The organism is Streptomyces fulvoviolaceus (assembly GCF_000718165.1).
GTDB lineage: Bacteria > Actinomycetota > Actinomycetes > Streptomycetales > Streptomycetaceae > Streptomyces > Streptomyces fulvoviolaceus.
On sequence record NZ_JOEY01000029.1, the window covers coordinates 1 to 57,671 of the forward strand.

The 57,671-nt window shown below is 69.8% G+C and carries 50 protein-coding genes, 1 tRNA gene and 1 pseudogene (1 of these 52 running past the window's edge); 23 read left to right on the plus strand and 29 right to left on the minus strand.

The genetic code is table 11. The features are described from left to right. Positions 1–79 (minus strand): annotated as a pseudogene (locus tag IG08_RS61585) (MarR family transcriptional regulator); the annotation flags it as partial. 144 nt (positions 80–223) lie between these two features. Between IG08_RS61585 and IG08_RS0129450 the strand changes: the two are divergent. After that, complete coding sequence (locus IG08_RS0129450) at positions 224–1,432, plus strand: MFS transporter (RefSeq protein WP_030608977.1); 1,209 nt, start codon at positions 224–226, stop codon at positions 1,430–1,432. Between the two features lie 84 nt (positions 1,433–1,516). Here the strand turns inward: IG08_RS0129450 and IG08_RS0129455 are convergent, their stop codons facing one another. Further along, a complete protein-coding gene (locus IG08_RS0129455) occupies positions 1,517–2,383 on the minus strand; it encodes a GNAT family N-acetyltransferase (protein ID WP_030608979.1) in 867 nt (288 codons plus the stop codon). Between the two features lie 193 nt (positions 2,384–2,576). On the opposite strand from IG08_RS0129455, the gene IG08_RS0129460 reads away from it, so the two are divergent. Both IG08_RS0129460 and IG08_RS0129465 read left to right on the plus strand, forming a co-directional pair. Then, positions 2,577–3,209, plus strand: coding sequence for an HAD family hydrolase (locus IG08_RS0129460; RefSeq protein WP_030608982.1), 633 nt, complete (start codon positions 2,577–2,579; stop codon positions 3,207–3,209). A gap of 403 nt (positions 3,210–3,612) precedes the next feature. Next, complete coding sequence (locus IG08_RS0129465; RefSeq protein WP_078655797.1) at positions 3,613–5,187, plus strand: globin domain-containing protein; 1,575 nt, start codon at positions 3,613–3,615, stop codon at positions 5,185–5,187. A 2-nt stretch (positions 5,188–5,189) separates the two neighbouring features. Here IG08_RS0129465 and IG08_RS0129470 read toward each other — a convergent pair whose 3' ends face one another. The 5 genes from IG08_RS0129470 to IG08_RS0129490 all read right to left on the minus strand — a co-directional run bounded on the left by IG08_RS0129470 (position 5,190) and on the right by IG08_RS0129490 (position 8,942). Beyond that, complete coding sequence (locus tag IG08_RS0129470; protein WP_030608988.1) at positions 5,190–5,672, minus strand: NUDIX domain-containing protein; 483 nt, start codon at positions 5,670–5,672, stop codon at positions 5,190–5,192. An 88-nt stretch (positions 5,673–5,760) separates the two neighbouring features. After that, positions 5,761–6,690, minus strand: coding sequence for a LysR family transcriptional regulator (locus IG08_RS0129475; protein ID WP_030608991.1), 930 nt, complete (start codon positions 6,688–6,690; stop codon positions 5,761–5,763). A gap of 239 nt (positions 6,691–6,929) precedes the next feature. After that, positions 6,930–8,069: a cystathionine gamma-lyase gene (locus IG08_RS0129480; RefSeq protein ID WP_030608993.1), complete on the minus strand. Its 1,140-nt coding sequence runs from the start codon at positions 8,067–8,069 to the stop codon at positions 6,930–6,932. Continuing rightward, entirely contained in the window at positions 8,066–8,557 is a 492-nt protein-coding gene (locus IG08_RS0129485) for a low molecular weight protein-tyrosine-phosphatase (RefSeq protein WP_030608996.1), read from the minus strand. The genes IG08_RS0129480 and IG08_RS0129485 overlap by 4 nt, the downstream gene beginning before the upstream one ends. Positions 8,558–8,564: 7 nt before the next feature. Then, complete coding sequence (locus IG08_RS0129490) at positions 8,565–8,942, minus strand: phage holin family protein (RefSeq protein ID WP_030609000.1); 378 nt, start codon at positions 8,940–8,942, stop codon at positions 8,565–8,567. Between the two features lie 58 nt (positions 8,943–9,000). On the opposite strand from IG08_RS0129490, the gene IG08_RS0129495 reads away from it, so the two are divergent. The 4 genes from IG08_RS0129495 (at position 9,001) to IG08_RS0129510 (ending at position 11,361) form a co-directional block, all read left to right on the plus strand. Then, complete coding sequence (locus IG08_RS0129495) at positions 9,001–9,318, plus strand: cupin domain-containing protein (protein ID WP_030042261.1); 318 nt, start codon at positions 9,001–9,003, stop codon at positions 9,316–9,318. Between the two features lie 152 nt (positions 9,319–9,470). Beyond that, entirely contained in the window at positions 9,471–9,683 is a 213-nt protein-coding gene (locus IG08_RS0129500) for a DUF5326 family protein (RefSeq protein ID WP_030609006.1), read from the plus strand. Between the two features lie 403 nt (positions 9,684–10,086). Next, positions 10,087–10,824: an IclR family transcriptional regulator gene (locus tag IG08_RS0129505; RefSeq protein ID WP_261723453.1), complete on the plus strand. Its 738-nt coding sequence runs from the start codon at positions 10,087–10,089 to the stop codon at positions 10,822–10,824. A 99-nt stretch (positions 10,825–10,923) separates the two neighbouring features. After that, a complete protein-coding gene (locus IG08_RS0129510; protein WP_030609012.1) occupies positions 10,924–11,361 on the plus strand; it encodes an SsgA family sporulation/cell division regulator in 438 nt (145 codons plus the stop codon). Between the two features lie 104 nt (positions 11,362–11,465). On the opposite strand, the gene IG08_RS0129515 is transcribed toward IG08_RS0129510, so the two are convergent. Then, positions 11,466–13,022 carry a YibE/F family protein gene (locus tag IG08_RS0129515; protein WP_030609015.1) on the minus strand — a complete coding sequence of 519 codons (1,557 nt, stop codon included), beginning with the start codon at positions 13,020–13,022 and terminating at the stop codon, positions 11,466–11,468. Between the two features lie 253 nt (positions 13,023–13,275). Between IG08_RS0129515 and thiC the strand changes: the two genes are divergently transcribed. Next, on the plus strand, positions 13,276–15,081 hold the full coding sequence (gene thiC / locus IG08_RS0129520; RefSeq protein ID WP_030609018.1) for a phosphomethylpyrimidine synthase ThiC: 1,806 nt from the start codon (positions 13,276–13,278) through the stop codon (positions 15,079–15,081). Positions 15,082–15,159: 78 nt separating this feature from the next. Here thiC and IG08_RS0129525 read toward each other — a convergent pair whose 3' ends face one another. The 3 genes from IG08_RS0129525 to IG08_RS0129535 all read right to left on the minus strand — a co-directional run bounded on the left by IG08_RS0129525 (position 15,160) and on the right by IG08_RS0129535 (position 18,607). Next, positions 15,160–16,023: a membrane protein gene (locus IG08_RS0129525; protein WP_030609021.1), complete on the minus strand. Its 864-nt coding sequence runs from the start codon at positions 16,021–16,023 to the stop codon at positions 15,160–15,162. 193 nt (positions 16,024–16,216) lie between these two features. After that, on the minus strand, positions 16,217–17,293 hold the full coding sequence (locus IG08_RS0129530; RefSeq protein ID WP_030609023.1) for a metallophosphoesterase: 1,077 nt from the start codon (positions 17,291–17,293) through the stop codon (positions 16,217–16,219). 201 nt (positions 17,294–17,494) lie between these two features. Continuing rightward, complete coding sequence (locus IG08_RS0129535; RefSeq protein WP_078655799.1) at positions 17,495–18,607, minus strand: LacI family DNA-binding transcriptional regulator; 1,113 nt, start codon at positions 18,605–18,607, stop codon at positions 17,495–17,497. A 420-nt stretch (positions 18,608–19,027) separates the two neighbouring features. Between IG08_RS0129535 and hisC the strand changes: the two genes are divergently transcribed. The 6 genes from hisC to IG08_RS0129565 all read left to right on the plus strand — a co-directional run bounded on the left by hisC (position 19,028) and on the right by IG08_RS0129565 (position 29,431). Further along, complete coding sequence (hisC, locus tag IG08_RS0129540) at positions 19,028–20,107, plus strand: histidinol-phosphate transaminase (RefSeq protein ID WP_030609027.1); 1,080 nt, start codon at positions 19,028–19,030, stop codon at positions 20,105–20,107. A gap of 337 nt (positions 20,108–20,444) precedes the next feature. Further along, a complete protein-coding gene (locus tag IG08_RS0129545; RefSeq protein ID WP_030609029.1) occupies positions 20,445–21,959 on the plus strand; it encodes a cytochrome ubiquinol oxidase subunit I in 1,515 nt (504 codons plus the stop codon). Positions 21,960–21,977: 18 nt separating this feature from the next. Beyond that, a complete protein-coding gene (gene cydB / locus IG08_RS0129550) occupies positions 21,978–22,982 on the plus strand; it encodes a cytochrome d ubiquinol oxidase subunit II (RefSeq protein WP_030609031.1) in 1,005 nt (334 codons plus the stop codon). Positions 22,983–23,052: 70 nt separating this feature from the next. Further along, complete coding sequence (cydD, locus tag IG08_RS0129555) at positions 23,053–26,541, plus strand: thiol reductant ABC exporter subunit CydD (RefSeq protein WP_030609034.1); 3,489 nt, start codon at positions 23,053–23,055, stop codon at positions 26,539–26,541. A gap of 62 nt (positions 26,542–26,603) precedes the next feature. After that, positions 26,604–28,262 carry a sensor histidine kinase gene (locus IG08_RS0129560; RefSeq protein WP_030609037.1) on the plus strand — a complete coding sequence of 553 codons (1,659 nt, stop codon included), beginning with the start codon at positions 26,604–26,606 and terminating at the stop codon, positions 28,260–28,262. 104 nt (positions 28,263–28,366) lie between these two features. Continuing rightward, positions 28,367–29,431: a peptidoglycan DD-metalloendopeptidase family protein gene (locus IG08_RS0129565; protein WP_030609039.1), complete on the plus strand. Its 1,065-nt coding sequence runs from the start codon at positions 28,367–28,369 to the stop codon at positions 29,429–29,431. Here IG08_RS0129565 and IG08_RS0129570 read toward each other — a convergent pair. The 8 genes from IG08_RS0129570 to IG08_RS0129605 form a co-directional block, all read right to left on the minus strand. After that, positions 29,428–30,312, minus strand: a complete 885-nt coding sequence (locus tag IG08_RS0129570; RefSeq protein ID WP_199820920.1) for an HAD hydrolase family protein — start codon at positions 30,310–30,312, stop codon at positions 29,428–29,430. The two genes, IG08_RS0129565 and IG08_RS0129570, sit on opposite strands and share 4 nt — an antisense overlap. A 77-nt stretch (positions 30,313–30,389) precedes the next feature. Continuing rightward, positions 30,390–31,292, minus strand: a complete 903-nt coding sequence (locus IG08_RS0129575) for an LLM class flavin-dependent oxidoreductase (RefSeq protein WP_030609045.1) — start codon at positions 31,290–31,292, stop codon at positions 30,390–30,392. A gap of 51 nt (positions 31,293–31,343) precedes the next feature. Beyond that, positions 31,344–31,787 carry a hypothetical protein gene (locus IG08_RS0129580; RefSeq protein ID WP_063757797.1) on the minus strand — a complete coding sequence of 148 codons (444 nt, stop codon included), beginning with the start codon at positions 31,785–31,787 and terminating at the stop codon, positions 31,344–31,346. Between the two features lie 19 nt (positions 31,788–31,806). Further along, positions 31,807–32,370: an RNA 2'-phosphotransferase gene (locus tag IG08_RS0129585; RefSeq protein ID WP_030609051.1), complete on the minus strand. Its 564-nt coding sequence runs from the start codon at positions 32,368–32,370 to the stop codon at positions 31,807–31,809. 122 nt (positions 32,371–32,492) lie between these two features. Then, on the minus strand, positions 32,493–33,425 hold the full coding sequence (locus IG08_RS0129590; protein ID WP_030609055.1) for a MerR family transcriptional regulator: 933 nt from the start codon (positions 33,423–33,425) through the stop codon (positions 32,493–32,495). A 237-nt stretch (positions 33,426–33,662) separates the two neighbouring features. Further along, positions 33,663–34,550, minus strand: coding sequence for a metal-dependent hydrolase (locus tag IG08_RS0129595; protein WP_030609058.1), 888 nt, complete (start codon positions 34,548–34,550; stop codon positions 33,663–33,665). Next, entirely contained in the window at positions 34,547–36,301 is a 1,755-nt protein-coding gene (locus IG08_RS0129600) for an SDR family oxidoreductase (protein WP_030609060.1), read from the minus strand. Before IG08_RS0129600 ends, IG08_RS0129595 begins: the two co-directional genes overlap by 4 nt. Then, positions 36,298–37,140: a M24 family metallopeptidase gene (locus IG08_RS0129605; protein WP_030609075.1), complete on the minus strand. Its 843-nt coding sequence runs from the start codon at positions 37,138–37,140 to the stop codon at positions 36,298–36,300. The genes IG08_RS0129600 and IG08_RS0129605 overlap by 4 nt, the downstream gene beginning before the upstream one ends. A gap of 257 nt (positions 37,141–37,397) precedes the next feature. Between IG08_RS0129605 and IG08_RS0129610 the strand changes: the two genes are divergently transcribed. From IG08_RS0129610 to IG08_RS0129640, 7 genes are all read left to right on the plus strand, one after another. Next, a complete protein-coding gene (locus tag IG08_RS0129610) occupies positions 37,398–38,363 on the plus strand; it encodes an ABC transporter ATP-binding protein (protein WP_030609079.1) in 966 nt (321 codons plus the stop codon). Further along, on the plus strand, positions 38,353–39,255 hold the full coding sequence (locus tag IG08_RS0129615) for a membrane protein (RefSeq protein ID WP_030609081.1): 903 nt from the start codon (positions 38,353–38,355) through the stop codon (positions 39,253–39,255). Before IG08_RS0129610 ends, IG08_RS0129615 begins: the two co-directional genes overlap by 11 nt. After that, entirely contained in the window at positions 39,252–40,163 is a 912-nt protein-coding gene (locus IG08_RS0129620; RefSeq protein ID WP_030609084.1) for an ABC transporter ATP-binding protein, read from the plus strand. Before IG08_RS0129615 ends, IG08_RS0129620 begins: the two co-directional genes overlap by 4 nt. 10 nt (positions 40,164–40,173) lie before the next feature. Further along, complete coding sequence (locus tag IG08_RS0129625) at positions 40,174–40,893, plus strand: ABC transporter permease (protein WP_030609087.1); 720 nt, start codon at positions 40,174–40,176, stop codon at positions 40,891–40,893. A 94-nt stretch (positions 40,894–40,987) separates the two neighbouring features. Beyond that, the gene (locus IG08_RS0129630) at positions 40,988–41,224 is read left to right on the plus strand and encodes an SGM_3592 family protein (protein ID WP_030609089.1); all 237 of its coding nucleotides are present in this window, start codon (positions 40,988–40,990) and stop codon (positions 41,222–41,224) included. Between the two features lie 268 nt (positions 41,225–41,492). Then, a tRNA-Ser gene (locus IG08_RS0129635) sits at positions 41,493–41,580 on the plus strand. An 84-nt stretch (positions 41,581–41,664) separates the two neighbouring features. Then, on the plus strand, positions 41,665–42,192 hold the full coding sequence (locus IG08_RS0129640; protein WP_030609091.1) for a phosphoribosyltransferase family protein: 528 nt from the start codon (positions 41,665–41,667) through the stop codon (positions 42,190–42,192). A gap of 28 nt (positions 42,193–42,220) precedes the next feature. On the opposite strand, the gene IG08_RS0129645 is transcribed toward IG08_RS0129640, so the two are convergent. The 9 genes from IG08_RS0129645 to IG08_RS0129685 form a co-directional block, all read right to left on the minus strand. Beyond that, complete coding sequence (locus IG08_RS0129645; protein ID WP_030609094.1) at positions 42,221–43,024, minus strand: HAD family hydrolase; 804 nt, start codon at positions 43,022–43,024, stop codon at positions 42,221–42,223. Continuing rightward, on the minus strand, positions 43,021–44,298 hold the full coding sequence (serS, locus tag IG08_RS0129650; RefSeq protein WP_030609097.1) for a serine--tRNA ligase: 1,278 nt from the start codon (positions 44,296–44,298) through the stop codon (positions 43,021–43,023). The genes IG08_RS0129645 and serS overlap by 4 nt, the downstream gene beginning before the upstream one ends. Positions 44,299–44,838: 540 nt before the next feature. Continuing rightward, positions 44,839–45,771 carry a prephenate dehydratase gene (pheA, locus tag IG08_RS0129655; protein WP_030609100.1) on the minus strand — a complete coding sequence of 311 codons (933 nt, stop codon included), beginning with the start codon at positions 45,769–45,771 and terminating at the stop codon, positions 44,839–44,841. Between the two features lie 79 nt (positions 45,772–45,850). Then, complete coding sequence (efeB, locus tag IG08_RS0129660; RefSeq protein ID WP_030609103.1) at positions 45,851–47,143, minus strand: iron uptake transporter deferrochelatase/peroxidase subunit; 1,293 nt, start codon at positions 47,141–47,143, stop codon at positions 45,851–45,853. Between the two features lie 8 nt (positions 47,144–47,151). After that, a complete protein-coding gene (locus tag IG08_RS0129665) occupies positions 47,152–49,047 on the minus strand; it encodes a copper resistance CopC/CopD family protein (protein WP_030609106.1) in 1,896 nt (631 codons plus the stop codon). A 13-nt stretch (positions 49,048–49,060) separates the two neighbouring features. Further along, positions 49,061–49,504 (minus strand): copper chaperone PCu(A)C, encoded by a 444-nt coding sequence (locus IG08_RS0129670; RefSeq protein ID WP_030609109.1) that lies wholly within the window; start codon positions 49,502–49,504, stop codon positions 49,061–49,063. Further along, positions 49,501–50,157, minus strand: a complete 657-nt coding sequence (locus IG08_RS0129675) for an SCO family protein (RefSeq protein WP_030609111.1) — start codon at positions 50,155–50,157, stop codon at positions 49,501–49,503. Before IG08_RS0129675 ends, IG08_RS0129670 begins: the two co-directional genes overlap by 4 nt. Before the next feature lie 74 nt (positions 50,158–50,231). Further along, positions 50,232–50,954 (minus strand): YcnI family copper-binding membrane protein, encoded by a 723-nt coding sequence (locus tag IG08_RS0129680; RefSeq protein WP_030609113.1) that lies wholly within the window; start codon positions 50,952–50,954, stop codon positions 50,232–50,234. A 116-nt stretch (positions 50,955–51,070) separates the two neighbouring features. After that, the gene (locus IG08_RS0129685) at positions 51,071–51,916 is read right to left on the minus strand and encodes a hypothetical protein (RefSeq protein WP_030609116.1); all 846 of its coding nucleotides are present in this window, start codon (positions 51,914–51,916) and stop codon (positions 51,071–51,073) included. Between the two features lie 231 nt (positions 51,917–52,147). Between IG08_RS0129685 and IG08_RS0129690 the strand changes: the two genes are divergently transcribed. Together IG08_RS0129690 and IG08_RS0129695 are read left to right on the plus strand one after the other, a co-directional pair. Further along, complete coding sequence (locus IG08_RS0129690; RefSeq protein WP_030609119.1) at positions 52,148–52,606, plus strand: ATP-binding protein; 459 nt, start codon at positions 52,148–52,150, stop codon at positions 52,604–52,606. A gap of 144 nt (positions 52,607–52,750) precedes the next feature. After that, positions 52,751–53,623, plus strand: coding sequence for an alpha/beta fold hydrolase (locus IG08_RS0129695; RefSeq protein WP_030609122.1), 873 nt, complete (start codon positions 52,751–52,753; stop codon positions 53,621–53,623). A gap of 106 nt (positions 53,624–53,729) precedes the next feature. On the opposite strand, the gene fxsT is transcribed toward IG08_RS0129695, so the two are convergent. Then, a protein-coding gene (gene fxsT, locus IG08_RS0129700; RefSeq protein ID WP_030609125.1) for an FxSxx-COOH system tetratricopeptide repeat protein crosses the window boundary here: on the minus strand, positions 53,730–57,671 show its 3' portion. 24 nt of this gene lie beyond the right edge of the window; 3,942 of the gene's 3,966 nt are visible here — the last part of the coding sequence; its start codon lies beyond the right edge, outside the window; it ends in the stop codon at positions 53,730–53,732.

Below are 57,671 nucleotides of genomic sequence, written 5' to 3' on the forward strand. Positions count from 1 at the left end.
CCTCGATCCTGCCGTGCAGCAGGGAGAGCGCGCACCAGCCCTGGGCGAGCGCGGTGAGTGCGGGGTCTGTGGCGGTCATGGGGCCTGCTTCCTCCGTCCAGGAGTGTCTGTCACCGGGTTAGCAACGGGTCGGGATACCCATCGCTTGCAAATATAACGCGTCTGCAATTATTGTCTTCGTGTGCAACACGCTCCTGCAATCGTCTGGAAAGGTGTCCCCTCTATGCCGCTCGCGCTTCTGGCCCTCGCGATCGGGGCTTTCGGAATCGGAACGACCGAGTTCGTGATCATGGGCTTGCTGCCCGAGGTCGCCGATGGCTTCGGGGTCTCCATCCCCACCGCCGGCTTCCTGGTGACCGGCTACGCACTCGGCGTGATGTTCGGGGCCCCGCTGATGACCGCGCTCGGCACCAGGATTTCTCGCAAGCGGATGCTGATGCTGCTCATGGGGTTGTTCATCGTCGGCAACCTGCTCTCCGCCCTCGCCCCTACCTTCGCCGTCATGCTCGTCGGCAGGGTGGTCGCCTCCCTAGCCCATGGGGCCTTCTTCGGGATCGGCTCGGTCGTAGCGGCCGATCTGGTCGCCCCGGACAAGAAGGCCGGCGCCATCGCGATGATGTTCACGGGTCTGACGGTCGCCAATGTCGTCGGCGTCCCGCTGGGCACGCTCGTCGGGCAGTCCGTCGGCTGGCGCGTCACCTTCGCGATTGTCGCGGCCCTCGGCGTCATGGGCCTGGCCGGCATCGCCAAGCTCGTCCCCGAGATGCCCAGGCCGAAGGGCGTGCGTCTGCGCCACGAACTGGCCGCCTTCAAGAACACCCAGGTTCTGCTCGCGATGGCGATGACCGTCCTCGGCTTCGGCGGCGTCTTCGCGGCCATCACCTACATCGCGCCGATGATGACCCATGTCGCCGGGTTCGCCGACGGCTCCGTGACCTGGCTGCTGGTCCTCTTCGGCCTGGGGATGGTCGGCGGCAACCTCGTCGGCGGCAAGTACGCCGACCGCGCCCTGATGCCCCTGCTCTACGTCTCTCTGGGCGCCCTGGCCGTTGTGCTCGCGCTCTTCACGCTCACCGCGCACAACAAGGCCCTGGCGGGCGTCACGATCGCGCTCATCGGTGCTCTGGGCTTCGCCACGGTACCGCCGCTGCAGAAGCGGGTCCTCGACCAGGCACACGCCGCCCCCACGCTCGCCTCGGCCGTGAACATAGGTGCCTTCAACCTCGGCAACGCCCTCTCGGCCTGGCTCGGTGGCCTCGTCATCTCGGCCGGCTTCGGCTATACCGCTCCCAACTGGGTCGGTGCCGCCCTGGCCGCGGCGGCTCTGCTCCTCGCCGTCCTCTCCGCCGCTCTGGAGCGCCGCGATGGTGCACCCAGTGCTGTTGTCGCCGGGGGCGTGCCCGCCGAGCAGCAGGCGGTTGCCCAGCACTGAGCCTTGGCTGTCCACCACAGAGCCCGACAGAAGCGCGCCGGTTCCCGAGACCTTCGGGAACCGGCGTCGTCGTACCGGAGCAGCTCAGACTGCCGCCACCGTCAGCGGAGCGAACCGCCGGCTCCAGTCCCCGGGCAGCTCGGAGATGCCGTACGACATGACCGCGTTGAGAGCGACGGATTCCAGACCGCGGTCCTTCGTCCACGCCAGCAGCTCTTCGTGCCGTACGTCGATGTCGGTGCGCAGCGGGCGGTCGGTGTGGGCGGCGAGCGAGGTGATGAGCGCCTGCGCCGTCTCCGTGTCGCGGGCGATCAGCGGGCCTACGACATGGGTGTGCATGTTGGGCCAGGCGGCCGCGTACCCGATGATCCGGCCGTTCTCCTCGGCGACGCGCAACTGGTCGGCGAAGGCGGGCAGCCGCGTGATGATGTGTGTGCGGTCGGAGCCGAGCGCCTCCCCGTCGAGTCGGAGGATCGCGGTGAGATCCTCGGCGGTCGCCGCGCGCGTGCCGATCGTCGGCTTCGGTCCACCGGGTGTGAAGTGCCCGTACAGCATCTCGGCCTGGCCGGTGACTTTGAAGCCGAGTTCCTCGTAGAGCGGGCGGCCGTAGGGCGTCGCGTGCAGCGTCAGTGGTGTGGTGTCCATCGTGGCGACGATGTGCCGCATGAGCCGACGCCCGATGCCCTGGCGCTGATGGCGTTCGGCGACCAGCATCATCCCGATCGCTGCCAGATCGGGGCGGTCGTGCGGGCCGTACTCGGTGATCACACAGGCGCTGACGAGACCACCGGCAGGGTCGTCGATGCCGTAGCCCTTCCCGGCTGCGAGGAGGAAGCCCCACTTGTGCTCCTCGCGTGGCCACCCCCGGTCCTCGGACAAGTCGGCGCAGGCGGCGAGATCGCGGAGCGTCAGACGGCGGATGGGGAGAGCGGCGAGGGAAGGTGTCGACACGCAGGTCAGGCTGTCCGACGGGTGCCCTCGGCGTCCACCTGTTTCCCGAGGCACGTGCAAGCTTTTGGCCATGTCGTGGCCAACCGCACAGCGCGGCGACAGGTGCAGGATGTTTCACGTGAAACACCGGCGAATGGCCACTGTCCGGTGGCCGACCAATGAGCCACTGTCACATCCCACTAGCCTCAGGGACATGGCGAGACTTCATCTCTTTGACCTCGACGGCACTTTGCTGCACGGGACCAGCGCACCTGTGGAGATATCCCGGCAGCTAGGACTGGAGGCCGAGGCGGTGGCCCTCGACCATGCGGTCGGAGCAGGACTGATAGACCCGCCCGAGTACGCGAGGCGGGCGCACGCGCTCTGGGTGGAGCTCACCGAAGCTCATGTTGTCGCGGCCTTCGAGGGTGCCCCGTGGCTGGCTCGTATCCGTGAGGTCTGGGCGGAGATCAGGCGACAGGGTGACTACTGCGCCGTCGTGTCGCTCTCTCCCTCCTTCTTCGTGGAGAGGCTCATCGGCTGGGGAGCGCATGCCGCGCACGGGTCGCGATTTCCTGCCGTGCCCTTCACCGAGCCCGTGGACCCGACCGGCGTCCTCAGCGCCGCGGCCAAGGTCGTGATCGCCGACCGGCTGTGCGGGGAGTTCGGCGTGACGCGGGCCGAGTGCATTGCCTACGGCGACTCGTCGTCGGACAGGGACTTGTTCGGGGCGGTGCCGATCTCCGTCGCGGTCAATGCGGACCACCATCTGTCCGATATCGCGACCCACTCCTACACGGGCAAAGATCTATGGGAAGCCTATGAATTGGCCTGCCACGCCCGGTAATTGAAGCAATTGGCGGTTGCCCCTGGATCAATCCTCGATCAAATCGTGGAGGAGGAGGGGGGACTTGTGTGCGGAGCGCTGACCGGTAGGGTCGACTCCGGTTCGTGTCCGGGGTGAGATGTTCACATCCTGTGCGGACCGAGGGCAAGGCAATGCAGCCTAACGGGACGGAGAGATCGAAGACCCGCATTTCCGGTTATGGGGCCGGGACATCCGCGCGCAGTGGGACGCTGCGGTGAGAGTGCTGCGGCCAATGTCACACTCTCGCCTTACTTGTCCGTACGGAGTCGGAATACGGGTTGAATGTGGCCGCATTGGCCGTGACGCCGAACGGGGAAAGCAAGCCGTCTGCGGGGGAAAGCAGGCACCTTCCGACCAAGGAAGTGCGCAGACCGACCGAAAGATGTTCGAGGCGAGGCACACCATGGACGCTCCGACCACCATGTCGGCCGACAACGGCACTTCCGGCGGCGGGGGCGGCTGGTTCACCCCGCGCCAGCAGCCGCCGACGACCCCGGGCGCCGAGCAGGAGACTGCGGAGGGAAACCGCCTGGCCGCGATGCGCCCGGTGGGCAGGGCCACACCGGGCACCGAAACGGACCCGGCGAGCACGGAACCGGACTCGCCGACGAAGGACACCGCCCCCTCCGACGCGAAGGCCGACCACGAGGGAAGGCCCCCGGCCACCATGCCGACGCCGCCGATACCGACACACCAGCCCCCCTCCCAGCTGCAGCCTCAGGCCCCACCGCAGCCCTCCGCCCCAGCACCGCCGGCCGATCAGCGCGTCCCCGTCCAGCGCTCCGCCCCGCCCGAGAACCTGCCCCCGCAGGCCCAGACCGCGGCTCCGGGGGACCAGGGCGCCTCCCCGGACGCCGTCATCGTCCGACGGACCATGGCCGAGGTCGCCCCCGTGGCCGACAAGGTCACGTCGTACTTCTACGCGCTGCTCTTCGTACGCCACCCCGATCTGCGGTCGCTGTTCCCCGCGGCCATGGACACCCAGCGGGACCGCCTGCTCAAGGCGCTGCTCACCGCGGCCGAGCACATCGACAACACCGAGGTGCTCGTCGCCTACCTGCAGAACCTCGGCCGGGGCCACCGCAAGTACGGCACCAGGGCGGAGCACTATCCGGCGGTCGGCGAGTGCCTCATCGGCGCGCTGAGCAAGTACGCCGAGGGCATCTGGGACGCGGAAACGGAAGCGGCTTGGGTCCGGACGTACACGACGATCTCCCAGGTGATGATCGACGCGGCCGCCACGGACGAACTGCGCGCCCCCGCCTGGTGGTACGCGGAGGTCGTGTCGCACGACCTGAGAACCTCGGACATCGCCGTCGTCACCGTCCGGCCCGACCAGCCCTATCCCTTCCTCGCCGGGCAGTACACGAGCCTGGAGACGCCCTGGTGGCCGCGCATATGGCGGCACTACTCCTTCGCCTCGGCGCCCCGCTCGGACGGCTTGTTGTCGTTCCACGTGAGGGCCGTCCCCGCGGGCTGGGTCTCCAACGCCCTGGTGCACCGCGCCCGGCCCGGAGACATCATCAGGCTCGGCCCGCCGGCCGGTTCGATGACCGTGGACCACACCACCGACAGCGGCCTGCTGTGCCTGGGCGGCGGCACCGGGATAGCGCCCATCAAGGCGCTGGTCGAGGACGTCGCCGAACACGGCGAACGCCGGCCGGTCGAGGTGTTCTACGGGGCCCGCACCGACCACGACCTGTACGACATCGACACCATGCTCAGGCTGCAGCAGTCTCACCCGTGGCTGTCGGTCCGAGCCGTCGTCGACAGGCAGGCCCATCTCCATCTTCCGGATGCCATACGCGAGTACGGGCCCTGGAACGAGTACGACGCCTACCTCTCGGGCCCGCCCGGAATGATTCGCAGCGGTGTGGACGCCCTGAGGGACATCGGCATCCCGTCGGAGCGCATACGCCACGACTCGGTGGAAGAGCTCGTCACCACCGGGAGCTGACCTCAGCCCAGGTCCGGAGCGTGCATGGCGCGTACGCCCTCGATGTTGCCGTCCAAATAGTGCCGCAGTGACAGCGGTACGAGATGGACGGAGGCGATCCCGACCCGGGTGAACGGCACCCGGACGATCTCGTACTCCCCGATGGGCTCGTCCATTTCGGGGCCGTGCCGCAGCGACGTGTCCATGGACTCCAGGTGGCAGACGAAAAAGTGCTGCACCTTCACGCCGGTCGAGTGGGCGTCCTCGCCGATGTGCTCGACGGTGTCCACGAAGCAGGGCACCACATCGGTGATCTTGGCGCCGAGTTCCTCGTACACCTCGCGATGCAGGGCGTCGATGACGGTCGTGTCATCCGGCTCGACCCCGCCACCGGGAGTGAGCCAGTAGGGATCCATGCCGGGCTTGGTGCGCTTGATCAGGATCAGGTCGTCACCGTCCAGCAGAACGGCACGGGCGGTGCGCTTGACGACGGGTCGGACGGTCATGGGAGGAATGTGGCCCGGATGGTTCCACGTGAAACATCGCGCATCGTCACCGGTCGAGTTCGTCACGTGATCAGCGGAAAACCCCAGCTCAACACCAGTCGGAGGCCGCCCGCAGCAGCCATTCGTGAGCCCGTGCGATGTGCGGCATGGCCAGCGTGCCGGTGCGGACCACCAGGAAGTACGTCCGCAGCGGCGGCACCGGGGGCTCGTGCAGCGCCACGACGTCCCCGCGCTCCAGGGCGGCTGTGCACAGATAGCGGGGCAGTACCGCGAGCCCGGCGCCCGCGGTCGCGCAGGCGAGGACCGCGCGCAGGTCGGGGACGACAATGGTGCCCGGGGCTGCCGGGCGGGAGTCGAAGACGGAAGCCCAGTAGCGAGAGACGAAGGGCAACGACTCGTGCACCTCGACCACGGGGATGCTCTCGAGTGCCGGCGCTCGCTTGATCGCGGAATCGGTGTCCGGGTTGCGGCGGAGCTCCCCGGAGCCGATCTGTTCGGCCCAGCGCGGAGCGGCGACCAGGACGTGCTCTTCGTCGCAGAGCGCAGTCGCCGTGAGCAGGGCGCCCCGCGGACGGGCCGTACTGATGGCCAGATCGTGATGCCCGGCCGCCAGTCCCTCCAGGGCCTCCTCGGCATTTCCGAAGGAGGCCCGCAGGGCGAAGCCCTGGCCGTCCTCGCCGGTCAGCTCCGTGAGTGCGGGCAACGCCCGCTCGGCAGTGAACTCAGGGGGCCCGGCGAGGTGCAGTGTCCTGAGTGAGGACTCGTCGTCGAGGCCAGTCTCGGTGATCTCCACCAGGGCGTCGAGATGCGGCGCCGCCTTGTGGGCGAGTTCGTCGCCGATGGTCGTGGGGGTCACTCCGCGGGCCTGTCGCAGGAACAGGGGGCGGCCCAACTGCCGCTCCAGCGTGCGGATCTGCGAGGTCACGGCCGGCTGCGACAGTCCGAGCAGCGCGGCGGCGCGGGTGAAGGAGCCGGCCCGGTGCACCGTCACAAAGGTGCGCAGCAAGGCCAGATCCATGGCGGCGCCCTCCCCTTCCCTGCCCGTGTCCCGGCCCGAGGCAGGGCCCAACTATAAATATGTCGATAGGTCTCTGTCGCTACTGTGATTGGACACTGACACAGAGTCAACTAGCCTTGTTCGCGCGGTTCTTCGCGCGCAGAACCGGGACGGTCCGAGCCACGAGGGGGGAGGCTCGGACCGTCCGTTGTACGTAGCCGGACACCCACCGGGCGTCCGTAGAGCAGCCTCTGAAGCCGTCAGCCCGCCGACTCGTCCAGCGCTCGCAGCACATCGGCCACCAGGTCCTCGGCATCCTCGGCGCCGACCGAGAAGCGGATGAATCCTTCCGGCACCGCGTCTCCGCCCCAGCGCCCACGCCGTTCGGCCGTGGAACGCACCCCGCCGAAGCTGGTCGCGTCGTCCACGAGCCGCAGCGCGTCGAGGAAACGGTCGGCACGCGCGTGCGTGGGCAGCGTGAAGGACACCACGCAGCCGTAGCGCCGCATCTGCTGTGAGGCGATCTTGTGCGCAGGGTCCTCGGGAAGCCCCGGGTAGCGCAGCCCGGTCACCTCGGGCCGCTCCCGCAATGCCTCGGCGAGCACGAGCGCGGTCGCGTTCTGCCGGTCGACGCGCAGTTGGAGCGTGGCGATCGAACGGTGCGCGAGCCAGGCCTCCATCGGCCCCGGAATCGCCCCGACGACCTTCCGCCAACGCCGTACGGCGGTCATGGCCTCGCCCTCGCGGCCGCTGACGTACCCCAGGAGGACGTCACCGTGCCCTGTGAGCTGCTTGGTGCCGCTGGCCACGGAGAAGTCCGCACCGAGCTCCAGCGGGCGCTGCCCGAGCGGCGTGGCGAGCGTGTTGTCGACGGCGACCAGGGCCCCACGCGTGTGTGCCGCCTCGACGAGCCGCCGGATGTCGCACACGTCGAGCCCGGGGTTCGACGGGGTCTCGATCCACAGCAGCTTCGCGCCTTCCAGCACCTCCAGCTGGGCGTCTCCGCCGGTCGGCGCAACTCGTACCTCGATGCCGTACGCCTCCAACTGGGCGCGCACCAGGGGCAGCACCTGATAGCCGTCGACGGGCAGGACGACTGTGTCCCCGGCGCGCAGCTGTGAGAAGAGCACCGAGGAGATGGCCGCCATGCCCGAGGCGAACGTCAGCGTCTCGACGCCCTCCTGGCCGGGCGCCTCCAACTCGCCGATGGCACGCTCCAGGAGCGTCCAGGTGGGGTTCTCGTCACGGCCGTAGGTGTACGGGCCGTTCGGTTCGCCCGGCAGATGGAAGTGGGCGGCGAACGTCGGACCGGGCAGCGTCGGTTCGTTCTTGACCGGCTCGGGCAGTCCGGCCCGCACCGCGCGCGTGCCGTCTCCGGTACCTGCAGTCGAATCGCTCATGCCACTCGTCCCTCCACCTGTTGGCGCACCTCGGCGAGCAGACCCTCGCTCGCCGCCTCCACCATCTCAAGGCACTCCTCGAAGCCGTCCGTGCCCCCGTAGTACGGGTCCGGGACGTCGAGGTCGTCGCCTGCTGCGGGCTCGTAGGAACGCAGGAGCCGTACCTTCTCCGTGTCCTCCCGTGTGGGCGCGAGGCGGCGAAGCGCCTTGAGGTGGCCGGTGTCGAGGGCGATGACCAGGTCGAGGCGGGAGAACCACGAGGCCTGGAACTGCCGGGCCGTGTGCTCGCCGGCGTAGCCGTGTTCCTCGAGGACGGCGACGGTGCGCGGGTCGGCACCGTCGCCCTCGTGCCAGCCGCCCGTGCCGGCGCTGTCGACCTCGATCAGGCCGTCGAGCCCGGCTTCCGCCACGCGGGCGCGGAAGACGGACTCGGCCATCGGGGAACGACAGATGTTGCCGGTGCAGACGAAGCAGACGCGGTAGGTCATGGCCTGCTCAGTCCCCATCGGGCAGGACGACGTTGAGCGCCCAGGACACGATCGAGATGATCAGGCCGCCGACGACCGCGGTCCAGAAGCCCTCGACGTGGAAGCTCAGGTCGAACGAGTCGGCCAGCCACGAGGTGAGCAGCAGCATCAGGGCGTTGACCACCAGGGTGATCAGGCCGAGCGTCAGGATGAACAGCGGGAAGGTGAGCAGCTTCACGATGGGCTTGACCAGGAAGTTCACCAGACCGAAGACCAGGGCGACGAGGAGCAGGGTCCAGATCTTCTTGCCCGTGCTGTCACCGGTCAGGGTGATCTTGTCGAGCAGCCATACGGCGACCGCCAGGGCGCCCGCGTTGGCGATCGTCTTGACTACGAAATTCTTCATGTGTCTGATCGTGGCAGAAGAGATCGGTTACGGGCACGGACGAGGGCGGAAGAAGTCGATGAAGGCATTCCGGTTGGATGAACTGGAGGCGGAGCGCGCCGCCAACGACGGCGCCTACCTGCAGTTCCTGCGGGAGCGGAACATGTCGGTCGGCCTGTACGCGCTCGACGCGGGCGAACGTGACCCCCAGCAGCCGCACAGCCAGGACGAGGTGTACTTCGTCGTGAGCGGCCGCGCAGCGATCACCGTGGGCATGGAGACCACCCAGGTGGCACGCGGCAGTGTGGTGTACGTACCGGCCGGAGTCGCCCACAAGTTCCACCACATCAGCGAGGACCTGAGGGTCATGGTGGTGTTCTCTCCACCGGAGAGCTGACCTGCGGTCTCGGGGTTCCCTAGGGGATCAGTCAGGGGAGGACAAGGGATGCGAGGCCCCCGTCGGGCCCTCTCCCGCCCTAGCATCGAGTGCAGGACATCAGAAGATCCGGCGCCAGAGTGCCGGGCCGCAGAGAGGTGAGGACGAGGACGATGCAAGAGATTCTGGCGGGACTGCCCTGGTGGGTGAAGTGGGTCGCGGTGCCGGTCATCGCCCTGGTCGTGTTCGGCGGCCTGATAGCCACTGTCGTCGGCTTCGTCATCGGTCTGCTCTTCAAGGCGCTGATCTTCGTGGCACTGGTCGGTGGACTGATCTACGTCGTACGGAAGTTCATGTCGAGCTCCTCGTCGCGCAGCGACTGGTGAGCGGCCGGGGCGAGCGAGGCGACCGGTGGAGGGCGCCGCAGGGCCACCGGTGATCGGTAACAGGAATCACCGGTTCCCTCGGGCGAGGGAAGTTTCCCGAACAGGCCGTATGCGTGCGGTGGCGGACCGTTAAAGTCCGGAATCGACGCGGGGACGACCCCGCGAGCGGAGTACACCCCCTCCCGTGTTCCCCCGCACGGGCTGCCCCCTCGCGCTCCGGGAGTGACCCTTGGCCACGGTTGACACCGCACTCACAGAGTTCCACGTACCCGTGCAGACGACATCTCCCGCACAGGTGCCCTCTCCGGTACAACAGCCGGCGTCTCCCGCGCAGAGGCCGTCCTCTGCGCAACGGCGCGCGGCACCTCCCCCCGAGCAGCCCGAACAGGCCCACTCCGCGACCCTGATCGGGTCCGTCCAGCGCGCGATGCGCCTGCTGGAATCCGTCGCCGGGCACGAACACGGAGCCCCCGCCAAACAACTGGCCCGCGAGACGGGGCTGGCGCTCCCCACGGCGTACCACCTGCTGCGCACCCTCGTGCACGAGGGCTATCTACGGCGCGACAAAGGGCTGTTCTTCCTCGGCGAGGCGGCCGAGCGGCTGAGCAGCAGTGGAGCCCAGCAGAAACGTCGCAGCACGGTCGTCGACGCGCTCGCTCAATGGCGCGACGCGATCGGCGTACCCATTTACTACGCGTTGTACCGCGACGGCGAGATCGAGACCGTCTGCGTCTCCGACACCCCGGGCAATCCGGCGGTCGAGGAGTGGGCCGACTTCCGGGAGACCGGACACGCGCACGCCATCGGGCAGTGCCTGCTGGCGCAGTTGGGCGAGGACGCCCGGCGCGACCACCTCGACCGCTACCCCGTGCAGTCCATCACTCCGTACACGGTGCGCGACAACCACAGCCTGCTGCGGCGCCTCGAACGGACGCGGCGTATGGACCCGGTGATCGAGCGTCAGGAGTACGCGCTGGGGACGGTCTGCGCGGCGATTCCGATTACGTTGGGTAACAACGCGGCGACGATTGCCATCTCCCTGCCTGCTCATCAGGCCGATCGGCTGCCAGCGGCCACCCAGCAGCTGCAAGGAGAAATCGGACGCCTGCTGGGGTCGCTGGCGATCTCTATCAGTATCTGAAAACTCACTCCTTGTGATCTGCTGTGTACGTTCAGCAAGATGCCACCAGTGTCAGAGGGATCATTCCCGGCCAGTCGAAGGCAGATGACGGGGTAGGCGATGCGTGAGTCCGTACAGGCAGAGGTCATGATGAGCTTTCTCGTGTCCGAGGAGCTCTCCTTCCGCATCCCCGTGGAGCTGCGTTATGAGGCCTGCGATCCCTATGCCGTGCGGCTGACTTTCCATTTGCCGGGTGATGCCCCGGTGACCTGGGCCTTCGGCCGCGAGCTGCTGATCGACGGCGTGGGGCGGCCGTGTGGGGAGGGGGACGTACGGGTCGCGCCCGCCGAGCCCGACTCGCTGGGCGAGGTGCTGATCAGGCTTCAGGTCGGCAGCGACCAGGCGCTGTTCCGCTCGTCGACGGCACCGCTCATCGCGTTCCTCGACCGCACCGACAAGCTGGTGCCGCTGGGTCAGGAGGGGGCGCTCGCCGACTTCGACGCCCACCTCGACGAGGCGCTGGACCGCATCCTGGCGGAGGAACAGAGCGCGGGCTGAAGGGCTACGGCGATGAAGGTGCCGGAACGCTTCAGCACGGCGCGGGGGTGCGCGCAGTAACGCTTCTGCGCGAGCCCGGGGCCCGCTCGTGGCGGCCCCTCAGGTCAGCGCTTGCGCCGCCGCCCCCTGCCGCCTCCGCGCGCGGGGGCCGCCGGAGCCGGCCGACCGCCCGCCATCGCCGGCGCAGCGGCCGTCTCCGGCCCCGGACGGTCGGCCGCGACCACCAGGGCGGCGAGCAGCGTGGTGACCGGAACCGAGGCGACCAGACCGATCGAGCCCACCAGCGTGCGCACGATCTCCTCCGCGACGAGTTCGCTGTTGGCGACCGTCCCCACGCTGCTCTGTGCGATCGAGAAGAGCAGCAGCAGTGGCAGCGCGGCGCCCGCGTAGGCGAGGACGAGCGTGTTGACGACGGACGCGATGTGGTCGCGGCCGATACGGATGCCGGCCCGGTACAGCCCGCGCCAGCCCATCGTCGGATTCGCCTCGTGCAGCTCCCACACCGCCGACGTCTGGGTGACCGTCACGTCGTCGAGGACACCGAGCGAACCGATGATGACGCCGGCGAGCAGCAGACCGCTCATGTCGATCGACGGATACAGGCCGTGGATCAGGCCGGTGTTGTCGTCCGTGTTGCCGGTGAGCGCGGCCCAGCCGATGAACCCCGACCCCAGAACGCCGATCAGCAGCAGCGAGAGCAGGGTGCCGAGCACCGCCACGGACGTACGGGCCGACAGTCCGTGGCACATGTACAGGGCGATCAGCATGATGGCGCTCGCCCCGATCACCGCCACGACCAGCGGGTTCGAGCCCTGCAGGATCGCCGGCAGGATGAAGAAGGTCAGGATCAGGAAGCTGACGGCCAGAGCGACCAGCGCCATGACACCGCGCATCCGGCCCACCACTACGACGACGAGCGCGAAGATGCCGGCGAGCAGCGCCATCGGGAGCCTGCGGTTCACGTCGGTGACCGAGTACTGCAGGTCCTTGGGCGCGGAAGGCTCGTACGCGACCACGACCTTCTCGCCCTCGTGCAACTGCCGTGACTGGTCCGGCTGGACGATCTCCGTGAAGGTACGGCCCTTGTCGTCGCCGGTGTCGACGCGGATCGTCGCCTTCTTGCAGGTGCCGTTCGCCTGCTGCTCCGCGGAGGAGCCCTCGGCGGTGGAGGTGTCGCCGGTCGGGGTCTCCCCCGAGGCGTTCACCGACTTGCAGCTCAGGCTCACGACCTTGGTGACCGTGGCCTGCTGGGTCTGCCGATCGAAGCCGACGCCCGTGCGCTCGTGCGGAGGTGCGCCACCGGGCCACAGCACGACCAGCCCGACCACCACCGCCACGCCGAACGGGATGAGGATCGCGGCGATGACCTTGCGCAGGTGCTTGGAGACGGGGGCCGCCGGTCCGTGGCTGTGACTGTGCCCGTGCCCGCCGCCGGACCCGGGACCGTGCCCGCCTCCCGGACCGTGACCGTGTCCGTCGCCACCCGATCCAGGACTGTCGTGCCCGTGCCCGTGCCCGTCGCCGGATCCAGGACCATGGCCGTGCCCGTCACCGGAACCCGGGCCGTCTCCACGGCCATTGCCGTTTCCGGGGCCGCTTCCGGGGCCCGGCCGACGTGGCGGCTCGGGCGGTGGGTACGGGGGCTGATGCGTCGTGGTCACCGCCCGATCATCGCAAGAACGGCAAGGGCCCTCTGTTCACCGCGCCCGAATTGACGCTAGCGTGGGGGCACCTTTGTACACGCGGGAGCTCGGAGCACCGGGCTGAGAGGGCGCTGACCTCCGTCCCAGCGATGTTTCACGTGGAACGTCATCCGAAGCGAGTGACGTTCCCCACGAAACGTCGGCAGACGGAAACCGCTGCGTCGACCGCCGAACCTGTTACCGGGTAATGCCGGCGTAGGGAGTAGGTCTCATGACCATCAAGGACGCGCGCACGCCTGCCTTCAGCCAGGACGAAGAGCCCATTCAGGGCGAACAGTCCCCGGAGGCTGGGAAGTCCATCGGCTGGCACAAGGCGTACGTCGAGGGCTCGCGCCCCGATCTGCGGGTGCCGGTTCGTCAGGTGCACCTCACCAACGGGCAGTCGGTCACGCTGTACGACACCTCGGGCCCGTACACCGATCCGCTCACCGACACCGATGTCCGCCGGGGCCTCGCCCCGCTGCGCGAGAACTGGATCATCGCCCGCGGTGACACCGAGGAGTACACGGGCCGCCCCGTCCGCCCCGAGGACGACGGGATCAAGCACACTTCACCGCGAGGCGGCAACCTGCGCAACCTCGACGCGGTCTTCCCCGGACGGCCGCGCCTGCCGCGCCGCAGCCGCGACGGCGGGGCGGTCACGCAGCTGGCGTACGCGCGCCGGGGCGAGGTCACGCCCGAGATGGAGTACGTGGCCATCCGGGAGAACCTGTCGCCCGAGGTCGTCCGCGAGGAGATCGCGGCGGGCCGCGCCGTGCTGCCTGCCAACGTCAATCACCCGGAGATCGAGCCGATGATCATCGGCAAGCGGTTCCTGGTGAAGGTCAACGCCAACATCGGCAACTCCGCGGTCACCTCCTCCATCGAGGAGGAGGTCGAGAAGATGACCTGGGCGACCCGCTGGGGCGCCGACACGGTCATGGACCTGTCCACCGGCCGCAACATCCACACCACCCGCGAGTGGGTGCTGCGCAACTCCCCCGTCCCCATCGGCACGGTGCCGCTCTACCAGGCACTGGAGAAGGTCGACGGCAGGGCCGAGGAGCTGACCTGGGAGATCTACAAGGACACGGTCATCGAGCAGGCCGAGCAGGGCGTGGACTACATGACGGTCCACGCGGGCGTGCGCCTGCCGTATGTGCCGCTGACGGCGAACCGCAAGACGGGCATCGTCTCCCGCGGCGGTTCGATCATGGCGGCCTGGTGCCTGGCGCACCACAAGGAGTCGTTCCTCTACGAGAACTTCGAGGAACTCTGCGAGATCCTCGCCGCCTACGACGTCACGTACTCGCTGGGCGACGGCCTCAGGCCCGGCTCGATCGCGGACGCCAACGACGAGGCGCAGTTCGCGGAGTTGCGCACGCTCGGGGAACTCAACACGATCGCCAAGCGTTTCAACGTACAGACCATGATCGAGGGCCCGGGCCATGTCCCGATGCACAAGATCAAGGAGAACATCGACCTTCAGCAGGAGATCTGCGATGAAGCTCCGTTCTATACGCTCGGCCCGCTGACGACGGACGTCGCTCCGGCGTACGACCACATCACCTCAGGCATAGGCGCCGCGATGATCGCGTGGTGGGGCACGGCGATGCTCTGCTACGTCACGCCCAAGGAGCACTTGGGCCTGCCCAATCGTGACGACGTCAAGACGGGCGTCATCACCTACAAGATCGCGGCCCATGCGGCGGACATCGCCAAGGGACACCCTGGCGCACAGGAGTGGGACGACGCGTTGTCGGACGCCCGCTTCGAGTTCCGCTGGGAGGACCAGTTCAACCTCGCCCTCGACCCGGACACGGCCCGTGAGTTCCACGACGAGACCCTGCCGGCCGAGCCCGCCAAGACGGCCCACTTCTGCTCGATGTGCGGGCCGAAGTTCTGCAGCATGAAGATCTCTCACGACATCCGCCGCGAACACGGCGGTACCCGGGAGGAGATCGAGCAGGGCATGGACCAGAAGTCGAAGGAGTTCGCGGCGGCGGGGAACCGGGTGTATCTGCCGATCGCGGACTGACGTCGACGTACCGCCGAAGGGCGGCCCGAAGCCGGGTCTTCGGCTTGCGCTCCCCGCGCGGGGGCGCAAGCCGAGGGGCTACTCCGGCTGGTGTTCTGGCCCCCCGTAGTCCGGGCTGGTGTAGTCCGGGCTACTGAAGCTGGGGCGTGAGCCGGTGGCTCCGTCGTCCGGGCTGCTGAAGCCGGGGCGGCCGTAGCCGAGGTGCGGCATCCGGCTGGGCGACGTCGGCGGTGCCGTGTGGTGCAGTGCGGCGGTGCCGGGGTCGGCCAGTGCCTCCCGGAGGAAGGGGAGGATGCCACGCTCCAGCAGGGCCTCGCGCCAGGCTTCCCTGGCCCGGGCCACCTCCCCGCTCATCTCGCCGTACGGACCGGCTTCGAGCGAGGGCCGGTTGCGCAGGGCGGTGAGGAGCAGCATGACTGCGGCGACGAGGATCGCGGCCGCGGTCATGGCGCCGAACACCCAACCGGCGGTGAGCATGGTCTGGGCGAACGCCGGCTCCGGGTCGAGCATCTTCAGGCTGTAGCCCACAAGCAGGAAGATCGCAGCGGCGATTCCGGCAAGGACGGGTGTCAGGACCGCGACGACGGCGACGGCGCCCGCGCCGGCGGTCTCGGCGACCTCTCCCATGGTGGTGGCGAGCCCCATCGCGCTCGTGCCCGACTCGGCGGGGCCGGGTTCGTGCACGGACGACAGGGTGGACGGCGCCGGACGGCGCTGTTCCTCGCGGACCTTCACGTAGTGCTGGTACTCGGACGCCGCGGCCACCGTGATGAGTGCGGTGGCGTTGAGCGCCATGGTGCGCAGCTGTTCGGGATTGAGCCGCTGTCCCACAGCGGCCAGCTCCTGGCGGTGTGGTGCGGAGCGCAGCGCCTCATCGAGGATCCGCTCGTATTCCTGGCGGTCCTCGCTCAGCAGGTGCTGCGGAACGCTGTTCATGTGCATCCCCCGATGCTCCGTAGGGCTTGGGGCTCGCATGACTACGAGCCGTCGGGCAGAAACGGAGGGGAGCCTGCTACGGATAAGCCGATGGTAGAGCGGTGACGGCACGCGGTGACAGGGGGTTTCCAGAAATTGGCCCCTGGCCTGCGCCGTCTCCCGTCAGTCCTTCATGGGGGATCGCCTGCCCTGTGAACGTTCAGATATCCAGGGGAAGTTGCTGGACCAGCAGTTTTCCGGCCATGGTCACGCCACCGTCCATCGCGATGGCCAGTCCGCTCGCGTAGACATGCGGTCCCTCGACCAGGGGACCGGACCCGTCCTCGCCGTCCTCGGAGCCGACGTCGCCCACCAGGTACGGAATCGGGCTGTGGCCGTGAACGATGCGGGTGCCGCCGTACGTATCGAGAAGGGAGCGCACGTGGTCGGCGCCGCCCTCGTCGCGGAAGGAGAAGCGCTTGGTGAACTTGCGGAACAGGTCCCACACCTCGTCCGCGTCGTTGCGCGTGAGCGTCTCGCGGACTCTGTCGTTGACCGCTTCGATCGAGTCGCCGTAGTCGAGGTAGGCGGTGGTGTCGGAGTGCACGAGCAGATGCCCGTCGACCGCCTCCATGGCGTCCAGGCGGGCCATCCACTGCAGGTGGTGGTCCTGGAGGCGGTCCATGTCGGTCTTCTGGCCGCCGTTGAGCAGCCAGGCGGCCTGGAAGGTGGCGGTGCCCGCGCCGGAGTTGACGGGGGTGTCGCCGAACCGCTTGGCGCCGAGCAGCAGCAGCTCGTGGTTGCCCATCAGGGCCTTGCAGTAGCCGCCGGCCGCGGCGGCCTCCGCGGACAGCCGCATCACGAGGTCGATGACGCCGATGCCGTCCGGGCCACGGTCGGTGAAGTCGCCGAGGAACCACAGCCGGGCGGTGCCCGCGCACCAGTTGCCCGCGGCGTCGATGAGGCCCTTCTCCTGGAGGGCGGCCACCAGTTCGTCGAGATAGCCGTGCACGTCACCGACGACGAACAGCGGACCCGGACCGCCCACGGGCACGGACGCCGGGTCGACGATCACCTGAAGCGTGTCACCCCGGTTGATGACGGGCAGGTCACGCTTGGTGGGTGTGTACCCCTCCGGATACACCTCGGGGTACGCCTCCTCGTGCGCCGGAACCACATCGCCCGGGTGTGCGCTGTGGTCGTACGGACCGGTCTCATGGACGTACGCGGGCACCCGGAAGTCGCGCAACGTCGCCGTCCGCTCCGCCTCGGGTCCCTGACCGGCCCCCTGAGTCATCAGACCCCTCCACCATCGCGCCGCATCTGCACCGCATCGGACTGCCTGGTCGCAGCGGCCCGCGGTGTCGTGGGCCCATCATAGGAATGCGGATCGCGCCATGTGATGACCCAGGGGTGGTGAATCGGAGCAAGACTCCTGTTCACCGCGGCTTTCGCCCCGATTGGGCAGGGCTTCGACCGCCTGCTGACAGCGCTAGTCCTACTCCTCTTCGGGTGATCGCGGAGGGCTGACCGTCGTGCGCGGTGGACGTCGCTGGGACGAGGTACGCACGATCAGCTCCGTCGGTATCACCTGCTCGACCGGTTGGTCCGATTCGACCCCCTCGATGGCGTCGATGAGGAGTTGGACCACCGCCGTGCCGATGCGGCGCGGTTTCAGCGAGAGCGTGGTGACGGGCGGCTCGGTGTTGGCGTACACCGTGGATTCGCTGCAGCAGACGATCAGCAGGTCGTCCGGGACGCGCAGCCCGTAGCGGCGGGCGGCGGCGAGCAGGTCGGTGCCGTTCGGGTCGAACAGGCCGTAGACGGCGTCGGGTCGGTCGGGGCGGGCGAGCAGCCGGTCGGCGGCGACGGCGCCCGCGCACGGATCGTGCGCCGGATAGGCCTCGTACACCGGATCCTGTCCTACGCGTTCGCACCAGCGCAGGTACGCGGTCGTCGACAGGTGGGTGTACGTGTCGGTCGTGGTCCCCGTCAGCAGGCCGATGCGGCGGGCGCCGGCGGCGGCCAGGTGGTCGAGGATGCCGAGTACGGCGGCCTCGTGGTCGTTGTCGACCCAGGCGGTGACCGGCAGCGTGCCGGCCGGGCGGCCGTCGGAGACGACCGGTAAACCCTGCCGGACCAGTTCGCTGACCACTGGATCCTGGTCGGACGGGTCGATGACCACGGTCCCGTCGAGGGCGACGTTCGACCACACGTCGTGGCGCGAGGTCGCCGGGAGGATGACGAGGGCGTAGCCGCGGGCGAGCGCGGCCGAGGTGGCTGCGCGCGCCATCTCGGCGAAGTACGCGAACTCGGTGAAGGTGAAAGGTTCATCCCCGTACGTCGTCACGGTCAGGCCGATGAGGCCCGACTTGCCGGTACGGAGAGTTCGGGCGGCGGCCGACGGGCGGTAGCCCAGCCGGTCGGCGACTTCGCGGACATGGCGTCGGGTGGCGTCCGGGAGCCGGCCCTTGCCGTTGAGGGCATCGGAGACGGTAGTGATGGAGACTCCGGCGGCGGCGGCCACGTCTCTGATGCCCGCCCGTCCCGGCCGGTTGCCTCGACGTGAGGTTTCCGCGCGGCTCACCTGGTGCTTCCCTGCTGCTGTCATGGCGAGCCGATAGTAGGGCTCATGCGGTGGGGTAGGGCGGACGCATATGCACGCGTTGACAGGCACGTTTCTGCATGGTCATCAGGCATCAAACTCCTTGGAAATAAAGGGAGTTAAACGATGCAATGGCACTACGTGACTTGTCGGCCCGCACAAGCCTGCCAAGTCCCCCATGTTTCGAAGAGGTCTCAACTCACCTTCACGGGGGATGCGCGCCACGGCGCGAGCCACCGGCGCATAGATATATGTGACCGCGCCCCCCGATTCGTCTGGCTTCGTACGACGATGCCCCTGATGCGGGTGGGACGGGTGAGGTCAGAGGCCTCAGCGGTACGAGGTCGCTCCGCACCGGTACGCACGGGCGCCCAATCCTCATAAGGTGAGGAGTATTGGTAGCTGGTGGTCATGAGGAGGACTGCGGTGAGCGAGACGAGCCCCAAGCTGCGCGCCGAGCTGGAGGGTATCCCCACCTACAAGCCGGGCAAGCCCGCCGCGGCCGGTGGTCCGGTGGCCTACAAGCTGTCCTCCAACGAGAACCCCTACCCGCCGCTGCCGGGCGTGATGGAGACCGTGACGGCCGCGGTCTCGTCGTTCAACCGCTACCCGGACATGGCCTGCACGGGCCTGATGAACGAGTTGTCGGAGCGCTTCGGCGTCCCGCTCTCCCACCTGGCGACGGGTACCGGTTCGGTCGGCGTCGCCCAGCAGCTGGTCCAGGCGACCTCCGGGCCGGGCGACGAGGTCATCTACGCCTGGCGGTCCTTCGAGGCGTACCCGATCATCACGCAGATCAGCGGTGCCAAGGCGGTGCAGGTGCCGTTGACGCCGGGCGATGTGCACGATCTGGACGCGATGGCCGACGCGATCACCGACCGGACCCGGCTGATCTTCGTCTGCAACCCCAACAACCCGACGGGCACGGTCGTGCGGCGGGCCGAGCTGGAACGCTTCCTCGACCGGGTGCCGGGTGACGTGCTGGTGGTGCTGGACGAGGCGTACCGAGAGTTCATCCGCGACGCCGAGGTGCCGGACGGCGTCGAGTTGTACCGCGACCGGCCGAACGTCTGCGTCCTGCGCACCTTCTCCAAGGCGTACGGCCTTGCCGGCCTCCGCGTCGGCTTCGCGATCGCCCACGAGCCGGTGGCCGCGGCGCTGCGCAAGACCGCGGTGCCCTTCGGGGTCAGCCAGCTCGCCCAGGAGGCGGCGATCGCCTCGCTGCGCGCCGAGGACGAACTCCTGGGCCGGGTCGGCTCGCTGGTGTGTGAGCGCAACCGCGTGGTCGAGGGACTGCGGGCCCAGGGCTGGACGGTGCCCGAGACCCAGGCGAACTTCGTGTGGCTGCGGCTGGGGGAGCACACGGCCGCGTTCGCGGCGGCGTGCGAGCAGCACGGGGTCGTGGTCCGGCCGTTCCCGGGCGAGGGCGTGCGGGTGACGGTCGGGGAGACCGAGGCGAACGACATCTTCCTGAAGGTGGCGGAAGGGTTCCGCAAGGAGCTTTAGGTGTCCGCCGGTTCAGCAGGTTCCACGGGCTCGCGAGGTGGCATTCGTCACCCCGCGAGGTCGGTGTGGGGCCGTGGGGGAGCGCCCGGGGCATCCCGTGTCGGGTGTTCCACCAGCTGAGAACCCCTTGGTGAGCCATGGGGCGACCGGTCCGGGCTCGGTGGGGCCGCTCGGTCCGCCCTTAGGGACCCCCCGCCCAATGAGTGTCGAACTGTCATGCGTCATAATTGCTTGTGAATGTGAACGCGTTCACAAGCGTGTCCCGGTTGCTCCAATGATGTGTGTGACATAAGGGGCAAACTGCCGCTGTACCACGGCACGTAAGGAGACTGACGACGTGGACTTGGCTCTGGCGCCGGAGACATTGGCGCGATGGCAGTTCGGCATCACCACCGTCTACCACTTCCTGTTCGTCCCCCTGACGATCTCGCTCGCCGCTCTCACGGCCGGACTGCAGACCGCCTGGGTGCGCACGGAGAAGGAGAAGTACCTCAGGGCGACCAAGTTCTGGGGCAAGCTCTTCCTGATCAACATCGCGATGGGTGTGGTCACGGGCATCGTGCAGGAGTTCCAGTTCGGCATGAACTGGTCCGACTACTCACGCTTCGTCGGTGACGTCTTCGGTGCCCCGCTCGCCTTCGAGGCCCTGATCGCCTTCTTCTTCGAGTCCACCTTCATCGGCCTGTGGATCTTCGGCTGGGACAAGCTGCCCAAGAAGATCCACCTGGCCTGCATCTGGATGGTCTCGATCGGCACGATCCTGTCGGCGTACTTCATCCTCGCGGCCAACTCGTGGATGCAGCACCCTGTGGGCTACAAGATCAACGAGGCGAAGGGGAGGGCCGAACTCACCGACTTCTGGCTGGTCCTGACCCAGAACACCGCCCTCGCCCAGGCCTTCCACACCCTCTCCGCCGCGTTCCTCACCGGCGGTGCGTTCATGGTCGGCATCTCCGCCTTCCACCTGCTCCGCAAGAAGCACATCAGCGACATGAAGACCTCGCTGCGGCTCGGCTTGGTCACCGTCGTCATCGGAGGCATGCTCACCGCGATCAGCGGCGACACCCTCGGCAAGATCATGTACGAGCAGCAGCCGATGAAGATGGCCGCGGCCGAGGCCCTGTGGGACGGCGAGAAGCCGGCGCCCTTCTCGATCTTCGCCGTCGGCGACGTCGACAAGGGCCACAACAAGGTCGCCATAGAGATCCCGGGCCTGCTGTCCTTCCTGGCCAAGGACGACTTCACCTCGTACGTCCCCGGCATCAACGACGTCAACAAGGCCGAGCAGGAGAAGTACGGGCCCGGCGACTACCGGCCCAACATCCCCGTCGCCTACTGGGGCTTCCGCTGGATGATCGGCTTCGGCATGACGTCCTTCGCGATCGGCCTGCTCGGACTCTGGCTGACCCGAAAGAAGTTCCTGCTGCCGCAGCACCTGAGGGTCGGCGACGACGAGGTGCCGAACGTCGTGCTGCTTCCCAAGGCCAAGAAGGCCCTCGGTCCGAAGCTCACCAAGTGGTACTGGCGCATCGCCGTCCTCACCATGGGCTTCCCGCTGATCGCCAACTCCTGGGGCTGGATCTTCACCGAGATGGGCCGCCAGCCGTGGGTCGTCTACGGCGTCCTGCAGACCCGCGACGCGGTCTCCCCCGGCGTCTCCCAGGGCGAGATCCTCACCTCGATGATCGTCTTCACCAGCCTGTACGCCATCCTCGCCGTCGTCGAGGTCAAGCTGCTCGTGAAGTACGTCAAGGCCGGCCCACCCGAGCTCACCGAGGCCGACCTCAACCCGCCCACGAAGATCGGCGGCGACGCCCGTGACGCCGACAAGCCAATGGCCTTCTCGTACTAGGCCGAGGGAGATCGAGTCATGGAACTTCACGACGTCTGGTTCGTGCTCATCGCCGTCCTGTGGACCGGCTACTTCTTCCTGGAGGGCTTCGACTTCGGGGTCGGCATCCTCACCAAGCTGCTGGCCCGGAACCGGACCGAGAAGCGGGTGCTGATCAACACCATCGGCCCCGTCTGGGACGGCAACGAGGTGTGGCTGCTCTCGGCCGGCGGCGCGACCTTCGCCGCCTTCCCCGAGTGGTACGCCACGCTCTTCTCCGGCTTCTACCTGCCCCTGCTGTTCATTCTCGTCTGTCTGATCGTCCGCGGTGTCGCCTTCGAGTACCGGGCCAAGCGGCCCGAGGAGAACTGGCAGCGCAACTGGGAGACCGCGATCTTCTGGACCTCGCTGATCCCCGCGTTCCTGTGGGGTGTGGCCTTCGGGAACATCGTGCACGGCGTGAAGATCGACCAGGACTTCGAGTACGTCGGTACCTTCTGGGACCTGCTCAACCCGTACGCGCTCCTCGGCGGACTGGTGACGCTGACGCTGTTCACCTTCCACGGCACGGTGTTCACGGCGCTCAAGACGGTCGGGGACATCCGGGAGCGGGCGCGGAAGCTGGCGCTTCAAGTCGGCCTCGTCACCGCCGTGTTCGCGCTGATCTTCCTGCTGTGGACGCAGGTCGACAGCGGTGACGGCGAGAGCCTGGTCGCGATGATCGTGGCGGTCATCGCTCTGGTCGCAGCGCTGGCGGCCAACCAGGCCGGGCGTGAGGGCTGGTCGTTCGCGCTGTCCGGCGTCACCATCGTGGCGGCCGTGGCGATGCTCTTCCTGACGCTCTTCCCGAACGTCATGCCGTCCTCGCTCAATGCGGACTGGAGCCTCACGGTCACCAACGCGTCGTCGAGCCCGTACACCCTGAAGATCATGACCTGGTGCGCGGTGATCGCCACGCCGGTCGTGATGATCTATCAGGGCTGGACCTACTGGGTGTTCCGCAAGCGGATCGGTACGCAGCACATCGCCGACGCTGTGCACTGAGTCCGAGTTGGGGCATGTTTCACGTGAAACATGCCCCAACGTGCCCCACTGAGAAGAGGGTGTGTTTCACGTGAAACCGATCGACCCGCGTCTGCTCCGGTACGCCCGCGCCACTCGCCTCTTCATGGTGGCGGTCGTCGGTCTGGGTGTCGTCGGAGCGGCGCTGGTCATCGCCCAGGCGATGCTCATCGCCGAGGTGGTGGTCGGCGCATTCCAGCACGGCCTGCCGGTCGCCGAACTCCGCACTCCCCTGCTGCTGTTGGCGGCGGTCGCGTGCGGGCGGGCGATCGTTTCCTGGCTCACCGAACTCGCCGCGCATCGCGCGAGCGCTGCGGTGAAGTCCGAGCTGCGGGGGAGGTTGCTGGAGCGGGCCGCGGCGCTCGGGCCCGGGTGGCTGAGCGGACAGCGGACCGGATCGTTGGTCGCGCTGGCCACGCGCGGAGTTGACGCCCTCGACGACTACTTCTCGCGCTATCTGCCGCAGTTGGGGCTGGCGGTGGTCGTGCCGGTGGCGGTGCTGGCGCGCGTCGTCACCGAGGACTGGGTCTCGGCGGCCATCATCGTCGGCACACTGCCGCTCATCCCGGTCTTCATGGTGCTGATCGGCTGGGCCACGCAGTCCCGGATGGACCGTCAGTGGCAGTTGCTGTCCCGGCTGTCCGGACACTTCCTGGACGTCGTCGCGGGGCTGCCGACCCTGAAGGTATTCGGACGGGCCAAGGCGCAGGCCGATTCGATCCGGCGCATCACCGGCGAGTACCGGCAGGCGACCATGCGGACGCTGCGGATCGCCTTCATCTCCTCCTTCGCGCTGGAGCTGCTGGCGACGCTCTCCGTGGCCCTGGTCGCCGTGACGATCGGGATGCGGCTCGTCCACGGCGAGATGGATCTGTACGTCGGTCTGGTCATCCTCGTGCTCGCACCCGAGGCGTACCTTCCGCTGCGTCAGGTGGGGGCGCAGTATCACGCGGCGGCGGAGGGGTTGGCCGCCGCCGAGGAGATCTTCCAGGTTCTGGAGACGCCCGTGCCGGCGTCGGGGACCGGTGCCGTGCCGGCGGGCGCGATGTCCTTCGAGGGGGTCACCGTCCGGTACCCCGGGCGGTCCGGGAACGCCGTGTCGGACGTGTCCTTCGCCGTCGAACTCGGGGAGACGGTCGCGCTCGTCGGGCCGAGCGGTGCGGGCAAGTCGACGCTGCTGAACGTACTGCTGGGGTTCGTGCCGCCCGCCGAGGGGCGGGTGCGGGTCGGGGGAGTCGATCTCACCGACGCCGACCTGGAGGAGTGGCGGTCACGGGTCGCGTGGGTGCCGCAGCGGCCGCACGTGTTCGCCGGGACGATCGCGGAGAACGTACGGCTGGCTCGTCCCGACGCGGACGACGACGCCGTACAGCAGGCGCTGGGGGACGCGGGGGCGCTGGAGTTCGTGGACGCGCTGCCCCAGGGGCCCGACACCGTGCTCGGCGAGGACGGCGCCGGACTCTCTGCCGGGCAGCGGCAGCGGCTCGCACTGGCGCGGGCGTTCCTCGCGGACCGGCCGGTGCTGCTCCTCGACGAGCCGACGGCGGCGCTCGACGGGGCCACCGAGGCCGAGGTCGTGGAGGCGGTACGGCGGCTGGCGGTCGGGCGGACGGTGCTGCTGGTGGTGCACCGACCGGCGTTGCTGGGGGTGGCGGACCGGGTGGTGCGGCTGGAGGAGCCGCCCGTGCTCCCCGCTCACGTGGAGACCAGGACGGTTCAGGCCCGCCCGATCGAGGCGGACGCGCCCCTCGCCGCGGATGCGCCGGACCCGGCTGTGCCGACCGCGGAGACGCGTGGCGGCCTCGCCCGCGTCCGCGCCATGTCCGGCCCCCGGCGTGGCCGCCTCGCCCTCGCGCTGCTGCTCGCCAGCCTCGCGCTCGGCAGTGCCGTCGGGCTCATGGCCACCTCCGGGTGGCTCATCTCGCGGGCCTCGCAGCAGCCGCCGGTGCTGTATCTGATGGTGGCGGTCACGGCGACACGGGCCTTCGGCATCGGGCGGGCCGTCTTCCGGTACGCCGAGCGGCTGGTGTCGCACGACGCCGTGCTGCGGATGCTCGCCGACACCCGGGTGGCCGTCTACCGGCGACTGGAGCGGCTGGCGCCCGCCGGGCTGCGGCAGACCCGCCGGGGTGACCTCCTGTCGCGGCTCGTCGCCGACGTGGACGCCCTGCAGGACTACTGGCTGCGGTGGCTGTTGCCCGCAGGAACGGCTCTCACCGTGTCCGCCGCCTCCGTCGGCTTCACCGCCTGGCTGCTGCCCGAGGCCGGCGCCGCGCTCGCCGCCGGGCTGCTGACGGCCGGGGTGGGCGTCCCGCTCGTCACCGGTGCCGTCGCCCGGCGCGCGGAGCGCAGGCTGGCTCCCGCACGTGGCGTGCTGGCGACGCGGGTGACCGATCTGCTCACCGGCACCGCCGAGTTGACCGTCGCAGGTGCCCTGCCCGCCCGTACCGCCGAGGCACGGCGGGCCGACGGCACCCTCACCCGGATCGCCTCACGAGCCGCGACCGCCACCGCGCTCGGCGACGGGCTCACCGCACTGATCTCCGGCCTGACCGTCGCCGCCACCGCCCTCGTGGGCGCCCAGGCGGTCGCCGGCGGGCGGCTGAGCGGCGTCGCCATGGCCGTCGTCGTCCTCACCCCGCTGGCCGCCTTCGAGGCCGTCCTCGGGCTGCCGCTGGCCGTGCAGTACCGCCAGCGGGTGCGCAGGAGTGCGGAGCGCGTGTACGAGGTGCTGGACGCGCCCGAACCCGTACAGGAGCCGGAGCGGCCGCGGCAGGCGCCCGCGTCGCCGTTCCCGGTGGTCGTCAAGGGTCTGGCCGCCCGCCACGAGGGGCAGGACCGGGACGCTCTCGCCGGGCTCGACCTGACCCTCACGGAAGGCCGCCGGATCGCCGTCGTAGGGGCGTCCGGCTCCGGCAAGACGACGCTCGCGCAGGTGTTGCTGCGCTTCCTGGACGCGGACGCGGGCTCGTACACGCTCGGCGGTGTCGACGCGTACGCCCTGGAGAGCGACGACGTACGGCGGCTCGTGGGGCTGTGTGCGCAGGACGCGCACCTCTTCGACAGTTCGGTGCGCGAGAACCTGCTCCTCGCGAAGAAGGGCGCGACCGAGGACGAGCTGCGTGACGCGCTGAAGCGGGCCCGGCTGCTCGACTGGGCCGACAGCCTGCCCGACGGGCTGGACACGCTGGTCGGTGAGCACGGGGCGCGGTTGTCCGGTGGACAGCGGCAGCGGCTGGCGCTGGCCCGGGCACTGCTCGCCGACTTCCCCGTCCTCGTGCTCGACGAGCCCGCCGAGCATCTCGACCTGCCCACCGCCGACGCGCTCACCGCCGATCTGCTGGCCGCCACCGAGGGCCGTACGACACTGCTCATCACCCACCGGCTGGCCGGCCTGGAGTCGGTCGACGAGGTGATCGTGCTGGACGCGGGGCGTGTGGTGCAGCGGGGTGGCTACGCGGAACTGGTGGCGGCGGAGGGGCCGTTGCGGGGGATGGCGGAGCGGGAGGCGGAGTCGGAGCTGCTGGTGGCGGCGCGCTAGAAGCGCCACCCGGCTTTCTGACTCGACTTTCTGGGTTAAAAGGGACTAATTACGCTCGGGGTATGTCCCCTGCCGAGAGTCAGTCCGCCGAACTCGCCGCCCGCGTGCCGCAGCTGCTGGAGGCGATGCGGTCCGTCGGCAGCGGGCTGGAACTGCACTCCACGCTGGACCGGATCTGCGAGACCGCGGCGGCGCTGACCGGCGCCCGGTACGCGGCCATCGGTGTCGTCGACGAGGACGGCGACGGTCTCGCCGACTTCGTCTACCACGGGGTCGACGAGGCGACCGCCCGGCGTATCGGACGCCTGCCCGACGGGCGCAGGGGACTGCTGGGAGCCCTCATCCGCGACCCGGAACCGGTCCGGCTCGCGGACCTGACCTCGGACCCGCGCTCGTGCGGCATCCCCGAACACCATCCGCCGATGCGCGGCTTCCTCGGTGTCCCCATCCGCGTCCAGGGCGAGATCTTCGGCAACCTGTACCTGGCGGAGAAGCACGGGGCCGAGCCGTTCAACGACTACGACCTCAACCTGGTCCGGGTGCTGGCCACGGAGGCCGGCATCGCCGTCGGCAACGCCCGTCTGTACGAGGCCGCGGGGCAGCGCGAGCGCTGGATCGACGGATCGGTCGCCGTCACCACCGCCCTGCTGTCCGGCGGTGACGCCGACGATGCCCTCCAGGTCGTCGCGGAACAGGCTCGCCGGCTGTCCGGATCGGCGGCCGGGATCGTGCTGCTGCCCGGCGACGAGGGCGGCCTGGAGATCGTCGCGGTGGCCTCGGACCGGGCCTCGGAGATGTTGGGAACGGCCGTCCCGCCGGAGAGCGAGATCGTGTCCGAACTGCTCGACGGACAGGCCGTGTTCGTCGAGGACGCGGCCACCGACCCGCGGATCGTCACCGGCTTCGCGCGCGGCTACGGGCCGACCATGATGCTGCCCCTGCAGAGCGACGGCCGCGTCCTGGGCAGCCTCGTCACGCCACGCGCGCGGGGAGAGCGCCCGTTCACGCAGGCGGAGCGCACCCTGGGGATCCAGTTCGCCTCGCAGGCCGCGCTCGCGCTGATGATGGCCGAGTCCCAGCGCGACCGGGAACGGCTCGCGGTGTACGAGGACCGCGACCGCATCGCCCGCGACCTGCACGACCTCGTCATCCAGCGGCTGTTCGCCACCGGGATGATGCTGGAGAGCGCCCAGCGCCGGTCGGTCGTGCCCGAGGTCCAGGACGGCGTCGGCAAGGCGGTCGACGAACTCGACGTCACCATCCAGGAGATCCGCACCGCGATCTTCGCGCTCCAACAGGGCCCGGCCGAGGTTCCGTCGGGGCTGCGCACACGCGTCCTGCGGGAGATCACCATGGCGGCGGTGCCGCTCGGCTTCAAGCCCTCGCACCGCTTCGCCGGCCCGGTCGACACCATGGTCGGCGACCTCACCGGCAAGAACCTCATCGCGGCCCTGCGCGAGGCCCTCTCCAACGCCTTCCGGCACGCCGAGGCCTCCCGGATCGACGTCGTCGTCGACGCGACCGTGAACCTGCCGGACGGCCGCCCCGGCGTACGCCTGACCGTCGCGGACGACGGCGTCGGCATCCCCCAGGGCGGTCGGCGCAGCGGCCTTCGGAACCTCAGGCGGCGCGCGGAGTCCCTCGGCGGCGACAGCCGGCACGGGCCCGGCATCGGGGAGGACGACGGCGGCACGACGGTGGTGTGGCAGGCGCCGTACTGACAGGGCCACAAAGACGCCCCGCGTGACCCGTCTGCCGCAACGTGTCCCCCAGCCGTACGAGTTGAAAATGACCGGGCACCGTCGCGCGGGACACGATCGCTGACATGCGCTCATCTCGCCGTCACCCGTTGCTCGTCCCGGCGCTGCTGTGCGCGTTCGCCGTACTTGCGGCCCGCCCCACCGACGCCACCGACGACGGCGCGGGTGAACGGAAGGGCGAAGACCCGGGGGTCAGTGCGCAGGTGGCGCGGCTGTACGAGGACGCGGCCGTGGCCACGCAGCGGTACGAGGCGGGACGGCGCGAGGCGGAGGTGCAGCGGGCGCAGGCCCAGCGGTTCGAGGAACTCCTCGACCGGGAGCGGCGGGAGATCGCCGTCCTGCACGGGGACCTCGGCCGGATCGCACGGGCCCAGTACCGCAGCGGCGGGGGGCTGCCGCTCACCGCGCAGATCGTCCTCGCGAACAGCCCGGACGAGCTGATGCGCGGTCAGCACGTCTTCTCCCAGGCGACACTGGCCGTGGACAACACCATCGACAAGAGCCGCCGTGCCGAGGCCCGGCTCGCCGCGGACGAGGTGAAGGCCACAGCGGCCTGGCAGACGCTCGAGAAGCAGAACACCGAACTCGCCGGCCTGAAGAAGGACATCGAGGGCAAGCTCGAACAGGCCCGCTGGCAGCTGCAGGGGGAGGCCGACGCCTCCGTGGCCGCCGGCTCCTGCCGTGGCGCGGTCCGGCTGGACCAGCCGCAGCCGGGCGCCACGAGCGGGTGGGTGACGCCGGTGGAGACGTACGAACTGTCCGCGGGCTTCGGCAGCGGCGGCTCGCGGTGGGCCAACCGGCACACCGGACAGGACTTCGCGGCGCCGATCGGCACACCGGTGCGGGCCGTGGGCGAGGGCCACGTGGTGAAGGTGTCGTGCGGGGGCGCCTTCGGTATCGAGATCGTGATCGAGCACGCGGGTGGCTACTACACGCAGTACGCCCACCTCGCCGCCGTCACCGTCGACCAGGGCGACCGCGTCGCCCCCGGCCAGTGGATCGGGCAGTCCGGCACGACCGGCAACTCCACCGGCCCGCATCTGCACTTCGAGGTCAGGGTCACGCCGGAGCTCGGCTCGGCTGTGGATCCCGTGCCGTGGCTGGCGGCTCGGGGTGTTCCCCTCGGTTAGCGCCTTTCCAGCATCTGTTCGATGACTACCGCCACCCCGTCCTCGTTGTTGGCGACCGTCCGGCCCGAGGCCGCCGCGATCACATCCGGATGCGCGTTGCCCATCGCGTACGACTGCCCGGCCCAGGTGAGCATCTCGACGTCGTTGGGCATGTCACCGAAGGCGACGACTTCCTCGTGCGAGATACCGCGCTCGGCACAGCACAGGGCGAGCGTGCTGGCCTTGGAGACGCCGGGACCGCTGATCTCCAGCAGCGCGCTGGGGCTGGAGCGGGTGACGTTGGCCCGGTCGTCGATGGCGAGGCGGGAGAGAGTGAGGAAGGCGTCCGGGTCCATCGAGGGGTGATAGGCGAGGATCTTGAGCACCGGCTCGCCGGCACCCGGGCCGTCCGGCGCCAGCAGGGCCTCGGCCGGCGCGAGGTTGTCCGGGATCTCCATGTGCAGCTTCGGATAGTCCGGCTCCTGGTAGAAGCCGTACGTCTGCTCCACCGCGTACACCGTGCCCGGCGCCGCGTCCCGCAGCAGCCTTACGGCGTCCAGCGCGTTCTCCCGGGCGAGCTCCCGCACCTTCACGAACCGGTGAGCGCCGGGGCCGCCGTGCAGGTCGACCACCGCGGCGCCGTTGCCGCAGATCGCCAGGCCGTGACCGTGGACATGGTCGCTGACGACGTCCATCCAGCGGGCCGGGCGGCCGGTGACGAAGAAGACCTCGATGCCCGCCTCCTCGGCGGCTGCGAGGGCGGCGACCGTGCGCGGGGAGACCGACTTGTCGTCGCGCAGGAGGGTGCCGTCGAGATCGGTGGCTATCAGCCGCGGCGGGACGGTGGGAGCCGGGGTCTCGGGCTGTCGAGTCGCTGAGGTCACCGGGTCATTCTCCCGCATATGCGTGCACGGCCGTGCGGCAGTCCGCGCATGTGAGTGGTAACCGTCTCCCACCTGCACCCTCACGCTCTGCGGCCTCAGCCGAGCTGTGCGAGCGCCTCCATGGCGATCTGCTCGAAGACCTTCTCGTCCGCGGCGAAGTCCGAGTCGGGGATCGGCCAGTGGATCACGATCTCGGTGAAGCCCAGTTCCCGGTGCCGGCCCGCGAAGTCCACGAACGCCTCGAGGGACTCCAGCGGACGCGCGCGGTCCGGGGTGAAACCGGTGAGCAGGATCTTGTCCATCCCGGCCACGTCCCGGCCGATCTCGGCGCAGGCGTCGGCCAGCCGCTCGGCCTGTCCGCGAATGGCTTGAACCGACTGTTCAGGAGTGCCGTTCTCGTACAGCTTGGGGTCGCCGGTGGTCACCCACGCCTGCCCGTAGCGCGCGGCGAGCCTGAGCCCGCGCGGCCCGGTGGCGGCCACCGCGAAGGGCAGCCGGGGGCGCTGCACACAGCCCGGGATGTTGCGCGCCTCGTGCGCAGAGTAGAAGTCGCCCTCGTACGACACCGAATCCTCGCTGAGCAGCCGGTCGAGCAGCGGGACGAACTCCGCGAGCCGGTCGGCACGCTCGCGCGGGGTCCACGGCTCCTGGCCGAGCGCGGTGGCGTCGAAGCCGGTCCCGCCCGCGCCGATGCCGAGGGTGACCCGGCCGCCGGAGACGTCGTCCAGGGAGATCAGCTCCTTGGCGAGGGTCACCGGGTGCCGGAAGTTCGGCGAGGTCACCAGGGTGCCCAGACGGAGGTGGTCGGTGACGGCCGCGGCGGCGGTCAGCGTGGGGACGGCCCCGAACCACGGGCCGTCACGGAAGGTGCGCCAGGACAGGTGGTCGTAGGTGTACCCGGTGTGGAAGCCGAGCTGCTCCGCGCGCTGCCATGCCTCGCGGCTCCCCTCGTTCCAGCGGCGGTACGGGAGGATCACGGTGCTCAGACGCAAACTCATGCATCGAGCGTATGCGCCCGAACGTGTTTCACGTGAAACAGTCACCCACGGTCAACGCGTGCGGCCGTTCAGCCACGGGCTGAGGCCGACCAGGATGAACTCCTTGTGCACACGGTCGCCCGGCAGCGGCACCATCAGATAGTGGCTCGGCGGGAAGCGGCGCGCCTTGACCCAGGCATGGCCGTCGTAGAGGGCGCGGAGGAAGGCGGGCACGTCGTCGCGGGCGATGTCCGGGCACTCCACCCCGTCGACGGTGATCAGCGCGTCGTCGTCCGGGAACAGCCGCACATCCACCTGGGGTCGGCCGCCGAGCTCGACGTAGGCCTCGTGGGGCAGGGAGCCGTCCGGGTCGGCGGTGACGCCGACGCCCGAGGCGGTGCGGCGGGAGGTCTGGTCCGCGCCGATGTCGTGGGTGACCGTGATGTCGAGCGCGTACTCGGCGGCGAGCGCGCGCAGAGCGGTGACGGCGGCCTCGGTGGTGGGGAGGTGGTCCATGGGCTCGATCATCCGGGGGTCAGTGCGACTCGGGAAACCGCAGATACCGCGATGGCACGGCCTGCGTGAGCCACACCCCGTTCGCGCTGACGTGGAAGACGTGGCCGTCGCGGTGCATCGCGCCCGCGTCCACGGAGAGCACGACCGGGCGGCCGCGGCGGGCGCCGACGCGCGTCGCCGTCTCGCGGTCGGGCGAGAGGTGCACGTCGTGCCGGTTCATGGGGCGCAGGCCCTCGGTGCGGATCGCGTCCAGGCAGCGGGCCACGGTCCCGTGGTAGAGGTACGGCGGCGGGGTCGCCGGGGGCAGGCCGAGGTCGACGTCGATGGTGTGGCCCTGGCTGGCGCGGATCCGGGTGCCGTCGATCGCGAAGCGCTTCTTGTCGTTGGCGGCGACGACGTGGTCCAGCTCCTCGCGCGTGAACCGGAATCCGTGTGCGGCCGCTGCGGCCATCAATGTGTCGATCTCGACCCAGCCGGCCTCGTCGAGGGTGAGCCCGATCCTTTCGGGCTGGTGGCGCAGATGCTTCGAGAGGTACTTGGACACCTTCACGGTGCGTCTCTCGTCCATCCTGTTCTCGTTCATCCCGCCAGCGTGCCGGGAGAGACGTGAATCACGCGAATGATTTTGGTCGGCATGTTTGATCCACAACCAAGTGCGGTTATCCACAGGGGAATTGGCGAATCTGTGGACAACCAGCCGTCGATTCAGGGTGTTTCGTCAAGATCATCTGATGTGGCGTGACTTGTGGCGAGGTGGTCCAAGGCGCGGGCCCGCACCTCCCGTTCGGCGGCCAGCGCGACGAACGCGGGCGCCTGTGCCGGACCAACCAGCCCCTCGACGGCCCGCATTGTCTCCGAGGGAATCGCCACGGAACGCGTCTGATCCGGGGGCGGCGCACCCGCCCCGTCGCCCAGGTGCTGTCGCAGGTGCCGGACCGCCAACGACCGCATCGCCCGGGCGAGTTCCGCGTCCACGGTCTGCTGCGCGAGCGGCCGCAGTCGTCGTACCAGCGAGGCCGCTTCTGCCGCGTCCGCGTCGGTCGGGCGGTGTGGTCCGTCGAGGTAGCGGGCGAAGACGTGCTCGGTGGTGAACTCCAGGAAACGGGCCGCGATGTGCTCCACCTGGCCCCTCAACTCCCGTAGGTGACCGGAGATCGCGGACAGCGGGACACCGGCAGCGTGCAACTCGACGGCCACGGCCAGCTCTTGGGGGCTCGGCACGAGGAAGGACTCGGAGTCTGCGGGCACCGGCTCCAGTACGCCGAGCTCCACGGCGTCGGCGATCGCCGCGTCGTCGGGTGTGCCGCCGAAGCGTTCGTCCAGCTCGGCGCGTGAGATCCGTACCGCCTCCTCGTCGGTCCACGGACCGTCGACCTCGGCGACCAGCCCGAGCACCCCGCCGAGACCACGGCCCGCGTCCCAGGCCTCCAGGAGCTCCTTGATGGAGGCCAGGGTGTAGCCGCGGTCGAGGAGGTCGGCGATCTGGCGCAGACGGGCGAGATGGGCGTCCGCGTAGACGTTGGCACGGCCGCGGCGCACGGGTCGGGGGAGGAGGCCGCGGTCCTGGTAGGCGCGGATGGTGCGGACGGTGGCGCCGCTGAGGTGCGCGAGGTCCTCGATCCGGTACGTCCTGTCCACGCTCGGCTGCCTCCGTCCGTTGCTGTGCCATCCGTTCAACGGCGCCCGGCGCTGCAGGCCGTGCCCACCCGTTCCGCGGAACGGGTCGCCGCTGCGGGTGTACGACGTCCCGATCCGGTCCGGGTCGGGATCGTGCAGGGCGTGCTGCGGGTCCGTGGCCGGCGCCTCGCGGCGACGAGATCCCGAACAGGCCCGCGTCGAACTCCGCGGCCCGGTGCAGGAATGCCCACGGCGGTTCTATGCGACGTCCGCCCTGGCTGCGGTCGACCGTTTCAGATACTCCACCGCCCGGCTCAACGACCCTTCCTGCGACGGGTGGTAGGAGCGCCGGAAGTATCGGGGTATCGCCGCGCCCAGCTCCCGCCAGGCGGGCAGCAGCCCCTTCCGTACGGCCTTCTCGTGCTCGGTGAGCGAGTAGCGGAGCCGGCCCGCGAGCTGCGGGTCGTGCCGTATCAGGTAGGCCGTGCCCCACATCCACAGGTAGAGCATCACCGGCGCCGTCACCGCCATCCCCGCGAGCCGGCGGGCGTATCGGGGCGCGCCCGTGCCGCCGCAGTGCTGGAACATGTCGAAGGCGACCGCACGGTGTTCGACCTCCTCGGCGCCGTGCCAGCGCAGCAGGTCGAGCATGACCTCGTCGGCGCCGGCCCGGTCCAGGCCCTCGGCGGCCAGGACCCAGTCGCCGAGCACCGCCGTGAACTGCTCGATCGCCGCGACGACCGAGAGCCGGAAGCGCAGCCACTCCCGCGCGGGTATCGGCGCGTTGAGGGGAGGCTGTTCGCCGAGCAGCCGCTCGAAGAGGAAGTCGACGTACTTGGTGAAGTCGGCGGTGTCCAGCTTCTGCGCCGCCAGGTGGTCCAGCACGTGGGTGTGCTGGACGCTGTGCGTGGCCTCCTGGCCCATGAATCCCTTGACGTCCACCAGGAGTTCGGGGTCTCTCACCCGCGGCAGGGCCTCCTTGAAGACCTTCACGAACCACCGCTCCCCCGCCGGCAGCAGCAGGTGCAGGACGTTGATGACGTGGGTCGCGGTCGGCTCGCCCGGGATCCAGTGCAGGGGTGTGCGCGACCAGTCGAAGGACACCCGGCGCGGGCTGATCGCGTAGTGGGCTTCCGAAGAGCTCACAGCGGTGGCTCCAGCCGTGCGATCGCCCGCAGTGCCCTGGGCGTGAAGCGGGACATGAGATGGGCGCCGCGGGCCTCGGGCGTGACCGGGACGACGGCCTGGTTGCGCACGACCGCCCGCAGGATCGCGTCGGCGACCTTCTCCGGCGGGTAGTTCCGCAGCCCGTACAGCCGCGCGGACTTCTTCTGGCGCCGCTTCTCCTCCTCGGCGTCGACGCCCGCGAAGCGCGCGGTCGAGGTGATGTTGGTGTTGACGAAGCCGGGGCAGATCGCGCTCACGCCGATCCCCTGCCCGGCCAGCTCGGCGCGCAGGCACTCGCTGAGCATCAGCACGGCCGCCTTGGAGGTGCTGTAGGCGGGCAGGGCCTTGGAGGGCTGATACGCCGCCGCCGACGCGGTGTTGACGATGTGGCCGCCCTGTCCGCGCTCGGCCATCTGCTTCCCGAAGAGCCGGCAGCCGTGGATCACGCCCCACAGGTTGACGTCGAGGACCTTCTTCCAGTCCTCCGAGGTGGTGTCGAAGAAGGAGCCGCCCAGGCCGATCCCGGCATTGTTGACCAGGACGTCCACCACGCCGTACTCGGCGGCGACCTTCTCGGCGAGCTTCTCCATGGCCTGCTCGTCGGAGACGTCGACGGTCTCCGCCCAGGCCTCGGGGGCACCGACCAGCCGGGACAGCTCGGCGGTGCGAGCCGCCGCCGCGGCGTCCCGGTCCACGACGACCACACGTGCGCCGGCCTCGGCGAAGGCGAACGCCGTGGCCCGTCCGATGCCGCTGCCCGCGCCGGTGACCAGGACGAGCTGCCCGCCGAACCGCTCGGTGTACCGGCCCGTCGGCTTGGACGCAGGCCTGCCGCCCTCCACGGATGTCACGAACTCCGTGATCCAGGCTGTCAGTTGGTCCGGACGGGTGCGGGGGATCCAGTGCTTGGCCGGGAGCGTGCGCCGGGTCAACTGCGGAGCCCACAGCTCCAGTTCGTCGTAGAGCTTCTCCGAGAGGAACGCGTCCCCCAGGGGCGTGATGAGCTGCACGGGCGCGTGCGCGTACGCGTCCGTACGGGGGCGGCGCAGTCGGGCCCGGATGTTGTCCCGGTACAGCCAGGCGCCGTGCGCCGCGTCCGTGGGCAGGGACGAGGTCGGATAGTCGCCGTGGGGGAGCTTCTCGGCGCGCTCCAGCAGGCGGGTCCAGCGCTTGCCGAGCGGGCCGCGCCAGGCCAGTTCGGGCAGCACGGGCGTGTGCAGCGCGTACACGTACCAGGACTTGGCGCCCTGGCCGAGGAGCTGGCCGACCCGGCGCGGGGTGGGCCGCCGGAGGCGCTTGTTGATCCAGTGGCCGAAGTGGTCGAGGGAGGGCCCGGACATCGAGGTGAAGGAGGCGATACGGCCCTCGGTGCGCTTGACTGTGGTGAACTCCCAGGACTGCACCGAGCCCCAGTCGTGCCCCACCAGGTGCACCGGCCGGTCCGGGCTGACCGCGTCCGCGACGGCCAGGAAGTCGTCCGTCAGCTTCTCCAGCGTGAACCCGCCGCGCAGGGGCTGAGGTGCGGTGGACCGGCCGTGGCCGCGGACGTCGTACAACACGACGTGGAAGCGCTCGGCCAGGCGCGGCGCAACCTCGGACCACACCTCCTTGCTGTCCGGATAGCCGTGCACGAGGACGACCGTCGGTGCCGAGGGGTCCCCCAGCTCGGCCACGCACAGCTCGACCCCGCCGGTCCGCACCCAGCGCTCGCGCGCGCCCTGCAGCGTCACTTCTCCTCCGCCCAGCGCCGCACGTGCGGCAGATCGTCGTCCAGCCAGAAGGCGCTCTGCTCGGGGTCCCTCGAGTCGGTGACGACCAGGATCTCCTCGAACTTCGCGCCCGTACCCCGGAAGCCGAGGTGGGGTTCGACCGCCCACAGGCCCGGCCGGGGCGGGTGGTCGGAGAAGCGGTACGGCGACCACAGCGGGGACCAGCCCTCGCGGTGGCCGTGCAGCGCGTCGGCCGCCAGGCCCTTCAAGGACTGCGTGCCGAACCCGAACAGACGCGGGGACCAGCGGCGCTCCCGCACCCGGTCCACCTTGTGGGCGATCACGCCGAAGGGATACGCGCGGTGCCGGTTGGCGTAGCCCTGCCGGACCATGAGGCGGTCCACGTCCTCGTAGATCTCGCGCAGCGGGCGCCGCTCGCGCACCTCGCGGAGGATCAACCCGCGGTGCGCCTCCAGGTCGGCCATGAGCCTGTCCTGCACCGGGTTGATGCCGAGCGAGCCGGAATAGCCGATGTCGGCGGTGTAGCCCTCGTGGACCGGGGCCATGTCAAGGATGAACGGCATGCCGGGCTCGAGCCGGCGGTTCGTGGGGAAGAACTGCAGCGGGATGCGGAAGTCCACGAACGCCGTGCGGTCCCCGAACCAGGCGAAGGGCAGGTGGAACCAGTCCCGCACGCCCCGCTCGCGCAGCCACTCGCGCTGCATGCGGGCGGCCTCGCGCTCGGTCACCCCGGGCTGCAGCCGGGCGGCGACCGCTTCCGCGCACTCGTACGCGAGGCGTTGTACCTTTCTGAACCCCCGCAGTTCCGCGGCCAGTTCGCCTGCCACTGCCGTCGTCATGCCACTGCCCCACCCTCGTCGACGCTGACTGCGGTACGTGCCCGTAACTTGACACTGGTGAATGTGACAGTTGTTAGAGGCTGCGTCAATAGGCCTGTGTGGGCCTGTGGACAACGGCCCGGATGTGGACAACCGGCCGTGCGTTGTTCGACCTCAGGGTGACCCCTAGGGCCCCGTACATCTGGAGTCTGACGTCAAGACAGCTCTGCGGGGTGACGACCGGAGTGGTCCGGGTCACTACCGTCTAGGACGTGACTGTGATCGCGACCGAAAGCCTGAGCAAGCGGTTCCCCAGGGTGACCGCTCTTGACCGGCTCTCCGTGGACGTCGGACCCGGTGTGACCGGACTCGTCGGAGCCAACGGAGCCGGCAAGTCCACACTGATCAAGATCCTTCTGGGTCTGTCCCCCGCCACCGAGGGCCGAGCCGAAGTGCTCGGACTCGATGTCGCCACCAAGGGCGGCGACATCCGCGAGCGCGTCGGGTACATGCCGGAACACGACTGCCTGCCGCCCGACGTCTCGGCCACCGAGTTCGTCGTGCACATGGCCCGGATGTCCGGCCTGCCGCCCGCCGCCGCGCGCGAGCGCACCGCGGACACGCTGCGCCACGTCGGGCTGTACGAGGAGCGCTACCGCCCCATCGGCGGCTACTCCACCGGTATGAAGCAGCGCGTGAAGCTCGCGCAGGCACTCGTCCACGACCCGCAGCTGGTCCTCCTGGACGAGCCGACCAACGGCCTCGACCCGGTCGGCCGCGACGACATGCTCGCGCTCATCCGCCGCATCTACGCGGACTTCGGCATCTCGGTGCTGGTCACCTCGCATCTGCTGGGCGAACTGGAACGCACCTGCGACCACGTGGTCGTCATCGACGGCGGCAAGCTGCTGCGCTCCAGCTCCACCACCGACTTCACCCAGAACACGACCACCCTGGCCATCGAGGTCACCGACACCGACGCGCACCCCGATGGCACCGACGCGGTGCGCGACGCGCTCCACGCGCGCGGGGTGGACGTCCTCGACGCGGACAGCGGCCTGCCGGGCGCCGGACACATCCTGCTGCTCACCGCGCAGGGCGAGGAGACCTACGACGTCGTACGCGACGTGGTCGCCGACCTCGGCCTCGGCCTGGTGCGCATGGAACAGCGCCGGCACCACATCTCGGAGGTCTTCAAGGACAGCGACGCAGAACGGAAGGAGGCGGTCGGCCATGGCGGTTGAGCAGCCCACGCGTGCGGGAGACCAGACCCGCATCCACAACATCGGCTACCGCAGCTACGACGGCCCCCGCCTCGGCCGCGCCTACGCCACCCGTTCCCTCTACTCGCAGTCCCTGCGCGGCTCCTACGGCCTCGGCCGTTCGGTCAAGTCCAAGGTGCTGCCGATGCTGCTGTTCGTGGTGATGTGCGTGCCCGCGGCCATCATGGTGGCCGTCGCGGTCGCCACCAAGGCCAACGACCTGCCGGTCGACTACACGCGCTACGCGATCATCATGCAGGCCGTCATCAGCCTGTACGTCGCCTCGCAGGCACCCCAGTCCGTCTCCCGCGACCTGCGCTTCAAGACCGTGCCGCTGTACTTCTCGCGGCCCATCGAGACCGCCGACTACGTCCGCGCGAAGTACGCGGCGCTGGCCTCGGCGATGTTCGTCCTCACCGCCGCCCCGCTGCTCGTGCTCTACGTGGGCGCGCTGCTGGCCAAGCTCGACTTCACCGACCAGACCAAGGGATTCGCACAGGGACTCGTGTCCGTGGCACTGCTCTCACTGCTTTTCGCCGGCATCGGCCTGGTCATCGCGTCGGTCACCCCGCGCCGCGGCTTCGGCATCGCGGCCGTGATCGCCGTACTGACCATCTCCTACGGCGCGGTCACCACCCTCCAGGCCATCGCCGACGCCCAGGGCACCACCGACGCCGTCCCGTGGATCGGTCTGTTCTCGCCGGTCACGCTCATCGACGGCGTACAGTCCGCGTTCCTCGGCGCGAACTCGGCGTTCCCGGGCGCGGCGGGGCCGTCGAACGGGGAGGGCGTCGTCTATGTCCTCGCCGTCCTCGGCCTGATCGCCGCCTGCTACGGCCTCCTGCTGCGCCGCTACCGAAAGGTCGGACTGTGACCACGCTCAACATCGACCACGTCTCGCGCTGGTTCGGCAACGTGGTCGCCGTCAACGACATCACCATGACGATCGGCCCCGGCGTCACCGGTCTCCTCGGCCCCAACGGCGCCGGAAAGTCCACCCTGATCAACATGATGGGCGGCTTCCTGGCCCCCTCCACCGGCACCGTCACCCTCGACGGACAGCAGGTGTGGCGCAACGAGCAGATCTACAAGCACATCGGCCTCGTCCCCGAGCGCGAGGCGATGTACGACTTCCTCACGGGTCGCGAATTCGTCGTCGCCAACGCCGAGTTGCACGGCCTCGGTGCCAAGGCCGCCCAGAAGGCGCTGGCCACGGTCGAGATGGAGTACGCGCAGGACCGCAAGATCTCGACGTACTCCAAGGGCATGCGCCAGCGCGTGAAGATGGCCAGCGCCCTGGTCCACGACCCTTCGCTCCTCCTGCTCGACGAGCCCTTCAACGGCATGGACCCGCGCCAGCGCATGCAGCTCATGGACCTGCTGCGGCGCATGGGCGACGAGGGCCGCACGGTGCTGTTCTCGTCCCACATCCTCGAAGAGGTCGAGCAACTCGCCTGGCACATCGAGGTCGTGGTCGCGGGGAGGCACGCGGCCAGCGGTGACTTCCGCAGGATCCGCCGCCTGATGACCGACCGGCCGCACCGCTACCTGGTGCGCTCCAGCGACGACCGAGCCCTCGCGGCCGCGCTGATCGCCGACCCGTCCACCTCCGGCATCGAAGTCGACCTCGCCGAGGGCGCGTTGCGCATCCAGGCCGTCGACTTCGGCCGCTTCACGGCCCTGTTGCCGAAGGTCGCCCGCGACCACGGCATCCGGCTGCTCACGGTCTCGCCGTCCGACGAGTCCCTCGAGTCCGTCTTCTCGTATCTCGTCGCGGCGTAGGAGGCCACAGATGTACGACCCCACAGTCGCCCGGCTCACCTACCGGGCCCTGCTCGGCCGTCGCCGGGCCCTCATCCTCGGCGCGCTGCCCGTGCTGTTGATCGTGATCTCCGTGATCGTGCGTGGCCTGGTCGGCGCCGACGACCAGACGGCGGCGGACCTGCTGGGCGGGCTCGCGCTCGCCACGATGGTGCCGATCATCGGCGTCATCGCCGGCACCGGCGCGATCGGACCGGAGATCGACGACGGCTCCGTGGTGTATCTGCTGTCCAAGCCGATCAAACGGCCGACGATCATCTTCACCAAGCTGATCGTGGCGATCGCGGTCACGATGGTGTTCTCGGCGCTGCCGACACTGATCGCGGGCTTCATCCTCAACGGCAACGGCCAGCAGATCGCCGTCGCCTACACCGTGGCCGCGCTGGTCTCCTCGATCGCGTACGCCGCGCTCTTCCTGCTGCTCGGCACGGTGTCCCGGCACGCCGTGGTCTTCGGGCTCGTCTACGCACTGGTCTGGGAGGCCCTGTTCGGCTCCCTGGTGTCCGGTGCGCGCACGCTGAGCGTCCAGCAGTGGTCGCTGGCCGTGGCCCACAAGGTCGCCGGCGGGGACCTGGTGACCTCGGACGTCGGGCTGACGACGGCGACGGTACTGCTGGTCCTGGTGACCGTCCTCGCCACTTGGTACGCGGGGCAGAAGCTGCGGACGCTGACGCTGGCGGGCGAGGAGTAGAGGGGCGGGGAGCAGACGCACCGCTTATTGACAGGGGCTTCACCTCTGTCCGGGCACACTGGGCAGACGGGGACGTACGGCTAGGAGGACGGGGATGGCGGACGAGTCAGCGCAGTACGACGGTCGTGGACGGTCCGGGGAAGTGTGGGACGACCTCGTCCTGGACGAGGACTTCATACGCTCCGCCGAGACCGCCGAGCCGTCCGCCCGGGCCCGTATGCTCGCCGCCCGCTGGCGCAACGAGAAGCCCGAGCCGCAGCCCTGGCGCTCCGACGAGCCGCCCGCCGGGTGGTTCTTCAGCAAGCGTCGGCGCAGGTGGCGGCGGCGTTAGGCGAACACACGGCCGTTTTTAATCGGTGGCGCCCAACTCGCCGTACAGGCACGATGGTTGTGTCCAAGACGCCGGACGGTATCGGCGCCACTGACTGGGGAGGTGCTCGACGATGTCCATGCACGACAGTCCGTCGAGTTCCCTGCAGGGCAGCCCGCGGCGGGTTCCGGTGTAGTTACGCCACCGTCGAACCCGCTCCGCACGGGGAGCTGCCCGGGGCGGCCGCTTCGAGCACGCGATGTCGCTCTCGCGTGAGGCCGCCCCACCCGGAGGATTGGCCGAGTGGTAAGGCACGGGCTTGCTAAGCCCAGGTCGGGCCTGGAAAGCCCGCGCACGTTCGATTCGTGCATCCTCCGCGAGACGTTGTCACTGGGACTTGGTCGGGTTGACTTGCCCGGGTCCACGGGCCCGGGCACATGGACAGGAGTACCGGGACCAGCATGACCATGACCGCGCGTGACCTCGTCCTGGAGCACTTCTCCTGGGTCGGCGGCCATGCCGACGTATGGGCGGTGTTCCGGGACGCCGAGGCGCTGGCGGCGGTGGTCGAGGCCCTGGTCGAGCCGTTCAGGGACGCCGGAGTCACGGCGGTCTGCGGAGTCGAGTCCCGGGGCTTTCTCCTGGGCGCGGCCGCGGCGGTCGAGCTGGGCGTCGGCTTCGTCCCGGTCCGCAAGGGAGAGGGCCTGTTCCCCGGGAAGAAGGCCGAGCGCGAGGCGCCGCCGGACTACCGCGGACTGCGGCACCGCCTGCGGATCCAGCGGTCCTCGGTGCGCGCCGGGGACCGGGTACTGCTCGTCGACGACTGGATCGAGACCGGGCAACAGGCAGCCGCGGTCCGGGACATGGTCGCGGAATGCGGCGGTGAATGGGCCGGATGCAGCGTGATCGTCGACCAGCTGCCCGCGGAGCGCAGAGACGCGGTCGGGCCGGTTCGGGCGCTGCTGGCCTTCACCGACCTTCCGCAATAGCCCCTCAGAGCCTCAGCGCCGGCCGTCGTCAGCCCAGCAACCGCTCCAGCACCACCGCGATCCCGTCCTCCTCGTTAGAGGACGTCACCTCGTCGGCCACGGCCTTGAGTTCCTCGTGGGCATTGGCCATCGCCACGCCGCGAGCCGCCCAGCCGAACATCGGGATGTCGTTGGGCATATCGCCGAAGGCGATCGTGTCCGCGGCCTTCAGGCCCAGCCGGCGGGCGGCCAAGGACAGTCCCGTGGCCTTGGACAGGCCGAGGGGAAGCAGCTCCACGATGCCCGCGCCCGCCATCGCGACGGTCACGAAACCGCCCGCCGCCTGCCGTGAGGCCTCCGCCAGCTCGTCGTCCGACAGCTCCGGATGCTGTATGTAGATCTTGTTCAGCGGGGCGGTCCACAGGTCGGACGCCTCGGTGAACGGGGTCGTGGGCAGCTCGCCGGCCAGCGCGTAACCCGGCCCCACCAGCACCTCGCCGTCCAGACCGTCACGGCTGGCGGCCAGGAACAGCGGGCCCACCTCCGCCTCGATCTTGGCCAGCGCCACCCCGGCCAGCTGCCGGTCCAGAGTCACCGAGGTCAGCAGGCGATGCTCGCCGGCGTCGTAGACCTGTGCGCCCTGGGCGCAGACCGCGAGACCGTCGTAGCCGAGGTCGTCGAGGATGTGCCGCGTCCATGGGGCCGCGCGGCCCGTCACGACGATGTGGGCGGCGCCCGCCGCGGTGGCCGCGGCGAGCGCGTCACGGGTGCGCTGCGAGACCGACTCGTCGGAGCGCAGGAGCGTTCCGTCGAGGTCGGTCGCGATCAGACGGTAGGGAAAGGACTGGCTCACGTGGCGATCGGCTCCAGGACCTCACGCCCGCCCAGGTACGGCCGCAGCATCTCCGGCACCCGCACGGACCCGTCGGCCAGCTGGTGGTTCTCCAGGATCGCCACGATCGTGCGCGGTACGGCGCACAGCGTGCCGTTGAGCGTCGCGAGCGGCTGGACCTTCTTGCCGTCGCGCTGGCGCACCGAGAGTCGGCGGGCCTGGAAGCTGTCGCAGTTGGAGGCCGACGTCAGCTCGCGGTACTTGCCCTGGGTCGGGATCCACGCCTCGCAGTCGTACTTGCGGGACGCCGACGCGCCGAGGTCGCCCGAGGCCACGTCGATGACCTGGAACGGCAGCTCGAGGCCGGTCAGCCACTGCTTCTCCCACTCCAGGAGCCGCTTGTGCTCGTTCTCGGCGTCCTCGGGAGTGACGTACGAGAACATCTCGACCTTGTCGAACTGGTGCACCCGGAAGATGCCGCGGGTGTCCTTGCCGTACGTCCCGGCCTCGCGGCGGAAGCACGGCGAGAAGCCGGCGTAGCGCAGGGGCAGCTTGTCGGCGTCGAGGATCTCGTCCATGTGGTACGCGGCGAGCGGGACCTCGGAGGTGCCGACCAGGTAGTAGTCGTCCTTCTCCAGGTGGTACACGTTCTCCGCGGCCTGGCCGAGGAAGCCGGTGCCCTCCATGGCGCGCGGGCGGACCAGCGCCGGGGTCAGCATCGGGATGAAGCCGGCCTCGGTGGCCTGCGCGATCGCCGCGTTGACGAGGGCGAGCTCCAGCAGCGCGCCGACACCCGTCAGGTAGTAGAAGCGCGAGCCGGACACCTTGGCGCCGCGCTCGACGTCGATGGCGCCCAGCGCCTCACCGAGCTCCAGGTGGTCCTTGGGCTCGAAGCCCTCGGCGCCGAAGTCGCGGATGGTGCCGTGCGTCTCGAGGACGACGAAGTCCTCCTCGCCGCCGACCGGGACGTCGGGGTGGACGAGATTGCCGAGCTGCAGCGCGAGCCGCTTGGTCTCCTCGTCCGCCTCGTGCTGCTCGGCGTCGGCAGCCTTGACGTCGGCGGCCAGCTGCCCCGTCTTCTTCAGCAGCTCGGCCTTCTCGTCACCCGAGGCCTTGGGGATGAGCTTGCCGAGCGCCTTCTGCTCGGAACGCAGCTCGTCGAAGCGGACGCCGGACGACCTGCGCCGCTCGTCGGCAGACAGGAGGGCGTCGACGAGCGCGACGTCCTCTCCACGGGCGCGCTGCGACGCGCGCACTCGGTCGGGGTCCTCACGGAGCAGGCGAAGGTCAATCACGCGGTCAAGGCTACCGGTGCGGGGTGACGGCTCACGACTCACTATTCCGCGGTGCACCGAATAGCGGCTTACGTTCCGTTATGCGGCAATTGCCGAGCGTGTCAATAAAAAGCGTCTCACTCCCTGGGACGGGGTATGCGGTGGGCGCCTGGTTGACTCGATTCCCTTGTGCGGAGCGGGACTTGAGGTGCTCTTCGTCCACAGAAATCCACAGCCCAGAAAAGTTATCCACAGGGTGTGCGAAAGATCTGTGGACGTCGGAAGTGATCATTCCGAGTCGGGTGTGTGGAGCGAAGAATTCCCGTCCCAAACCGGCGTCACACCCACTTTCGGGTGGAAATGCGTCGCTCCAAAGGATGGCGGCAGGGAAACGCGTGGACGAAGAGTGACCTACGGGGTTGTGGACGAACTTGAGGGCTGTAGGCCGATTTGTCGACTGAGTGGCACTTCGTTGTCGACTTGTCCCCAGGTCGAGAAGCCAACCTGTGGATAACTTCTGTGGATAACTAAAATATGCAGGTAGGCGCGGTCGGAAACCTGCTAGAAACGCCCGTCCTGGCACCGCGCCACCCAGTCCGCCGCCGTCACGAACTCCTCGTCCGAGGTTCCGAGCCGCGGCGTGCGCACGTCCTCGACTCCCACGTCCGCACGGGGGTACGAGCCGAGGTAGCGCACCTCCAGGCAGATCCGCTTGAGCCCCATCAGGGCCTCGGAGACCCGGCGGTCGGAGATGTGGCCCTCGGCGTCGATGCAGAAGCAGTAGTTGCCGATGCCCGCGCCGGTGGGCCGGGACTGCAGCAGCATCAGGTTGATGCCCCGGGTGGCGAACTCGCCGAGGAGGTCGCGCAGGCCGCCGGGGTGGTCGTCGCGCTGCCACAGGACGACGGAGGTCTTGTCGGCGCCGGTCGGGGCGGCGGGCCGGGCGGGCCGGCCGACCAGCACGAACCGGGTCTGGGCGTTCTCCGCGTCGTGGATCCCGGTCTCCAGGGCCTCGAGGCCGTAGCGGGCGGCCGCGAACTCGCCCGCGAAGGCGGCGTCGTACTGGCCCTCCTGGACGAGGCGGGCGGCGTCCGCGTTCGAGGCGGCCGACTCCCAGTGGGCGTCGGGGAGGTTCCTCTTGAGCCAGTTGCGGACCTGCGGCTGGGCGGCCGGGTGCGCGGAGACCGTCTTGATGTCCGACAGCTTGGTGCCCGGCCGGACCAACAGCGCGAAGGTGATCGACAGCAGCACCTCGCGGTAGATCATCAGCGGCGCGCCGGCGACCAGCTCGTCGAGCGTCGTCGTGATGCCGCCCTCGACGGAGTTCTCGATCGGCACGAACGCGGCCTCGGCCTCGCCGGTGCGCACCGCGTCGAGCGCGGACTGCACGGACACGTACGGGATCAGCTCCCGCGTGGCCGCCTCGGGAAGCGTGCGCAGGGCGACTTCGGTGAAGGTGCCCTCGGGGCCGAGATACGCGTAACTCGCTGGCATGACCTCACCCTAATGGGCCTTGCGGAACCCGGCCCACACGTCTCACGGCAGCCACCCGACAGAGCGACCGGGGTCGGGGTCACCCCTCCAGCAGCCGCTGCCCCACGTACTCCCCCTCCGCCGCCCCGCCCGGCACCGCGAACAGGCCGCTCGCCTCGTGGCGGATGTACTGGGACAGGGCGTCCCCGCGGTCGAGCTTGCGCTGGACGGTGACGAAGCCGCGCAGCGGGTCGGCCTGCCAGCAGATGAAGAGGAGGCCGGCGTCGGGCACGCCGTCCGCGTCGAAGCCGTCGTGATAGGAGAAGGGGCGCCGGAGCATCGCCGCGCCCCCGTTCTGGTCGGGCCGGGTGATCCGGGCATGGGCGTTGATGGGGACCACCAGGTTGCCCTTGGCGTCCGTCTTCTCCAGGTCCATCGCGGTGGTCTCGGTGCCCCCGGACAGCGCCGCCCCGTCGGACTTGCGGCGCCCGACGACCTGCTCCTGGGCCTTGACCGAGAGCTTCTCCCAGTCGTCGAGGAGCATGCGGATCCGCCGTACGACGGCGTAGGAGCCGTTCGCCATCCACGACGGATCCCCCGAGGCGGGGACGAAGATGCGCTCGTCGAAGTCGGACTCCGTCGGCTTCGGATTGCGCGTGCCGTCCATCTGACCCATCAGGTTGCGGGCCGTCATGGGGTGGGCGGTGGCGCCCGGTGAGCGGTTGAAGCCGTTCATCTGCCAGCGGATCTTCGCCGCGCTGCCCGCGTCCTTCTGGATCGCGCGCAGGGCGTGGAAGGCGACCAGGGCGTCATTGGCGCCGATCTGCACCCACAGGTCGCCGTTGCTGCGGGCCTTGTCGAGGTGGTCGGAGGAGAAGTCGGGCAGCGGGTCGAGGGCGACCGGGCGCTGCTTCTCCAGCCCGGTGCGGGCGAAGAAACTGTGGCCGAAGCCGAAGGTGATCGTCAGTGAGGACGGGCCGGCGTCCCGGGCGACGTCTGTGTCGTCCTGCGTCATGCTCTCGCCCGCCATCAGCCGCCGGGCCGTCTCCGACCAGCGGCGCAGCAGTGCTGCCGCCTCCTTGCGGCCCGCGCCCGCCGCCAGGTCGAAGGCGACGACATGGCCGTGGGCCTGGAGGCCCTCGGTGATGCCGGCCTGATGTTTCCCGTGAAACATCGCTTCATCGGCGCCCAGCGAGGTGAGCGGGGTGGCCTCGGCGGGCCGGGCGGCATAGCCCACGGCCCCGCCCGCCGCGCCGAGGACGAGCCCGGTGGCACCGGCGGTGCCGAGCAGCTTCCGCCGCGAGAGGCCCTCGACGGAGGGGCTTTCCCCCGAAGCGGAGGCGCCCCCCTCCACGAGGGGAGTTCGAGTCTCCGGAATGGACTGTTCAGCCATGGTGCGGTTCAGCCGATCTGCGCGTTCTTGGAGACGGTCGTCTGGTCGATGTCGGAGGTGCGCACGGTCACGGCGACCTTCCAGTCGCCCGCCATGGGGATCTGCACGCCGGTTGCCGACCAGTGTCCGGTGGCGATGCGGTCGGGGTTGACGGGCAGCGGCCCGATCTTCTTGGACTCCAGGGTGAAGGCGACCTTCACCTCGGGGACGTCGAAGGCGCGGCCGTTGGGGCGCTGGACGTAGACGTGCATCTCGTTGCCGCCCACGCGCGCGGGGTCGAGGTCGACGGTCACGACGCCCTTGCCGTCCTCGCCGCCGGTGTCGAAGGACATGTCCAGGGTCAGCGCCCCGGAGGACGCGTCCCCGGATGCGGAGGACGAGGAGGACGAGGATGACGACGTGGCCGCCTTCGCGTCCTCCTCCGTGCGCCCCGGCTCGGTCTGCGTCAGCACGGTTGTCACGGCCAGCAGGACGACGGCGACGCCCGCCTCGGCGAGCACCGAGCGGCGCAGCCCGAACCGGTTCGGGTCGGCGTCCCGCGTCCGCTTCTGCTGTGCCGCGTCCATCGCGGCGCGCTGCCTGGCGAGTTGGGTGGCGCGCTTGGCACTGCTCGAGCCCTTCGCACCGCCGGCGGCGACCCGCTCCTTCTGCGGCGCCTGCTTGCTCCGCTGGACCACGGTGTCCGCCAGCTGCGAGGTCCAGCGCCGCGAGATGTACGCGATGCCGACCAGCAGCGCCACGAGCCCGATCTTGACCAGCAGCAGCTGTCCGTACCGGGTCTCGGTGAACGCCGACCAGGAGCCCAGCTGGCGCCACGACTGGTAGACGCCGGTCACGACCAGCGCGACGACGCTGCCGAAGGCGACGGTCGAGAAACGTCGTACGGCAGTGGCCTCGATCGGGGTGTCCGAGCGGTACAGGGCCACGAGGAGTGCGGACAGCCCGCCCAGCCAGGCCGCGACGGCCAGCAGGTGGACGACGTCGACGGGCATCGCGATGCCCGGCTGCAGCCCGGTCGAGGCGTGCTCGGCCATGGCCCAGCTCGCCGCGAGCCCGGCGGCGACGACCGTACCGCCGACCGCGAGCCCGAAGGTCAGGTCCCGCTTCTCCTCGTCCTCCCGCTTGTCGTACGCCCCGAAGAGCACGGCGATGAACAGGGCGGCGGCGGCGAGCAGCAGCAGCCGGGACACCAGCGCGGCGCCCGTCTTGGTCTGCAGCACGTCTCCGAGCAGGTTCAGGTCGAAGATGTCGCCGACCTTGCCGGAGCCGGTGTAGGAGCCGCGCAGGAGCAGCAGCAGGAGGGTGGCCGCGGTGATCGTCAGCCAGCCGGAGACGACGAACCGCTGCATGACCCGCACACCGGAGCCGCGCTGCCAGCAGGCGAGGACGAAGGCGGCCCCGCCGACCAGGACGATGAAACCGGCGTACGACATGTACCGCCCGAATCCGTACAGCCAGCCGACGACCCCGCCGCCCGCGGTGTCTCCGGAGGAGACCGAGACGGAGGTGGTGGAGGGGGCGCCGACGGAGAAGGTGTAGGCGCCGGCGACGGGGTGGCTGTCGGCGGAGACGACCTGGTAGGTGACGGTGTAGGTGCCGTCGGGCAGGCCGCTGTGGAGTTGCACGGCGTACGTAGTGCCGCTCAGGTTGGTCGGCTTGCCCTGCTGGACGGCCTTGCCCTTGGGGTCGAGGACGCGCAGCGAGTCGCTCGACAGGGCGACCTTCTCGGAGAAGGTCAGCGAGACCTGGGTGGGTGCCTTGTCGACCACCACCCCCTGCTGGGGGGCGCTGCCGGTGAGCGCGGCGTGCGCGGAGGCGGGTCCGGCGGTGGCGAGCAGCAGGCCGGTCGCGGCCAGGAGCAGCAGTACCAGGGTCCGGACGCGGGGGGCGATGGTCTGCGTCAAGGTGGTCCCTCCCTCAGTGTCCGGTCTTCGGGACGTATGTCGCCGACTTCACCGGCATCTTCACGACGACGGGGTCGGACTTGGTGAAGTGGAGTTCGACGGAGACCGTCTGACCCTGTTTCGGCTTGCTCTTCAGCTTGTCGAACATCAGATGGTTGCCGCCGCTTTTGAACACGAGTTGACCGTGTGCGGGGAGGGAAAGTCGAGAGACCTCCTCCATCGCACCGCCGACCGTCTCGTGCATGGTGACCTCGCCGTCGTCGCTGGTGACCGAGGTCAGCTCGTCCTTCGTACCGCTGTCGTTGGCGATGGTCAGGAAGCCGGCCGCCATGTCGGCGGAGACCGGCTGTGGGATGTAGGCGCCGGAGACGGAGATGCCGCCGCTGTCGGAGTCCGAACAGCCGGTCAGGGCCAGGGCCCCGGTCAGCACCACCAGAGGCAGAACCGGGCGCCTCACGGGTTCGCCCCCTTGATGATCTTGGGGAGGTCCTTGGTGTAGTCGTCGACGGTGGCGTCCTCGCCGTAGAGGACGTACCCCGCGTCGGTCTTCGGGGAGAACGCGACGACCTGGGTGCCGTGCACCGAGACGGTCTTGCCGGTCTTCTTGTCCTTGTGCGTCGGCTCGATGGAGATGCCGAGGGTGCGGGCGCTCGCCTGGATGGTGGAGAAGTCGCCGGTCAGGCCGACGAACTGGGTGTCGATGCCCTTGAGCCACTTGCCGAGCTCGGTGGGGGTGTCGCGGTCCGGGTCGGTGGTGACGAACACGACGGTCAGCTTGTCCTGCTCGGACTTGGGCAGCTGCTTCTTGGCGACGGCGATGTTGTTCATCGTCAGCGGGCAGATGTCGGGGCAGTGCGTGTAGCCGAAGTAGATCAGCGTCGGCTTGCCCTTGGTCTCCTTGCGGAGGTCGTACTTCTCGCCCTGGGTGTCGGTGAGCACCAGGTCCGGCTTCTCGAACGGCTGGTCGAGAACGGTGGCGGCCTTGTCGGAGCCGGCTTCCTCGGACACCACGGTGACCGGTGAGCCGCTGTCGTCACCGCTGCCGCAGGCGGAGAGGGTCAGGGTGGCGGCGGCGAGCAGCGCGGCCGCGGCGAACGTCTTCTTGCGCATAGAAAAATGTCCCAGATGTGGTGGTGCCGGCGCGCACCGGGGTCGACCCGGTGCGCGCACCGCGGACAAACGGGTCAGGCGTTGGTGCGCCGACGGCCGGCGAGCACGCCGTACCCCACGCCCACCACGCCGACGACGATGCCGACCACGCCGAGCACGCGCGCGGTGGTGTCGCTGCTGTCGGCGGGGGCGGTCGTGGTGGCTGCTGCTGCCTCGGTCTCGTCGGAAGCCTCTTCCGTGGAGCCGTGGTGCCCGTCCTCCGAGGCGGCGGACAGGGTGAGCACCGGGGCCGGTGTCTCGGGCTCCTCCTCGCCCTCCTTCTGCTCCTCGATCCAGCGGACGACGTCCTTGTTGGAGTACGTCTGGATCGCCTTGAAGACGAGTTCGTCGGTGTCCTCGGGCAGCGCGCCGACGGAGAGCGGGAACTTCTCGAAGGAGCCGGGCTCGATGCCGTCGCCGGTCGCGGTCCAGGTGACCTTGGTGACGGCCTCGGAGATCTGCTCGCCGTGCAGCTCGAGCGGCTTGTCGAGCTTGGACTTGGTGACCTTGACGTCCCAGCCGGCGATCGGCTGCGTCATCACCGAGGCCAGCGGGTGGTCGGTGGGGAAGTTGACCTCGAGCTTGGTGGTCGAGGCGTTGTCGCGCTCGTTGGGCACCTTGAAGTCGATGACGGCGTAACCGCCCTTGGCGGCGGTGCCCTCGGGCGAGACGCTGACGTGGGCGAACGCGGGCGAGGACAGGACGACCACGGCCGAGGCGGCGAGGGCGCCGGTGGCGGCGAGACGAGAAACCTTCATGGAAGAGCACTCCACTTCGAAACGGATTCCGGTGCTGAAGAGGGGGTGTGCTGTGCGCACACGCGCGTGCCGCACGACGGCGGCCCCTCCATGCACGGGAGTGCGGTCGCGTCGTGTCAGGCAGCGAGGACGAGTGCGGCGGCGGGCGGGCCGCGCCTGATCACCGTGTGCTGGAGTGCGGTGGTACGGGGCTTCGGCGGCGCGAGCAGAGCGGTGCGCGCGAGGCGCGGACCGGCCTCGGGCGCCCCCGGCAGCCCGGCACGCAGGGCGCGCACCAGCGCGAGCGCCCCGCGCAGGGATCGTACGAGCGCCCCCTCCGCGACCGAATGCGCCGAGTACGCGGACAGTTCGACGAGCCGCAGCAGCGCCAGATCCCCCCGGCGCAGCAGCCATCCGGCGGCGACGGCGGCGAGGACGTGCCCGAGCAGCATCGGCAGGGACGGCAGCAGGGAGGCGGAGGAGCCGGTGGCCATGGCGTCCGTCGGGTGGTGCGCGGAGCTCGCAGCGGGGTGGAGCCGTGCCTCGACGAGGATCTTCTGGGCCTGCGCGGGGCTGATCGCCGCCGCGGTGGCCCCGCACGCGAGCCGCGTGGCCTGCTCGACCAGCGAGGCGTCGGACGCCGAGGCCGCGGAGCCGGTGAACATCGCACTCGCGGAGCCCGTGGACATCGCACTCGCCGACGTCCCGTGCTGCCCCAGTCCGAACACCACGTGCAGCGCGGTCTGTCCGACGGCGAGCAGGGGGGCGATCGCGGTCAGCGAGCGGGCGCGTCCGGCGAGCGGTGCCACGACCAGGACGGTCCCCAGGAATCCCGCGGCCAGCGACCACAGCGGAACCGTGGCGCACGAGGCGAGGGTGTGACCGGCCGCGGCCAGCACGACGCAGACCGCGGCGAACACCGCGGCCCGCAGTATCCGGAAGTCTCTTCCGGAACGCGCCGTGCACGCGTGGGGGGCAGTCATGGCGGGCTCATCATCGCACTGGGCTTATGGGCCTCATACGGCAGGTCCACAAGATGACGTACGCGATGTACGACCGGAACGTCACCTTCTGTTGCCAGCTGCCCCACATACACCGATCATCGCCACCGGCGCATCCCCCATATGGGCGGCATCACGTCAACTGTGTGCTTACACACGGGCCTGGGCGGCAATACGTAACGGTATGTCGAGCCGCGGCCAGGAGGCTGGAGCATGAGCATCTGGTGGTCACTCCATCTGAGGCGCGACGCCGCGAGCGTTCCGCTCGCCCGGCGCCTGCTGCTCGGCACCATGGAGACCGCGGGGGTCGACCCCGACGTGTCGTACGACCTCTCCCTGGCGCTCAGCGAGGCGTGCGCGAACGCCGTGGAGCACGGCGGGGACATGGCGTCCGACGGCGCCTCGGCGACGTACTCGGAGGCCTACAGAGTCACCGCCTACCTCGACGGCGAGAAGTGTCGTATCGAAGTCGCCGACTCCGGCCCCGGATTCACCCGCGCCCAGCCCGTCCGCCCCGCTCCCAGCAGTGCCGAGAACGGCCGCGGACTCTGTCTCATCCAGGAACTCGCCGATCACGTCCACATCGGCAACAAGCCCGGCCGCCGGGGCGCGGTGGTGAGCTTCGACAAGATCCTGAAGTGGAAGAAGGACGCCCCTCTGGTGGCGGTGTGACGCTCTTTCAGCCGGAGACCCTTTCCGTCTGACGCCCCCTCCCACCCGACGCCCTTTCCGCCGACGTCATGACTCCTGAGATTCCGGTCTGCATACTGACCGGACGGGAAATCGGCGTGACGTCGGGCCACGGGGGGACTGACCATGGCGTGGACGGTACTGGCGGGGGACGGACGGCGGCTGTCGGTCGAGGAGCGGGGTGATCCGCAGGGCCGTCCGGTGTTCCTGCTGCACGGCACCCCCGGCAGCAGACTCGGACCCGCGCCGCGGCCGTCGGTTCTCTACCGCATGAGGGTCCGGCTGATCACGTTCGACCGGCCGGGATACGGAGGTTCGGACCGCAGTCCGGGCCGTTCGGTGAGCGCGGCGGCCGAGGACGTCCGCCTGATCGCCGACGCCCTCGGGATCGGCAGGTTCGGGGTGGTGGGCCGCTCGGGCGGCGCCCCGCACGCGCTCGCCTGTGCGGCGCTGCTTCCGGAGCGCACGGCACGGGCCGGCTCACTGGTCGGGCTCGCCCCTCCGGACGCCGCCGACCTCGACTGGTTCGACGGTATGACCGAGGCCAACGTCCACGCGTACGTCAACGCGGCCGCGGGCCGGCACCGCCTCACCGCCACGCTGGGGCGCCGCACACTGACGATCCGCGCCGATCCGGCGGCCTCCATCGCCGAGATGCGCAGCGGACTGCCCGAGTCCGACCGCTGGATCATCGCGGACGCCGGCATCCGGGCCATGCTGGAGCGCAACTTCGCCGAGGGACTGCGCAGTTCCGCCGACGGCTGGGTGGACGACGTCATGGCGTTCAGCACCGGCTGGGGCTTCGAGCCGTCGGGCATCACCGCCCCCGTCTTCCTCTGGCACGGCGAGGAGGACATCTTCGCCCCGGTGGAACACACCCGCTGGCTCGGCCGCAACATCCCCGGGGCCCGCGTCGAGGTCGAACGCCACGCCGCCCACTTCGGAGCGCTGCGCGTGATGACCCGCATCATCGGATGGGCCTCCCGGCACGACGGGTGAGCCCGACGGACGAGCCCGACGGACGAGCCCGACGAATGGGCATGACGGATGAGTACGACGGCTGAGCGCCACGGATGAGCACCACGGATGAGCACCACCCGCCCGGTCACACCTGCTGCGGCTCCAGATCCCGGTCGATCCGCAGCCACCCGACCGCCGCCGCGCTCAAGGGGTGAGTCTCGCCCAGGCGTTGGATCAGTTCGGTCTCCGCCTCCTGATGGAGCTGGGTGGCCTCCTTGTCCCGGCCCAGCTCGCGGAGGGTGATCGCGAGGTTGGCCATGCTGCTCAGCGTGTCGGGATGGGTGGCGCCGAGCCGCCCCCGCAGGCCGGTCACGGCCAGCCGCTCCCAGCGCTCGGCCTCATCGAGGCGACCGAGGTCGGCCAGGGCGTTGGCGAGGGTGGTCCCCGTGCTGAGGGTGGACGGGTGTTCGTCGCCGAGGGCCGCCGCGAGGCTGGCGCGGGCCTGTTCGGCCAGTACCGCGGCCTGCTCCGGCTCGCCGAGGGCCCGGTGGTAGGTCGCCAGGTTGTTGAGGCAGAACATGGTGAACGGGTGTTCGGGACCGAAGGAGTTCCGGTAGCCCGCCTGTACCTCCGCGATCTGCTGCACGGCCCGCCGGGCCCCCTGCTCGGGGTCGGTGGCGAAGTAGTCGGCGGCGAGATTGAGCGCGCAGGCCAGTTCCTCGGGAATGGAGCGGCCGTACCGGTCGCGGTAGCGGGTGTGGGTCTCCCAGGTCTGCTCGCTCAGCCGCAGCGCCTCCTCGAGCCGGCCCGCCCTGCGCAGGGACACGGCGAGGCTCTTGTCGACCCGCAGCACCTCCGGAACGTACGGGTTGAGCACCTGCCCGAAGTTGTCCCTGACCTCGCGCAGGATCTCCACCGAGTCGTCGTACTCGCCGAGCTCCCTCAGGTCGCGGGCGTAGTGGCTGCGGGTGGTGAGCGTGTACGGGTGCAGCGGGCCGTCCAGCGCGGTACGGCGGCGCACGGTGTCCTCGTCGAGCTGCAGAGCGGCCTCGCTGTCCCCGGTGAGGCGGTGGTCGATGGCGAGGTTGTTGGCGGAGCGCAGGGTCCGGGAATCGTCCTCGCCGAGGATCTCGCGGAATCCGCTGTAGATCCGCTGGTCCAGCTGCAGTGCCTCGTTGAAGCGGCCGAGCGCCCGCAGGTCGGCGGCCACACTGCCGGAGGTGATGAGCAGGGAGGGGTGGCCCTCGCCGAGGAGCCGGCGCTGTGAGACCAGGGTGTCCTCGTCCATCTTGCGGGCGGCCTGGTACTCGCCCTGGGAGCGCAGGATGTTGGCCAGCTCGAAACGGAGGTTGAGGATCTGCTCGTCGTTGGAGTCCGGGAACTCGGTGCTCCAGAACTCGTTGAGCTGCGTGCCCAGGGTGCGGGCGACATGGAGTTCGCCGCGCTTCCACAGATAGCGCATCCGGTCCACCATCAGCTGCCGGGGCTCCTCCTCCGCGCACTCGCGGATGTTGGAGGGGACCAGATGCGGCCAGATCACCTCGAACTCGTCCCACTTGGCGGGGTCGTCCACCGCGCCCTCGGGCGGCCGTACGGCGGCGAGGATGCGGTGCACCTCGTGGACGGTGTCCTCGGCCACCTCCGGGGCCATGCTGTCGCGCACCGCGGCCTGGACCAGCCGGTGCACCTGGATGGAGTTGTCGGTGGAGTCGACCTTGGCCAGCGCGAACTTGCGCAGCGCCTGGGTGACCTTGCCGAGCATGTACCGGGCGCGCAGGTCCTTGTCGTAGGGCAGCAGTGCCTTGATCATGGGGTCGCTGCCGACGAGGGCCATGGAGATCGGCTCGGCGGACAGGAAGCTGCACAGTTCGAGCAGCCGGGCCGCCGCGGGGGATTCATGGCGCAGCCGGGCGATCGAGATGTTCCAGGTGGCGCCCACGGAGGACGGGTACTCCACGGCGTCGACGGCGGCCGGCACCGACAGCACCCTGGTGCTCTGCTCGCGCAGCTGCTCGATGTACTCGCCGACGGGCGTCGCGGTCGTCTCCAGCCAGCCCGCCGCGACCTCGATCGCCAGGGGCAGGTCGCCGACCGCGTCGGCGACCAGGGCCGCGTCCTCCTCGCTCAGTCCCGGAACCCGCCGGGTCAGGTGCTCGACGCTCTCCTCCCGGGTGAAGACGTCGACCTGCAGCGGCCGCACCTGGGTGGAGGTCGGCTTGGTGCGGGTGGTGACCAGGAGATGGCCGTAGACCTCGTCCGGGATCGGGCCGGTCAGCTCGCCGAACCGGTTGATCACCTGGTCCAGGTCCTCGACGTTGTCGAAGACCAGCAGCCAGCGCTTGTACGGGCGGGCGGCCCTGAGCGCCTGGAGCGCGGCCTCGACGGCCTCGGACACGTCGTCGCCGATGCTCGGGTCGAGCCGCCGGCCGAGGTCGGCGAGCTTGGGCGCGACCAGGTCGGGCTGTTCGGCGTCGACCCACCACACCAGGTCGTAGTCGGCCTTGAAGCGGTTGGCGTACTCGCGGGCCAGATGGGTCTTTCCCACGCCGCCGAGACCGTGCAGCACCTGGGGCAGCCGCTGTCCGGTGGCGGCGGCCACGAACTGGCTGCGCACCTGCTCCAGGATCGGCGAGCGGCCGGTGAAGAACGGGTAGCGGGGCTGGACGTTGGACACGCTGGTGCTGGTGTTCGGGAAGCGTGTGCCGTGCTGGCGGGCGACCGTCTGGGGCGATCCGGGGCGGCCCAGACCGGTGAGCAGCACGGTCGTCGCCGTCTCCTCGTCCAGCCGGGCCAGATCTATGGTGCCGCCCCGGCTCGCGTTCGGGATCTGTTGCACGTCCCCGACCCGCAGGGCGACCGGCTGGTGCTTCTGCGAACCGCCGAAGTGCACCGTGGCCTCCCAGGCCGCCATGGCCGTGCGGGAGCTGAGGAAGGTGGGGGAGACCACGGCGAGCACCCGGTGCGAGCCGCCGGAGACGGCCTCGCCGCCGACCTCCAGGGTCGTCATCGCCCGCACGTCCTGGGAGACCACGTCGAACCGCGCCTCGCGCAGCACCGACTCCAGCCAGTCCACCCACATCCGGTCCTCGGAGACGTACTGCAGCAGCAGCTTCGACGGCGGCAGGGGGCGGCGGCGGGTGTAGGCCGTGACGTACTGGTTGCGTTTGACGTCGTTGAGGGGCGGCAGGGAGGCCACCCGGCCCGCGGTGACGACGGAGGTCAGCCGTTCGCAGGCGGTCAGCATGGAGCTGGCGACCTTGGGCGGGTCGCCGAAGGGGGCGAGGATCTCCTCGTAGGCGTAGTAGGGGCGGTAGGGGATCTCCACCGCGCCCCAGTAGGCGTCGAGTTCCTCGGCGTCCAGGCCGCTGGGCAGGCCTTCGAAGCGTTCCCGGGCCAGCGCCCGTCCCGCGTCGACCTTGTCCTTCTCGCCGTCGTCGATGCGCATGGCGACCGGGAGGATGCGGATCCCCTTGTCGCCGTAGCGCTCCTCGATGTCCTGGGCGACCGCGGCGGCGCCGTCGATGCTCTGGTCGCTGAGGGTGTAGCAGACCACCAGGGTGCTGGGCATCTGCACGGTGCAGATGTCGGCGAGGTCGCTGTGGCCGGTACGGCTGTCGATCAGTGTGTAGTCGTAGTACCGCTCCATGTCCGAGCGCATCGCGTCGAAGAACTGCCCGCCGCCGTAGCTGCTGTAGAAGCTGTCCCAGTCCATGTTGCCGACGATCGGGTAGTCGCGGTGCTGCATGCCGGCCGACAGGAAGTCCAGGCTGCCCGGCCTCGGGAAGGTCCAGTCCAGGGAGATGGCATGGGGGCGGACGCGGGCGTAGCGGCGGTGCCAGTCCGGCTCGCGGTCGGGGAGGTCGCGCAGTGCCTCGCGGCGGTAGTCGTCGATCAGGTTGATCAGGCCGGGGGTGGCCCGCAGTAAGGAGGGCTTGAGGAACGGGTGGAAGAACCGGTGCAGGCCCGGGGCCTCGAGGTCCCAGTCGACGGCGAGCACGCGATACCCGTTGGCGGCCAGGATCCAGGCCACGTTGGCGAGCGCCATGGTCCGGCCGGTCCCGCCCTTGTACGAGTAGAAGGTGATCAC

Coding starts and splice junctions, on each gene's coding strand:
- IG08_RS0129625 (WP_030609087.1), top strand. CDS start 40,174: ATGTACGACCCCACAGTCGCCCGGCTCACCTACCGGGCCCTGCTCGGC.
- IG08_RS0129500 (WP_030609006.1), top strand. CDS start 9,471: ATGCAAGAGATTCTGGCGGGACTGCCCTGGTGGGTGAAGTGGGTCGCG.
- IG08_RS0129560 (WP_030609037.1), top strand. CDS start 26,604: ATGTCCCCTGCCGAGAGTCAGTCCGCCGAACTCGCCGCCCGCGTGCCG.
- IG08_RS0129495 (WP_030042261.1), top strand. CDS start 9,001: ATGAAGGCATTCCGGTTGGATGAACTGGAGGCGGAGCGCGCCGCCAAC.
- IG08_RS0129630 (WP_030609089.1), top strand. CDS start 40,988: ATGGCGGACGAGTCAGCGCAGTACGACGGTCGTGGACGGTCCGGGGAA.
- thiC (WP_030609018.1), top strand. CDS start 13,276: ATGACCATCAAGGACGCGCGCACGCCTGCCTTCAGCCAGGACGAAGAG.
- IG08_RS0129675 (WP_030609111.1), bottom strand. CDS start 50,157: ATGCGCAAGAAGACGTTCGCCGCGGCCGCGCTGCTCGCCGCCGCCACC.
- IG08_RS0129480 (WP_030608993.1), bottom strand. CDS start 8,069: ATGAGCGATTCGACTGCAGGTACCGGAGACGGCACGCGCGCGGTGCGG.
- IG08_RS0129470 (WP_030608988.1), bottom strand. CDS start 5,672: ATGACCGTCCGACCCGTCGTCAAGCGCACCGCCCGTGCCGTTCTGCTG.
- IG08_RS0129575 (WP_030609045.1), bottom strand. CDS start 31,292: ATGAGTTTGCGTCTGAGCACCGTGATCCTCCCGTACCGCCGCTGGAAC.
- IG08_RS0129450 (WP_030608977.1), top strand. CDS start 224: ATGCCGCTCGCGCTTCTGGCCCTCGCGATCGGGGCTTTCGGAATCGGA.
- IG08_RS0129690 (WP_030609119.1), top strand. CDS start 52,148: ATGAGCATCTGGTGGTCACTCCATCTGAGGCGCGACGCCGCGAGCGTT.
- IG08_RS0129490 (WP_030609000.1), bottom strand. CDS start 8,942: ATGAAGAATTTCGTAGTCAAGACGATCGCCAACGCGGGCGCCCTGGCG.
- IG08_RS0129565 (WP_030609039.1), top strand. CDS start 28,367: ATGCGCTCATCTCGCCGTCACCCGTTGCTCGTCCCGGCGCTGCTGTGC.
- pheA (WP_030609100.1), bottom strand. CDS start 45,771: ATGCCAGCGAGTTACGCGTATCTCGGCCCCGAGGGCACCTTCACCGAA.
- IG08_RS0129525 (WP_030609021.1), bottom strand. CDS start 16,023: ATGCACATGAACAGCGTTCCGCAGCACCTGCTGAGCGAGGACCGCCAG.
- efeB (WP_030609103.1), bottom strand. CDS start 47,143: ATGGCTGAACAGTCCATTCCGGAGACTCGAACTCCCCTCGTGGAGGGG.
- IG08_RS0129485 (WP_030608996.1), bottom strand. CDS start 8,557: ATGACCTACCGCGTCTGCTTCGTCTGCACCGGCAACATCTGTCGTTCC.
- IG08_RS0129680 (WP_030609113.1), bottom strand. CDS start 50,954: ATGAAGGTTTCTCGTCTCGCCGCCACCGGCGCCCTCGCCGCCTCGGCC.
- IG08_RS0129685 (WP_030609116.1), bottom strand. CDS start 51,916: ATGACTGCCCCCCACGCGTGCACGGCGCGTTCCGGAAGAGACTTCCGG.
- IG08_RS0129530 (WP_030609023.1), bottom strand. CDS start 17,293: ATGACTCAGGGGGCCGGTCAGGGACCCGAGGCGGAGCGGACGGCGACG.
- IG08_RS0129535 (WP_078655799.1), bottom strand. CDS start 18,607: ATGACAGCAGCAGGGAAGCACCAGGTGAGCCGCGCGGAAACCTCACGT.
- IG08_RS0129585 (WP_030609051.1), bottom strand. CDS start 32,370: ATGAACGAGAACAGGATGGACGAGAGACGCACCGTGAAGGTGTCCAAG.
- IG08_RS0129510 (WP_030609012.1), top strand. CDS start 10,924: ATGCGTGAGTCCGTACAGGCAGAGGTCATGATGAGCTTTCTCGTGTCC.
- IG08_RS0129465 (WP_078655797.1), top strand. CDS start 3,613: ATGTTCGAGGCGAGGCACACCATGGACGCTCCGACCACCATGTCGGCC.
- IG08_RS0129615 (WP_030609081.1), top strand. CDS start 38,353: ATGGCGGTTGAGCAGCCCACGCGTGCGGGAGACCAGACCCGCATCCAC.
- IG08_RS0129570 (WP_199820920.1), bottom strand. CDS start 30,312: ATGCGGGAGAATGACCCGGTGACCTCAGCGACTCGACAGCCCGAGACC.
- IG08_RS0129695 (WP_030609122.1), top strand. CDS start 52,751: ATGGCGTGGACGGTACTGGCGGGGGACGGACGGCGGCTGTCGGTCGAG.
- IG08_RS0129475 (WP_030608991.1), bottom strand. CDS start 6,690: ATGGATCTGGCCTTGCTGCGCACCTTTGTGACGGTGCACCGGGCCGGC.
- IG08_RS0129460 (WP_030608982.1), top strand. CDS start 2,577: ATGGCGAGACTTCATCTCTTTGACCTCGACGGCACTTTGCTGCACGGG.
- IG08_RS0129580 (WP_063757797.1), bottom strand. CDS start 31,787: ATGGACCACCTCCCCACCACCGAGGCCGCCGTCACCGCTCTGCGCGCG.
- cydB (WP_030609031.1), top strand. CDS start 21,978: ATGGAACTTCACGACGTCTGGTTCGTGCTCATCGCCGTCCTGTGGACC.
- IG08_RS0129640 (WP_030609091.1), top strand. CDS start 41,665: ATGACCATGACCGCGCGTGACCTCGTCCTGGAGCACTTCTCCTGGGTC.
- IG08_RS0129605 (WP_030609075.1), bottom strand. CDS start 37,140: ATGACGACGGCAGTGGCAGGCGAACTGGCCGCGGAACTGCGGGGGTTC.